Source organism: Sphingobium sp. KKT206 (assembly GCF_055640555.1).
This window is the reverse complement of sequence record NZ_JBVMWC010000003.1, coordinates 1-56713: the sequence shown is the minus strand read 5'-3', so window position 1 is coordinate 56713 and position 56713 is coordinate 1. Positions and strand designations below refer to the sequence as shown.

The 56713-nt window shown below is 61.0% G+C and carries 56 protein-coding genes and 2 pseudogenes (1 of these 58 cut by a window edge); 19 read left to right on the top strand and 39 right to left on the bottom strand.

The genetic code is table 11. The features are described from left to right. The 7 genes in view from ACZ2HM_RS23275 to ACZ2HM_RS23245 are tightly spaced (at most 59 nt apart) and all read right to left on the bottom strand, a layout consistent with a single transcriptional unit that may run on beyond the window. A protein-coding gene (locus ACZ2HM_RS23275; protein WP_017184776.1) for a TraV family lipoprotein crosses the window boundary here: on the bottom strand, positions 1–634 show its 5' portion. Its footprint begins 377 nt before the window's first position; 634 of the gene's 1011 nt are visible here — the first part of the coding sequence; it begins with the start codon at positions 632–634; its stop codon lies beyond the left edge, outside the window. Continuing rightward, positions 631–1506: a DsbC family protein gene (locus tag ACZ2HM_RS23270; RefSeq protein WP_017184777.1), complete on the bottom strand. Its 876-nt coding sequence runs from the start codon at positions 1504–1506 to the stop codon at positions 631–633. Before ACZ2HM_RS23270 ends, ACZ2HM_RS23275 begins: the two co-directional genes overlap by 4 nt. After that, positions 1493–2830 carry a TraB/VirB10 family protein gene (locus tag ACZ2HM_RS23265; protein WP_017184778.1) on the bottom strand — a complete coding sequence of 446 codons (1338 nt, stop codon included), beginning with the start codon at positions 2828–2830 and terminating at the stop codon, positions 1493–1495. The genes ACZ2HM_RS23270 and ACZ2HM_RS23265 overlap by 14 nt, the downstream gene beginning before the upstream one ends. Positions 2831–2834: 4 nt before the next feature. Further along, positions 2835–3671, bottom strand: a complete 837-nt coding sequence (locus tag ACZ2HM_RS23260) for a type-F conjugative transfer system secretin TraK (protein ID WP_017184779.1) — start codon at positions 3669–3671, stop codon at positions 2835–2837. Next, positions 3668–4249 carry a type IV conjugative transfer system protein TraE gene (locus ACZ2HM_RS23255; RefSeq protein WP_017184780.1) on the bottom strand — a complete coding sequence of 194 codons (582 nt, stop codon included), beginning with the start codon at positions 4247–4249 and terminating at the stop codon, positions 3668–3670. Before ACZ2HM_RS23255 ends, ACZ2HM_RS23260 begins: the two co-directional genes overlap by 4 nt. Before the next feature lies 1 nt (position 4250). Then, positions 4251–4541, bottom strand: coding sequence for a type IV conjugative transfer system protein TraL (traL, locus tag ACZ2HM_RS23250; protein WP_017184781.1), 291 nt, complete (start codon positions 4539–4541; stop codon positions 4251–4253). A 59-nt stretch (positions 4542–4600) separates the two neighbouring features. Next, positions 4601–4921, bottom strand: coding sequence for a TrbC/VirB2 family protein (locus ACZ2HM_RS23245; RefSeq protein ID WP_017184782.1), 321 nt, complete (start codon positions 4919–4921; stop codon positions 4601–4603). Positions 4922–5410: 489 nt separating this feature from the next. Between ACZ2HM_RS23245 and ACZ2HM_RS23240 the strand changes: the two genes are divergently transcribed. Then, the gene (locus ACZ2HM_RS23240) at positions 5411–5731 is read left to right on the top strand and encodes a hypothetical protein (protein WP_230461512.1); all 321 of its coding nucleotides are present in this window, start codon (positions 5411–5413) and stop codon (positions 5729–5731) included. Between the two features lie 151 nt (positions 5732–5882). Beyond that, positions 5883–6377 (top strand): hypothetical protein, encoded by a 495-nt coding sequence (locus tag ACZ2HM_RS23235; RefSeq protein WP_017184784.1) that lies wholly within the window; start codon positions 5883–5885, stop codon positions 6375–6377. Positions 6378–6415: 38 nt separating this feature from the next. Here ACZ2HM_RS23235 and ACZ2HM_RS23230 read toward each other — a convergent pair whose 3' ends face one another. Continuing rightward, positions 6416–7381: a lytic transglycosylase domain-containing protein gene (locus tag ACZ2HM_RS23230; RefSeq protein ID WP_037515329.1), complete on the bottom strand. Its 966-nt coding sequence runs from the start codon at positions 7379–7381 to the stop codon at positions 6416–6418. A gap of 110 nt (positions 7382–7491) precedes the next feature. On the opposite strand from ACZ2HM_RS23230, the gene ACZ2HM_RS23225 reads away from it, so the two are divergent. Next, the gene (locus ACZ2HM_RS23225) at positions 7492–8787 is read left to right on the top strand and encodes a hypothetical protein (protein WP_017184786.1); all 1296 of its coding nucleotides are present in this window, start codon (positions 7492–7494) and stop codon (positions 8785–8787) included. Here ACZ2HM_RS23225 and ACZ2HM_RS23220 read toward each other — a convergent pair. The 3 genes from ACZ2HM_RS23220 to tnpC form a co-directional block, all read right to left on the bottom strand. Continuing rightward, positions 8784–9053 (bottom strand): hypothetical protein, encoded by a 270-nt coding sequence (locus ACZ2HM_RS23220; protein ID WP_017184787.1) that lies wholly within the window; start codon positions 9051–9053, stop codon positions 8784–8786. The genes ACZ2HM_RS23225 and ACZ2HM_RS23220 overlap by 4 nt on opposite strands. A gap of 141 nt (positions 9054–9194) precedes the next feature. Continuing rightward, positions 9195–9788, bottom strand: a complete 594-nt coding sequence (locus ACZ2HM_RS23215; protein ID WP_237748752.1) for a plasmid pRiA4b ORF-3 family protein — start codon at positions 9786–9788, stop codon at positions 9195–9197. Beyond that, positions 9785–11212, bottom strand: a complete 1428-nt coding sequence (gene tnpC, locus ACZ2HM_RS23210; protein WP_162182184.1) for an IS66 family transposase — start codon at positions 11210–11212, stop codon at positions 9785–9787. The genes ACZ2HM_RS23215 and tnpC overlap by 4 nt, the downstream gene beginning before the upstream one ends. Positions 11213–11224: 12 nt before the next feature. Between tnpC and ACZ2HM_RS23205 the strand changes: the two genes are divergently transcribed. Further along, on the top strand, positions 11225–11467 hold the full coding sequence (locus tag ACZ2HM_RS23205; protein ID WP_162182183.1) for a hypothetical protein: 243 nt from the start codon (positions 11225–11227) through the stop codon (positions 11465–11467). On the opposite strand, the gene tnpB is transcribed toward ACZ2HM_RS23205, so the two are convergent. The 8 genes from tnpB to ACZ2HM_RS23165 form a co-directional block, all read right to left on the bottom strand. Next, on the bottom strand, positions 11448–11804 hold the full coding sequence (gene tnpB, locus ACZ2HM_RS23200; RefSeq protein WP_037472583.1) for an IS66 family insertion sequence element accessory protein TnpB: 357 nt from the start codon (positions 11802–11804) through the stop codon (positions 11448–11450). The two genes, ACZ2HM_RS23205 and tnpB, sit on opposite strands and share 20 nt — an antisense overlap. Further along, complete coding sequence (gene tnpA, locus ACZ2HM_RS23195; protein ID WP_161489738.1) at positions 11801–12193, bottom strand: IS66-like element accessory protein TnpA; 393 nt, start codon at positions 12191–12193, stop codon at positions 11801–11803. The genes tnpB and tnpA overlap by 4 nt, the downstream gene beginning before the upstream one ends. A gap of 117 nt (positions 12194–12310) precedes the next feature. Continuing rightward, the gene (locus tag ACZ2HM_RS23190; RefSeq protein WP_225900034.1) at positions 12311–12709 is read right to left on the bottom strand and encodes an SGNH/GDSL hydrolase family protein; all 399 of its coding nucleotides are present in this window, start codon (positions 12707–12709) and stop codon (positions 12311–12313) included. A gap of 10 nt (positions 12710–12719) precedes the next feature. After that, a complete protein-coding gene (locus ACZ2HM_RS23185; protein ID WP_230461513.1) occupies positions 12720–13004 on the bottom strand; it encodes a hypothetical protein in 285 nt (94 codons plus the stop codon). Between the two features lie 235 nt (positions 13005–13239). After that, positions 13240–14472 (bottom strand): NAD(P)/FAD-dependent oxidoreductase, encoded by a 1233-nt coding sequence (locus ACZ2HM_RS23180; protein WP_017184790.1) that lies wholly within the window; start codon positions 14470–14472, stop codon positions 13240–13242. Positions 14473–14578: 106 nt separating this feature from the next. Then, positions 14579–14893 (bottom strand): 2Fe-2S iron-sulfur cluster-binding protein, encoded by a 315-nt coding sequence (locus tag ACZ2HM_RS23175; RefSeq protein WP_037478039.1) that lies wholly within the window; start codon positions 14891–14893, stop codon positions 14579–14581. A gap of 80 nt (positions 14894–14973) precedes the next feature. Beyond that, positions 14974–15837 (bottom strand): carboxylating nicotinate-nucleotide diphosphorylase, encoded by an 864-nt coding sequence (gene nadC / locus ACZ2HM_RS23170; protein WP_017184792.1) that lies wholly within the window; start codon positions 15835–15837, stop codon positions 14974–14976. Beyond that, positions 15837–17171, bottom strand: coding sequence for a Rieske 2Fe-2S domain-containing protein (locus tag ACZ2HM_RS23165; protein ID WP_017184793.1), 1335 nt, complete (start codon positions 17169–17171; stop codon positions 15837–15839). Before ACZ2HM_RS23165 ends, nadC begins: the two co-directional genes overlap by 1 nt. A gap of 57 nt (positions 17172–17228) precedes the next feature. Between ACZ2HM_RS23165 and ACZ2HM_RS23160 the strand changes: the two genes are divergently transcribed. The 5 genes and pseudogenes from ACZ2HM_RS23160 to ACZ2HM_RS23140 all read left to right on the top strand — a co-directional run. Then, complete coding sequence (locus ACZ2HM_RS23160) at positions 17229–18491, top strand: Gfo/Idh/MocA family protein (RefSeq protein WP_230461514.1); 1263 nt, start codon at positions 17229–17231, stop codon at positions 18489–18491. A 2-nt stretch (positions 18492–18493) separates the two neighbouring features. Then, positions 18494–19486 (top strand): PhnD/SsuA/transferrin family substrate-binding protein, encoded by a 993-nt coding sequence (locus tag ACZ2HM_RS23155; RefSeq protein WP_017184795.1) that lies wholly within the window; start codon positions 18494–18496, stop codon positions 19484–19486. 175 nt (positions 19487–19661) lie between these two features. After that, entirely contained in the window at positions 19662–20144 is a 483-nt protein-coding gene (locus ACZ2HM_RS23150; protein ID WP_017184796.1) for a MarR family winged helix-turn-helix transcriptional regulator, read from the top strand. A 62-nt stretch (positions 20145–20206) separates the two neighbouring features. After that, positions 20207–21247, top strand: a complete 1041-nt coding sequence (gene moaA / locus ACZ2HM_RS23145) for a GTP 3',8-cyclase MoaA (protein ID WP_051034329.1) — start codon at positions 20207–20209, stop codon at positions 21245–21247. A 148-nt stretch (positions 21248–21395) separates the two neighbouring features. Next, positions 21396–21536 (top strand): annotated as a pseudogene (locus ACZ2HM_RS23140) (transposase); the annotation flags it as partial. Between the two features lie 214 nt (positions 21537–21750). On the opposite strand, the gene ACZ2HM_RS23135 reads toward ACZ2HM_RS23140, so the two are convergent. The 11 genes from ACZ2HM_RS23135 to ACZ2HM_RS23085 form a co-directional block, all read right to left on the bottom strand. Then, on the bottom strand, positions 21751–23202 hold the full coding sequence (locus ACZ2HM_RS23135) for an NAD-dependent succinate-semialdehyde dehydrogenase (RefSeq protein WP_017184799.1): 1452 nt from the start codon (positions 23200–23202) through the stop codon (positions 21751–21753). A 174-nt stretch (positions 23203–23376) separates the two neighbouring features. Continuing rightward, the gene (locus tag ACZ2HM_RS23130; protein ID WP_081095131.1) at positions 23377–24012 is read right to left on the bottom strand and encodes a TetR/AcrR family transcriptional regulator; all 636 of its coding nucleotides are present in this window, start codon (positions 24010–24012) and stop codon (positions 23377–23379) included. 9 nt (positions 24013–24021) lie between these two features. After that, positions 24022–25038 carry an aldo/keto reductase gene (locus ACZ2HM_RS23125; protein ID WP_026002705.1) on the bottom strand — a complete coding sequence of 339 codons (1017 nt, stop codon included), beginning with the start codon at positions 25036–25038 and terminating at the stop codon, positions 24022–24024. Positions 25039–25073: 35 nt separating this feature from the next. Continuing rightward, positions 25074–26015 (bottom strand): Gfo/Idh/MocA family oxidoreductase, encoded by a 942-nt coding sequence (locus ACZ2HM_RS23120; protein WP_017184802.1) that lies wholly within the window; start codon positions 26013–26015, stop codon positions 25074–25076. A 13-nt stretch (positions 26016–26028) separates the two neighbouring features. Next, positions 26029–26421 carry a hypothetical protein gene (locus ACZ2HM_RS23115; RefSeq protein WP_017184803.1) on the bottom strand — a complete coding sequence of 131 codons (393 nt, stop codon included), beginning with the start codon at positions 26419–26421 and terminating at the stop codon, positions 26029–26031. After that, positions 26421–27284 carry a class III extradiol dioxygenase subunit beta gene (locus ACZ2HM_RS23110; RefSeq protein WP_017184804.1) on the bottom strand — a complete coding sequence of 288 codons (864 nt, stop codon included), beginning with the start codon at positions 27282–27284 and terminating at the stop codon, positions 26421–26423. Before ACZ2HM_RS23110 ends, ACZ2HM_RS23115 begins: the two co-directional genes overlap by 1 nt. Continuing rightward, on the bottom strand, positions 27284–27697 hold the full coding sequence (gene ligA, locus ACZ2HM_RS23105) for a protocatechuate 4,5-dioxygenase subunit alpha (RefSeq protein ID WP_026002706.1): 414 nt from the start codon (positions 27695–27697) through the stop codon (positions 27284–27286). Before ligA ends, ACZ2HM_RS23110 begins: the two co-directional genes overlap by 1 nt. Continuing rightward, positions 27694–27990, bottom strand: coding sequence for a DUF2218 domain-containing protein (locus tag ACZ2HM_RS23100; RefSeq protein WP_017184806.1), 297 nt, complete (start codon positions 27988–27990; stop codon positions 27694–27696). Before ACZ2HM_RS23100 ends, ligA begins: the two co-directional genes overlap by 4 nt. Beyond that, complete coding sequence (locus ACZ2HM_RS23095; RefSeq protein ID WP_017184807.1) at positions 27987–29009, bottom strand: amidohydrolase family protein; 1023 nt, start codon at positions 29007–29009, stop codon at positions 27987–27989. The genes ACZ2HM_RS23100 and ACZ2HM_RS23095 overlap by 4 nt, the downstream gene beginning before the upstream one ends. Next, entirely contained in the window at positions 29006–29890 is an 885-nt protein-coding gene (locus ACZ2HM_RS23090; protein WP_017184808.1) for an NAD(P)-dependent oxidoreductase, read from the bottom strand. The genes ACZ2HM_RS23095 and ACZ2HM_RS23090 overlap by 4 nt, the downstream gene beginning before the upstream one ends. 64 nt (positions 29891–29954) lie before the next feature. Further along, a complete protein-coding gene (locus tag ACZ2HM_RS23085) occupies positions 29955–31124 on the bottom strand; it encodes a LysR substrate-binding domain-containing protein (protein WP_017184809.1) in 1170 nt (389 codons plus the stop codon). A gap of 102 nt (positions 31125–31226) precedes the next feature. On the opposite strand from ACZ2HM_RS23085, the gene ligK reads away from it, so the two are divergent. The 4 genes from ligK (at position 31227) to ACZ2HM_RS23065 (ending at position 34973) form a co-directional block, all read left to right on the top strand. Beyond that, positions 31227–31901, top strand: coding sequence for a 4-carboxy-4-hydroxy-2-oxoadipate aldolase/oxaloacetate decarboxylase (ligK, locus tag ACZ2HM_RS23080; RefSeq protein ID WP_026002707.1), 675 nt, complete (start codon positions 31227–31229; stop codon positions 31899–31901). Next, on the top strand, positions 31894–32949 hold the full coding sequence (locus ACZ2HM_RS23075) for a 4-oxalomesaconate tautomerase (protein ID WP_026002708.1): 1056 nt from the start codon (positions 31894–31896) through the stop codon (positions 32947–32949). Before ligK ends, ACZ2HM_RS23075 begins: the two co-directional genes overlap by 8 nt. Then, positions 32946–33815, top strand: coding sequence for an amidohydrolase family protein (locus ACZ2HM_RS23070; protein WP_026002709.1), 870 nt, complete (start codon positions 32946–32948; stop codon positions 33813–33815). The genes ACZ2HM_RS23075 and ACZ2HM_RS23070 overlap by 4 nt, the downstream gene beginning before the upstream one ends. Before the next feature lie 144 nt (positions 33816–33959). Beyond that, the gene (locus tag ACZ2HM_RS23065) at positions 33960–34973 is read left to right on the top strand and encodes an MFS transporter (protein WP_470427346.1); all 1014 of its coding nucleotides are present in this window, start codon (positions 33960–33962) and stop codon (positions 34971–34973) included. Positions 34974–35011: 38 nt separating this feature from the next. Here ACZ2HM_RS23065 and ACZ2HM_RS23060 read toward each other — a convergent pair whose 3' ends face one another. From ACZ2HM_RS23060 to ACZ2HM_RS23050, 3 genes are all read right to left on the bottom strand, one after another. Beyond that, positions 35012–38026, bottom strand: coding sequence for a Tn3 family transposase (locus tag ACZ2HM_RS23060; RefSeq protein ID WP_037555775.1), 3015 nt, complete (start codon positions 38024–38026; stop codon positions 35012–35014). Between the two features lie 116 nt (positions 38027–38142). Beyond that, a complete protein-coding gene (locus ACZ2HM_RS23055; RefSeq protein WP_042853443.1) occupies positions 38143–38964 on the bottom strand; it encodes an AAA family ATPase in 822 nt (273 codons plus the stop codon). Continuing rightward, positions 38964–40445, bottom strand: coding sequence for a Mu transposase C-terminal domain-containing protein (locus ACZ2HM_RS23050; protein ID WP_053085608.1), 1482 nt, complete (start codon positions 40443–40445; stop codon positions 38964–38966). The genes ACZ2HM_RS23055 and ACZ2HM_RS23050 overlap by 1 nt, the downstream gene beginning before the upstream one ends. Before the next feature lie 148 nt (positions 40446–40593). On the opposite strand from ACZ2HM_RS23050, the gene ACZ2HM_RS23045 reads away from it, so the two are divergent. Both ACZ2HM_RS23045 and ACZ2HM_RS23040 read left to right on the top strand, forming a co-directional pair. Further along, entirely contained in the window at positions 40594–41190 is a 597-nt protein-coding gene (locus ACZ2HM_RS23045) for a recombinase family protein (protein ID WP_048575153.1), read from the top strand. Between the two features lie 65 nt (positions 41191–41255). Beyond that, entirely contained in the window at positions 41256–42605 is a 1350-nt protein-coding gene (locus tag ACZ2HM_RS23040; protein WP_223811145.1) for a M1 family metallopeptidase, read from the top strand. Positions 42606–42876: 271 nt separating this feature from the next. Here the strand turns inward: ACZ2HM_RS23040 and intI1 are convergent, their stop codons facing one another. Beyond that, on the bottom strand, positions 42877–43890 hold the full coding sequence (gene intI1 / locus ACZ2HM_RS23035) for a class 1 integron integrase IntI1 (protein ID WP_000845048.1): 1014 nt from the start codon (positions 43888–43890) through the stop codon (positions 42877–42879). Positions 43891–43991: 101 nt separating this feature from the next. On the opposite strand from intI1, the gene sul1 reads away from it, so the two are divergent. From sul1 to ACZ2HM_RS23015, 4 genes and pseudogenes are all read left to right on the top strand, one after another. After that, complete coding sequence (sul1, locus tag ACZ2HM_RS23030; protein WP_000946487.1) at positions 43992–44843, top strand: sulfonamide-resistant dihydropteroate synthase Sul1; 852 nt, start codon at positions 43992–43994, stop codon at positions 44841–44843. Positions 44844–44970: 127 nt separating this feature from the next. Beyond that, a complete protein-coding gene (locus ACZ2HM_RS23025) occupies positions 44971–45471 on the top strand; it encodes a GNAT family N-acetyltransferase (protein WP_000376623.1) in 501 nt (166 codons plus the stop codon). A 320-nt stretch (positions 45472–45791) separates the two neighbouring features. After that, a pseudogene (locus tag ACZ2HM_RS23020) lies at positions 45792–45860 on the top strand (hypothetical protein); the annotation flags it as partial. Between the two features lie 117 nt (positions 45861–45977). Beyond that, positions 45978–46742 (top strand): IS6-like element IS6100 family transposase, encoded by a 765-nt coding sequence (locus ACZ2HM_RS23015; protein WP_001389365.1) that lies wholly within the window; start codon positions 45978–45980, stop codon positions 46740–46742. A gap of 104 nt (positions 46743–46846) precedes the next feature. On the opposite strand, the gene ACZ2HM_RS23010 is transcribed toward ACZ2HM_RS23015, so the two are convergent. From ACZ2HM_RS23010 to ACZ2HM_RS22990, 5 genes are all read right to left on the bottom strand, one after another. Then, entirely contained in the window at positions 46847–48895 is a 2049-nt protein-coding gene (locus ACZ2HM_RS23010; protein ID WP_011950404.1) for a TonB-dependent receptor, read from the bottom strand. A 277-nt stretch (positions 48896–49172) separates the two neighbouring features. Continuing rightward, positions 49173–51083, bottom strand: a complete 1911-nt coding sequence (locus ACZ2HM_RS23005; protein WP_030540404.1) for a sigma-54-dependent Fis family transcriptional regulator — start codon at positions 51081–51083, stop codon at positions 49173–49175. A 257-nt stretch (positions 51084–51340) separates the two neighbouring features. Then, positions 51341–52921, bottom strand: coding sequence for an AMP-binding protein (locus tag ACZ2HM_RS23000; RefSeq protein WP_049771327.1), 1581 nt, complete (start codon positions 52919–52921; stop codon positions 51341–51343). 47 nt (positions 52922–52968) lie between these two features. Continuing rightward, entirely contained in the window at positions 52969–54372 is a 1404-nt protein-coding gene (locus tag ACZ2HM_RS22995) for an aldehyde dehydrogenase family protein (protein WP_011950407.1), read from the bottom strand. Between the two features lie 172 nt (positions 54373–54544). Next, on the bottom strand, positions 54545–56713 hold the full coding sequence (locus ACZ2HM_RS22990; RefSeq protein ID WP_107917704.1) for a PQQ-dependent dehydrogenase, methanol/ethanol family: 2169 nt from the start codon (positions 56711–56713) through the stop codon (positions 54545–54547).

The following is a 56713-nucleotide window of genomic DNA, read 5'->3' as shown; positions in this document are numbered from 1 at the left end:
CACTGACCGGATCGGGGGCCGGATCAGGCTTGCGCGCCCGGGCAGCCGCAACGGCCGCCGGGTCCGGTCCGTTCGGATCGCTGTCGGCGAAGCCTGTCAGCGGCGGATCGATGCGGTCGACCGCATCACCAAGCGATTCCTGGATGTCTGGTGCCACCGCCGACGCCCGCGCCGGCATGGACGCCTGCATCAGAGCCTGCTGCCGCCATTCCCCGCTCGCGACGACCGCATGGACCGCACTGGCCTCGTGGAGCCGGCCACGCTCGTCGATATAGGGCTGAAAGACGATCCGCAGCACCTTCTCTTGGCTGCGTCCGGCATCGGTCGAGGCAAGGCGCGCGGATTGGCCCATCGCCACGCGATTGGTTTTCCCGCGCATCGGCTGCCGCATATTGCCGGTGGGCAGAGCATCGCCGTCCGAAGGGTCCGCCGAGATGAGCGCAAGCGCCCTGTCGTCGATCGTCGAACTCGGCGCGCAGATGCCGTCGGGCGCCGCGCAGGAAAAGCTGCCGCGCACATTGCCGCCGAAACTGGCGCAGCCATTGAGCGCCAGGAGACTGGTCAACCCGAGCACACCCGGCAGCCACAGACGACGGCGGCCGCCGCCATGCCCAACCAAGGACCGCCGGATCACGACTGGCCTCCCTTGAGCCAATTCTCGAGGAAGGCGCGCGGCCGGTAGCCCTCGATCACCGCACCGTCGCCGCGCACGATGACCGGCGTGCCGCTGAGACCATGGCGGTGGGCGAAGGCCTCGTTCGCATCGAGCCCCGAGGTGTTGCAGGAAGGTCCTGCCTTGATTTCCTCTCCGGCATAGGCTGCATGCAGCGCGGCCTCCCGGTTCCTGGCGCAGTAGACGCGGTCGGCGACATCGCGGCTTCCGAGCACCGAGATCGGCCGTTCGACGACCCGCACGTTCATGTCCTTCAGGACACTGGTGAGCGCCCGGCAATAGCCACAGCGGAAATCGGTGAAGACCGTGATCGTCTGGCCCGAAGGATTGCCCCAGACGATCGCACCGTCTCGGGGCAGCTCGGCGAGCGAGAGCTTCTGCGGCGTCGCAGGGCGGACTGGCTTCTCCACCCGGCCCGGCGTTGCCGCAGCGAGCTGTGAAGTATCGTCTTCGCCGCCCGCATTTGCCGCCGCATTGGCCTTCGCGGCTGCGCCGACGAGCATGTCGGGGTTCATCTCGAGCAGACGGGCGGCCGTGATGTCCTGCCGGGTCTGCATGTCATAGACGCGGCCGATGACGAGGAAACGCGCGCCCGTATCGACGTAGAACAGGTTGGCGCCCGCGGTAATCTCGCAAAGGCCGCTGATCTTGCCGCAATCGATAGCGGTGACCGGTGTCTTGGGCAGCCGCGTCTTTAGGAGCAACCGGACCCGGTCTTCCGGGCTGTTCGTGTCGGCCGCGAGCGCGATGCCGGCGACGCTCAGCCCGAGGAGCGTGGTGAGGACGAGGCGCGACGGGCGGCCCAGCGCGCGCAGACGATCAATTGCGAACATAGACACCCTCCAGGAAGACAATCTCAACATCGATGCCGGTCGGCATCTCAATCACGGGCTGGTATTGCTCGGCGCGTTCGATCAGATATTTGGAGACCATGTCGCCAGTCTGGGCGACGCCCTCGCCGAAACCGCCCTCGAGGATGTCGCCCGTCGAGAGCTTCTGGCGCTGGCCGTTGGTCGTGATGTTGGTGCCCTGGAAGACCGAGTTGGCATTCGCCGAGAAGCCACGGCCGAAGCCGCCAGCAAGGCCCGCCAGGAAGGCCTGGGTCACGAGCGAGCCTTCGCGGGACACCACCCGGCCACGCACGCCCGTCTTACCCCCGAAGGCGATGAAGCCCTTGACCTCGGAGACCGCGTAGCGGCCGCCGGGCTGCGGGCAGGTCATCTTCTGAAGCTTGACGTAGACCTTCTCGCTCGAGAGGTCGCCGCGCGCCGCGCCGTTGATGAGGCAGCCCTCTATCTTGGTCGTGAGCAGGCGGCCGTTCTGGTAGACCGAGCGCGCCGGACCCGTCACACGCAGCACGACGGGCAAGGGATCGCTCTGGCTGTTGACCCCCGCGCTCGCATCCACGCCCACGATCACCTTCGCACGCGCGAAGCTGTTGGGCGGCAGATAGTTGACGCTGTCGGTATAGACCGTGTTGCCCTTGGCAATGCGGGAGGCGTTGCCGCTATCCGTCGTCGTGAAGTTGACGAGCTTCACTTCCGCGGCCGAAGCGATCGGAGCCGCCGCTTGCGTTCCGCCCTGCGCGCCCGGTCGCTGATAGGCCTGCGGACCATAGGGCCCGTACATTGCGGCCGGGCCGGGCGCCGGTGCTGCGGCAGTCCGGCGATCAGCGACCTGCCGGCGAAGTTGCTCGTTTTCGGCCTGGTAGGCGGACAGGACCCGCTGGCCATCGGCCTGCATCGCCTGATTCTGGCCCTTCAGCGCCTCGACCTGCGCGGTCAGCGCCTCGAGCCGGCTATTCTGCCCGTCGATCGACTTGAGTTGGTTTTCTGTCGACTGAAAGCGGTTCTCCGAAAGCGCCATCCATTCCTGCTGGGAGAGGTTGCGGTTGACGAGATCCTTGGTGGAGACGTCGACCTCGCTGACGCCGTCGTCGGTCTCCTTCGATTTGTCGCCGTCGCCGCCGAAGATCCAGAAGGACGAAAGGACCAGGCCCACGCCCGCGACGCCGGCGAGGAGCAGACGCTGGCGGCGGCGGACTGCGTCATTGGCACCGAGATCGCCCGACAGCGGGGAAACTCCCTCTTCGGTGCCGCCCTCGCTGCCGCCGTCGAGAGGACGGCGACTGCGCTTCAGGAAATCGGAAAGAGCCATATCCTCACCTTCCCGTAGGAGTATTTTGGCCAGCCAAGGGGCTCGGACCATTTTGCGAGACGAGGTAGGCCGTGGTGACCTTGCCCGGTGCGAGCTTGGTGTCGGCGATCGAGACGGCGAGCGCGCTCGAAGGAGCGACCATGCTTGTGGTAAGCTCGACGCTCTGGTCACCCTTGTTCTCGATCCGAAGCACCCGGCCGGTCAGCTCGGAACCCCGATATTCGGCGATCATCTGGACCTTGAGAGTGCCAACATAGACGGGGCGCAGGGTGCGCTGGCGCATCTCGTAGCCATCGGCGACGGCATTCGAATACATGGCCTGGACAAGCTCGACGGCGGCATCCTGGGGTCCCAGCTGATTGGCGGGACCATTCTCGGCCGCCTTTTCGTTGGCGATCGCAGGGTTCGAAACAAAGACCTGGGCGGCCTGGTCCCCGCTGATCCGGCACACGAACTTGTAGACGTAGCCGCGCTTGCTGGTCGCGAAGAAGGAAAGCGCGGGTCGGCCAAACCCGTCTGGCACAGACAGGTAGATGTCACCGCGGACCGGCTCGTTGACGACCGAGAAGTCGTCCTGCGGATTGCCGGTCGAGATCTTCGACACGCTCGCGAACTCGTCCTCGACGAGGCTGATGCGGGTCAGATCCTTGGCCGACGCGGTGCAATCAACCTGCGCGCTGTCGCTCGCCATGATCGTCTGATCGGCGAAGGCCGGCTCGGCGATGAGGAAGACCGCCAGGGCGACGAGGCTTGCGCCGATGAAGCGGCTCGCGTGGCAAGTCACGCGCGAGAGGAAGGCAGTGCCGAGCGCGGCACTCCCGATAGCATAGACCGGCATCATGATGAGCTCCCCTGTTGGTCTTTCGCGGAGCCGGTCTTCACCATCCCGAAGCCCACCAGCTTCAGCGACAGGCCGGAATATTCCCAGTCGTAGCGGAAGGTGCGGTTCTCGCTGGAGATGACCTTGTTGCCGACGATCGTGTGCAGTTCGCCGGTCACCTCCGAGCGGAGGTTCCTGGTGTCGATCTCCATCTTCTGGATGGTGAAGAACTGCGAGATCGAGGAGCCGCGCTGCTCGCTGACGATCTTGAGCAGGTCGGCCTTGATCTTGCCCTGCGTGCGCGGGCTCGCAATGTCGAGCACCGCATTCATCCAGTATTCGAGGTTCTGCGGGCTGCGATCGAGCGTCAGCACGACCGTGTCGCGCGTGATCATCTCCAGATATTCGCGGCTGACGCCGGCAGAGCTGACCGTCAGCGGAGAACGCAGCACTGGTTGCAGCACCACCTCGCGGTCGCGCGACAGGCTGACCGTGCAGAGCAGCAGGGTGATCACGGCGAGCGCCACCGCGGCGACGGCCAGAATGTTGCGCTGGCGCAGGATCCGCTGGCTGTTCGTATGGCTGTAGGAAAGTTCCATATCACCCCGCCATCAGTCGAAGATATGAGGGTGGCGTGGCTCTCAGGCCGGTGAAGCCGGCCGGAAGATGCCAATAGGCCAGGTGAAGCAGCCAGGACGTCGCCCGGCCTGCCTTAGCTTTTCTGAGACCCCACCAGCCCGCCCCCGAAAGAAGCATGCCGATAAGGATGTGCTGAGACAGGATCCCCCAGACGAATGGGATAACCATCGCCAGGAACTCATCCAGCGTCCACAGCCCGATCAGCTCGGGATCGTCGAGATGAGTTGGAATGACGTACTTGTCTGCGGCCATTGCACCACCCCCTCCTGGACCTGGGCGGAGCTGCTACTCCGCACAGGCCTGGGATCGGTTCAGATCGTCGCGGTTACGGTGGACGTGACGATCGGCACGCCGGTTCCGGCACCGACGCCGACGCCGACCGGGATCGCGATCTGCCCCATCGAGAAGCGACCCGAAGCGAGGGCGACCACGCCGCCGGCGAGGCTGAGCACCGTGATGATCTTGCCGCCGGATCCCTCGAGGAAGTCGGTGAACTTAGTGAGCGCGGTGTTGAACGTCGTGTCGGCGCCGGCGAAGGCGGGACCGGCGAAGAAGAGAAAAGCGAACAGGAGTACGGCGAGGGCGAGGATCGCCAGCTCCGCGTGTCCGCTCTTTTGGAGGACAGACTGCATGTGGATTTCCTTCGATTGGAGACGCGACGGAACCGCGCCCAAACAAAGCTGGCCAATCACATCGCCGCACCGCAACGACGTATGGGATCAGCCCCCTCCCGAATCGGGAAAATTTTCGATCATGTTCGATGTCGGTGATGAAAATGGGGCACCGTGTCCCGGTGATCAGGGCATCCTGCCCCGTCATATGGGGCAAATTGGCCGGGTTGACGGGGCGTTATGCCCTGCAATTGCGGACAGGCTTCATTCGCGGTAGATTCGCGGCGCAAGACTCGTCAGATATTAACCATTGCCTGTTCATAATCCCGGCAAGGCAACCGACCATCGATCGGGCTCTAATGGATGAGGGCAGTTCAGGACGTGGGCACTATGGGCGCTGACTCACGAGACTTTACACTGGATATCTCCGAACGCTTCTTTCATCTCACGACTGAGAGCCTTCGCCTTCATTCTAATAGTACTAAGTGCTATCAGACGCTCGAAAATCTCGTGAACAGCCGCGTTCCAGGAATAGAAAAGATAGATGATGAGGATGCGGAGAACCTAAAGCGCCATCTGGTGGCTGTCCCTACAGGCGGAAGCATTCAGATCCATTTAGAGATTACGGAGACGAGTGCCAAAAATCTTGAGAGAATAAAAGAATTGCTCGAAACAAGACTCGAAACCAACATTTCTGTTGGGGACGCTCTTTCTGCCCTTTTATTCAACTATATAGTCGAGCAGCGGGCAGCTCGCGTGATTTCCAAGCTCCAGTTGGACGAGTTCGATCAACCTCGCGAGACCGGCCCATTCAAGGGGTCCCGGCACTAACAAGCGCGGTCACCAATGCGTTAGCCTTTCGGTTCGGACAAATCTGGTCGAAACCACGCTTGCATTGGCTTTTCTGCTATGATTGTCTTCCCCATCCGAACGGCATTGGGGGATCGATATGACATCTCTTGCCAAGTTAGGGGCGTAAGTTGTGGAGCTCGCCCAAGGCGACGAGCTGCAGAGGGACTATGTGCCTCTGATCCTGCGGGCGATGGCTTGCAAGAAAGCAACTCAACGCAAACTCGCCCACCTGACCGGTATCAGCAAATCGAGGCTGGGCGTTTTGCTGCACAGCAAGCCCGAAAAACGCGTCACCATGACGCTTCCTGAATTTGAAACAATATTGCACGCGCTCGGCATGAATCTAGTGCACGCATATGTGTGCCTGAAAACCTTCAAAGGTCTCGATGAATATTATCAGAAATGTTATTCGACGGCTGTCTTCATGCTCTGCGACATATGCGTGCGCGCGCCTGAGCGAATGATTGATGTGCTCGAGGAATTGGGTGGCTTCGATGGAACCGAGATCAGGCTGGCCTGGAGCCCGTCGCTCCAAAACGCATTGATCAAGAAGGTGACCGAGGAGGTCCAAGCTATTCATGAGCGCAGAAATCGCCTCACCCATGGCGACGATTTCGACCTCTAGCCGAACTGTTCGTGGACATGGATCAGCAAACCATGCGGCTAGAATGTCGAGACGGACGCCTTCCTTCCGATTGTTGGGCGCAGCTGCGTGTTAGGGCCGGCTGTCGTCGAAATGATTGTCGCCTGGCGCCCGATCCCGCTCAATCGCGACCAGTTGAGCAGAACATTGTCCACATAGGCTTGCGTTTCAGGGATCTGCGGGACCAGGCCATTCCGAATCCGCCCCGGTCCTGCATTGTAGGCGGCGAGCGCGAGATGATAGTGGCCGAAACGGTCGAGCTGCTGGCGCAGATATTTCGCGCCCCCGCGCAGGTTCTCATTGATGCTGTAACGGTTGACGCCCAGTGCAACTGCCGTGTCGGGCATCAACTGTGTGAGCCCGAATGCGTTCTTGCGCGAGAAAGCGTCGGGCCGATACCGGCTTTCCCGGATGATCATGGCATCGAACAGGCCAACCGGAATGCCATATTGGCATGCGATGTTGCTCATCATGTCGTAGTAACTAGCCCGGCGCATCTCGGCATCGGACGTCAGAAATCCGGTCGGCCGGTAACCCGGCGAAGAGCAGCCAGGCACATAATGATAAGCCGCCGACGCGAACATGGCGCCGCCTCGCATCCAGAGCGGGACAGGCACGCTGGATGCAGGCGGGAGCTGTGCTTCGACCGCCATCGCGCCCAACTGCGCGACGCCCACATGGGCGAACGGATCTTCGGCATCGGCAGGCGCCGACCGGGGATTTGTGTCCATGAAATTGTTCGCCATCTGGAATTCCACCCATTGCCGACTGAGGTCATGCACCCGAAAGTCCCCAACCGGCGGCAACAGTGTCGCATCTGGCAGATCCCGAACTGGCGCAGCCGGCGCCGCGACGTCTTGCTTCACCGGGGCGCCCATCGCGATGAGCTGGACGCTTCGGACCGCGTGTTCAGGCCTCGAGACGGCGGGCGCTTCGACGGAACAGATCAGGCCGACGGTGGCGACACCCAAGAAAAAAGCACGCATGACGACCTCCCCATTCTTGAACCGAGGAAAATGGACGCCAGCCGAGTCCATCTTGTCAATCCGCCCCGAGACACTCTGACGGCCGGCCGCACAGCTCTTGCGAGAGCGAAATGTGGCTGATCGCGCGATACAGCAATGGCTGCGGAAAGGGCCGAATTCCTCTTCCAGAGGCCGTTCGGAATGCCCTGGTTCGCTGGTACATCGGCCAAGGTGCCCGGGCCGATGAAGAAGCGGGGATCATGCTCGTCCAGCAAGCGCGCATCGGCGAAAAGTGGATCGCCTGTGACTGCTTGCCGCCAGGTGAACCGCCGCCCATCCTGACTCCCGCCTTCCTCTCGGAAGCTGAAACCTACTACCTGCGGCGTCTTACGAGCACTGATCGGCCCGAGCATCAACCCGATTGCCCGTTTTTCCGCGAACAGGCAACAAACCGCATCACCGAAGTGTGGACACAGGAAAGCCCTGCGGAACCGCCCGCCGGCTATTTCGAGGTTCTGCGCCCCGCGCCCGAGAAGCTTGCCCAACGTCCCGAGGAGGACAGCACCGATGATCGTACCCGTCAGGCATCGATCCCGCGCCTGGCGCGGTTGCTTTGGCGGCTTCTTGCTCTTTCCGGCTTGAATCGTTGCCTGCCTCCATCGTTCGATACGGCCGAGCGTTCCATCAAAACCGAATTCCGCGTGCTCTCCGTTGCGGCCGGAAAAGTCGAAATCGCGCCAGGCATTGAACTGGGTCGCGCGTTCTGGACGCATGCTCAGGCGCTACACAGCCGACGCATGTACGCGCGTCTGCGTGAACTTGCCCGAGGCTGGCCCCGCGGCCATGCTCCGCAGGCGTTCCTGGCCCTATTTGCTCAGGATGTCCGCGGCTCCACCATATATGTGCCGGGAAGCGATCCGGTTGTCCTCGCCAATCGCGTCCAATCGCCGTCGATCCGTGGAAACCAGATCAAGGGGCCTTACCTGACGATCGTCGTTGCTGGGGAATATCCTGAAGCCCATGGGTATGCGCCGCTCCGTGCCTACGCCCAGCCTATTTTCTCAGGGAAACGCTTCGTTCCGGTAGATTCCGAATTTGAACGCGCAGTGCTCCGCGAATTGATCAAACTCCAATGGACGTTCGATCGCATCGGAATCGACCTCACCATTGAGAAACCGGTTTTCGACACACTTACGCCGATCGGCGCCTGCCGGCCTGACTTCATCCTGGAACTGCGCTCTCGCGAAACCGGCGAGATCAGGTCGATCATCGTGGAAGCCATGGGATCAACTGATGAGACGTATCTAGCCGCAAAAGCTGTCACTCATCCGCGCATGGCGCAAATTGGTCCACTCGTGTGTGTATCACCGGCGGATGTGGAAACGGGCCGCATCGGCGCTATCGTCCGTCGCGCGGCGGGCGCCTAGCTCCAGCGCATCGATGTGGCGAAGAGAATGACGATGCCGAGCGTCACAGGCATGGAAGTCAGGTACAGCTTTTGCCAGCGCCACCATATTTTCGGGACAAACAGGATGGCGGACCGAAGGGAATTGACGCTGGACCAGCCGCGCTCGCGAACCACTTCCACCATTGTCGTCGCGCAGGAGAGCGCCATGGCGATCACGCAGCACGAACCGGCAGCGACATAAAGCGCCATCCAGTTCGCCAGTTCGATCGCCGTCAGATATCGCATCTCAGCAACCTGTATAGCCGATAATCGTGCACAAAGGCTAATCGGAGTATCAGGTACCGCAAAATTGGAACTTGCCTCATCTGAGATGCACAGATGCCAAAGGTCGTAAGCGCCGACGGAAGGTGGCGTTGACGCGGCCCGTCAGGCTTTCCGGCGTGTCCGTGGCGCCCATTTTTTCGCGAGCGTTTCCAGCCTTGCTTCGATCAGAGGGATATCGGGCTTGGCGTTGGGATCATGGTTGTCGCCGAGGGTCTCCAGCGCCTCTTCATGATATTCATGCTGGGGATCGCCGAGCGCTTCGAGCTTTTCGGCATAGCCCCATGGTCCGCCACTGTCCTCCGGCGGGCGCATGCCTACTGCATCGAGGATGAGCGGATATGTCAGGTGCGGGCTGGCCGCGCTGACGCGCTCGATCTTGACGCTATGCTCCCAGGCGTCGCCAAAGTCGTAGAGATATCGGAAAGTCTTGCGCCTCGTATCCGCCAGGACCTGGGCGAGAGTGGCCTTACGGGCGTCGAGCGGCCCGTCGAAGCCATATTCAGGATCAGGGATGCCGAAGCCGGTCTGCCCGAAGCTCATTTCCCACAGATGAGAGTCCGTCCACGAGAAGGCGGTCTGGATGACGGTGTGCAGACGGTCGAGGCGGATATTGAGCGGCACCTCCAGCGTTCGGCTCACGGCCGGTGTCACATCGTCCAGCGTAATCTTCATCCGCACGATAGTGCTGTTGCTCACGCAGCCTTCTCCAGATCGTTGGTCAGCTTTGATGCCTGCCATTTCCACGGCAGGAAGTCATCGATCCGATTGATCGGGTGATTGCCGATGCGCTCAATGACGTCTGTGAACCACGCCTCGGGCTCGACGCCGTTGAGCCGGCATGTACCGGCCAGAGAGTAGAAGAGCGCGGCGGCCTCTCCACCCTTCATAGAGCCGACGAACATCCAGTTTCGGCGCCCGAGCGCGACACCGCGCAGGGCGTTTTCCACCAGATTGTTGCTGATCTCGAGCTGACCATCATCGCAGTAGCGGATCATGGCCTGCCAGCGATTGAGCGGATAGCGACAAGCCCGCGCCAGATTGCTGTCGGAAGACAGGCCTCGGTTCTGGGTTTCGAGCCACACGCGCAATGCCTCCAGCTTGGGCACCGCCTTGCTCTGGCGGATGCGTCTTCGCTCATCGGGTGGCGCACCCTTGATATCGCGCTCGATGGCGAAGAGTTCGGCGATCCGCACGACCGCCTCCGCCGCGATCGGTGACGGGCTCTTTTCCAGTATGTCGGTAAATTTCCTGCGACTGTGACTCCAGCATCCTACTTCGACGATGTCCCTGGGCGCCTTGGTTTTGGGATCGCGGTAAAGCGCATTATAGCCAGCAAAACCGTCCGCCTGGAGATACCCCTGATAGCCGGCGAGATGTTCTGCCGGATGCGCTCCGCCACGATCGGCGCTGAAGCGGAAGGCTACGGCAGGCGGGCTCATGTCACCGCTTGAACGATCATCGCGCAGATACACCCAGAAGTGCCCGGTCCGGCTGCCATCGCCATTGCCCAACAACGTGACCGGCGTGTCGTCCCCGTGGATCTTGGCGGCTTCCCGGATATAGGCGAACAACCGCTCGCCCAGCGGCGCCAGCAGCCATGCCAGTTTTCGCGCCCAGCGGCTCATCACATCCCGATCAATGTGAAGCCCAACGCGGCGGAAGATTACCGACTGCCGATGCCAGGGCTGGTGATCGACAAAGCGATTGACGACGAGGTGGGCCAGCAAGGCGCTGCTCGCCATCACCTTGGGCAGCGGCAGATCGACGGCGGGCGCCTGGCGGATCTGCTCGCAGGACCGGCACACCAGCCTGGGCCGGACATGGCGGATGACGCGGAAGCGCGCCGGGACATAATCGAGGACCTCAGTGACGGCCTCGTCGATCTGGACTGACGGTCCGTTACAACCGCCACTGCATGGGCTGGGCTGATGATCGACGGTCTGACGCGGGAAGTGCGCCGGAAGCGGAACGCGGCTGCCAGGTTTGCGGGCCGATTTTGCTACCAGCGCCGCCGGCACCTCATCGTTGGCGGGTTCCGGCGCCTCGACCTCCTCGAACATCAGCCGCAGCTGGGCGATATCCATTTTCTCGGAGCTGCGGCCGAACTGGACGCGCAGCAACCGCGCGACACGATGCTCGAGCTTTTCGATCCGCAAGGTCTGGGCTTTGACCGTAGCTTCCGCGGCCCTCAGTTCGGCCCGTTCCCGCTCCATGACATCGGCCATCTCCAGCAGCATTTTCTGCAGGAGAACCGGGTCTGTGGGGAGGCGATCAAGGGCGAACCGCATGGTCTCAACCATAGCCGAAGCCCACGGCAAAACCTACATAAAATGGCGGTTTTCCTGATCTTTTTGGCTATGCGAGCCTCGGCGTGATCACCTCGTCATGGACTATCGCCTGCTTCCAGTTCAGCCCTTCGATGAGCATAGCAAGCTGGGCCGCCGACAGGCGAAGCGCGCCCTCATGAGCACGGGGCCACACGAACTTTCCACGCTCGAGACGCTTTGCATACATGCATAGCCCTGAGCCGTCCCAGACCAGAGCCTTCAACCTGTCGCCCCGCTTGCCGCGGAACAGGAAGACCGCTCCCGAGAATGGATCGAGCTGAAGGATATTGCGCACTTGCGCCGACAGCCCGTCAAAACCCTTGCGCATGTCGCACGGCGACAGCGACAGATAGATTTTCGTCGAAGGCGGGAACGCCAGGCTCAATGATCCAGCTCCCGCAGGACATCGAGCACCTGTTTCAGGACCGCCCGATCAACTTCGCCATCCACCGACACCGTCAGGCCGCACCGCCCTCGAACCTCGATCCGCCCAGCTTCCCGAGCTTTGGCCGACGGCGACGACGATGCCAGTTCGACAGGCGCGAAGCCTGCCATGGCTCCGCGGAGCAGTTGCTTGCGCCAGGTATAAAGCTGGCCTGTTCCAACGCTGTGCCGCCGAGCCACGGCCGAGACGATCGCCCCCGGCGCCGTCGTCTCCTTCAGGATCGCCAGCTTCTCCTCGTCGCTCCAGTTCCGACGCCGCTCCACCCGTACAAGCACTCCGCCATCACCGCGACCGCTCATACGAGGCTCGTTTGACTGCTCGATGTCCATGCTCATGCCTCCTTAAAGGCCGCGAGCTTTCCTATTCCGGTGCCGGCAACAAGGTCACGTTCCGTCGGCGCTTACCAAAGGTCGGCGTTGCAACGCGATGCAGAAGATGCGTGCGCGTCAGTCCGGGTCCGACCGCAGTAGTACCCGCGCTACGAGGTCGTAGCGCGTCGGGTGTATCCGATCCCGCGTCGGAAAGCGCAGCAGATCGATCGTCTCATCAGCATAGGTCGCAGCGACCGAGTTCACAATGTAGGCATGTTGACGACTGTAAGGAAGAAGCCAAATGACCCGATGGCAGATGGTCCGGATACGGATACTCGTCAGCCTGGCGGCGAGATCAGACCTTGCATCGTCGTTGGATCCGACCGAAAAGACGCATGCGCCGTACTTCTTCGTTGGGAAACGCCATCCAAGTATCTGATGTGCATGCACACGCTCGGCCGCTAGCACATCGCACTGGGGGGCATATTTCGCGTTGATGGCGCGTGCGGTCCCCAGCCCGATGCTGTCGCCCAATATGAGGCACTCAAATACGGACCTGCTCCCCGGCATCGGGAACGTTGCTGTCTTGGTCTTCGATTTGTTGCCGGATTTCCGATACGTCCACCTTGCCGATCAGGTAATCCCCCTCATCCTTGAAAAACGCCTCAATCCGCTTCGTTTCGTCCAGAGGTGGCAAAAGCGAACCGAAGCGGGCCTGCCATTGCTGCTCTACAAAACCCAGGAGTGCCTTCCAGGAAGCCGCCTCGCTTGCGTGGACCTGGAGCATCTTATGACCCTCATGCAGGATGATAAGGACGGAGGCGTGCATGATGCTATCCATCGTAAGCGGCAAATCAGTACGGGCAGGCACGACCTGCCTTTTCGTCGCAAAACATGCAATTCCGGCCACCCGAAATCAAAAATACATATCAACTATGTCTATGTACTGCCAAACTGATTCTAGAAAATACAAGAAAAACCTTCACATGTGTAAAGAGAAAGTTTCAGTTAATTTTGTATATACTCAGAAATTTATCAGAATTGTTATTATAACAACAGTTCTATCAACTCACCAAAAGTGACTTGATAGGAATCTCAGGGTTTGCAAGTACAGATTTATCAGGAGTGGCCTGCGTGATAACGAGTGCCTTACCCTGAACATAGTCCTTCACAGAGTTGACGCAGTCAAGGGCCAGCACCTTACCCTTGCTAAGATATACGAGCGTGAAGCTGCGCGCTGCGCTCTGGCCCCGCACGACGACTTCATCGTATCCCAAGCTAAGCCCGATAGTCTGGAGCTTGAGATCATATTGGTTCGACCAGAACCAGGGAACGGCGTGGTACGGCGCGGCGTCACCAGCAATATGCCTGGCGGCCGTTATGGCCTGGTCATTGGCGTTCTGAACTGACTCCAACCGGATCCGCTGACCGCCAGCAAAGGGGTTGGCATGGATCGCGCAATCGCCGATCGCGTAAATGTTCGGCAACGAAGTCTGACAGAATTCATCGACTTCTACCCCGTTCCCGCTTGCCGCACCCGCCGCGATCAATGGCTCTACGGCCGGAACGATCCCGATGCCGACGACAACCATGTCTGCGGGTAAGACCGAGCCGTCAGACATCCGGACACCCGTTACCCATCCATCATGTCCAATCAGGCAATCCATTTTGGCGTTCAAATGGATCTCAACGCCATGCGCCCGATGTTCAGCCTCATAAAAACGAGAAAGCGGTTCACCAGCGACCCTTGCCAGCACACGATCCATCGCTTCCAGCACCGTCACTTGCTTGCCGAGCTTGGCGAGTACCGCAGCCGCCTCGAGGCCGATATACCCGCCACCGATCACCACGACATTCTGCACTTTCGGCGTCTCGGCCAGCATGCGGTCAGCGTCAGCACGAGTGCGGACGTTGTGGACACCCATGAGATCGCTTCCCGAACAGCTCAAGCGACGAGGCGCACCGCCAGTTGCCCAGATCAGCTTGCCATAGCCAATGCGGCTTCCGTCGGAGAGCACAACATTTTGCTCCGCCGGATCGACGGCCACAACCCGTCGCAGGAGCTGCAACTCGATATCGCGCTCGGCCCAGATTGCCTGAGGTCGAATGAGAATTCTTTCGAAGCTCTTTTCGCCTGAGAAATATTCCTTGGAGAGCGGCGGGCGTTCATATGGCGGATCTGGCTCATCTCCCAGCAGTGCCACACTTCCCGCATATTTATGCTGGCGCAGCGCGAGCGCGGCTTGAGCTCCCCCATGCCCGGCCCCAACAATAAGAACATCGTACCGCTCGCTCATGGGATAGATAGCTTCCTTACAGGATTACATAAGCCGTGCTTTGCTTGTCACGCCGTCGGTTAACGGCAAGAGCCTGATTGAGCTCTCTTTGCGAACTCAAGTGCCCTCAATCTTCCGGCGCAATCGTGATGCAAAGTCCGTCCAGAGCATCAGAGATAGTCAACTGACAGGATAACCGAGATCTTGAGCAACGGTGCTCGGACGAGTCCAGAAGATCGTCCTCATCCGTACTCATGGGTGGCAAGCGATCGAGAAACGCTTCATCGACCTGGATATGGCAGGTTGCGCAGGAGCAACACCCTCCGCACAATGCAAGCAACTCGTCGATGCCTGCGTCGCGGATCGCTTCCAGTAACGTGGTTGCGCCATTCGGTGTGACGGTCACGCGCTCGCCAGTGCGCGTTGTAACGGTAATCTCCATTAGTCCTCTAATTTCCAAATATGCTTTTTGGCAGTCTGCTATCGACTGAAAAACCTCCACGCCGCCTTGGCGCGCAAGGCTCATGGGGAAAGCGCGTAGTCCAATCCGATATCGGCCGCGGGAGCACTTTGGGTGATGCGCCCGACTGATACAAAATCGACGCCAGTCGACGCGATTTCCCTAATCGTATCGAGCCGCACGCCGCCTGACGCTTCGATGGGGACGCGGCCGCCGACAAGGGCGACGGCCTCTTTGAGCTTGGCAGGAGACATGTTGTCGCAAAGCAGACGATCCGCCCCCGCCATCAGCGCAGGCTCGATTTGTTCGATCCCGTCAACCTCGACCTGGACTTCCAGCCCGGTATTGGCGGCTTTCGCAGCCTTGACCGCTTCGACAATGCTGCCAGCGGCGGCGATGTGGTTGTCCTTGATCAGGATACCGTCATCCAGACGCATGCGATGATTCCGCGCCCCGCCCACCTTGGCGGCATATTTCTCGATCGCCCGAAGACCGGGAATTGTCTTGCGCGTATCGAGAAGGACGCAATCCGTACCGGCGATCGCTTCGGCATAAGATCGCGTCACCGTCGCGATGCCGGTCAGGTGCTGGAGCGTATTGAGAGCGGACCTCTCGGCCGCGAGCATGAGCTGCGCGCTTCCCGCAATTCGCATGAGGGGCTGCCCAGCGGCAACATTGTCCCCATCCTGCACCAGGAATTCGATAGCGACCTCGGGGTCGAGCTTACCGAAAAACGCGGCTGCCAGCTGGAGCCCGGCAACCACTATCGGTTGCCGGGCAGCCAGAACGGCGGAAAAGCGCGCGCTGGCGGGGACTGACACACGGCTCGTGACGTCTCCGCTCCCCAGATCCTCACTCAGAACATAATCGACGAAGTTGTCGAGTTGTTGCTGATCCAGGCCCGCGATCAAATCCGACTCACGCATCAGGAAACCGCGTCCGCCAGATCTTCAACTTCTTCCTTGTCGGCGAAGACGCCGGTCAAGCGCCTCTCCTCCTCGGAGACGTTGATCAGCCGCCAGTCATCGCCCTTGGGGACCATGCCCTCGAACGACATGAGCTTCGCCAGTGGCACGCGCGGTTCTACAGCACCCAGTGCCGGCTCGCCTTTCTGAACAGCCTGGGCGGCGCGATACATCTGGGTGCGGAAGGTGAAGATCGCCTTGTCGCTCGAGCCGAGCAGATCCTCGCTGCGGTCGGCGATCGGCCCCATCGATTCCCACATCGCCATGTCCTGACAGGGAATGCCGTAGATGCCGGTAAAGTCGCCGGCTTTCATCAGGGCCCGGTCCTGCAGATAGTTGTTTTCGGCGTTGCGCCGCTTTTTGAAGGTAACGGGCTCGACGTCCTTGCCAATCTCCGCCCCGCAGAACTTGCGCCAGGCATCCTGACTGATGCCCTTCGTCGGATGCCAGGCGATCCAATAGAACATGGTGTTCACATCGTCGATCGGAACCAGCATCTGTGACAGATGATATTGGTCGTTGGACGGGATGTGCACCGTGAACGGAGCCTGGAACAGAGTCATGCGTACATAGTCCTGCTTGTCCGCATCGATGATCGGCTTGCGGATAGCAGCATAACGAAAGCCGAACGGCGTTTTCTGCACTTCAATCTTGGGCGCCTTGTCGGCCGACGGGCGAAGCCACGCGGTGTCCGTAGCCGTCGAGCCGCTTACTTCGGTGGCCGTCGGCATGTTCGATGAATGCAGGCTCGAACTGTGCGCCGAATCGATCGACCCTTCGAGAACCTGCGCCCAGTTGCAGCCGCCATGCATTTTCACGATGCTGATCTTCTCAGCCGGCGCGGCCGACCAGTTCGGCGGGCTGAAAGGGATGACATTTTCCGGGTCACCCATCCACACCCAGACGAAACCAGCAGATTCTACCACCGGATATGCCTTGGTCTTCATCGTGCCGCGTAGCTTTGCATCGACCGGCTCGGAAGACATGTCGACGGCATTGCCGTCCACATCGAATTTCCAGCCATGATAAAGGCAACGCAGGCCGCATTCCTCGTTGCGACCGAAGGCAAGGGAAGCGCGCCGGTGCGGGCACAGCTCGTCGAGCGCACCGATGCGCCCCTCCGTATTGCGGAACACGACCATGTTCTCACCCAGCAAGCGAACACGCAACGGCGTGCCGTCTGGCTCGGCGACGTCCTCGATCATGCAGGCGGGCAACCAGTGCTGCCGCATCAGCTTCCCCATTGGGGCCTCGCCCTCCACACGGCAAAGCAGATCATTTTGTTCCGGAGTCATTAGCTACCCTCCTCATTTTGGCTTGGCACGAAGACGAATCACCCTCAGGATGCGCCCTTGAAATTACTTCTATATCGTAGTAATGGCTTTTTCAAGCCTGATTTTCGGGTTGAAGGGAGCGGCAGGCAAAGAATGGCAAATGCGTTGCGACTAGGAATCATTGGGCTCGGCCGGGGTTTCATGCTCACTCTGCCCGCGCTGAAGGCCGATTCTCGCGTAGCGCTTGCCGGGGCTTTCGACCTGCGCCGCGAAGCTCGGGAACGCTTCGCGGACGAATTCGGCGCGCCGGCGTTCGATACGCTCGACGCGCTCTTGTATTCGCCGGTTATCGATGCGGTTTATATAGCCACCCCGCATGAGTTGCATGCCGAGCAGGCCATCGCCGCTCTGCGGGCTGGAAAGCATGTGCTGGTCGAAAAGCCGATGGCGACAACGCTTGCAGATTGCGCGCGTATAGAGCGCGCCGCCGCCGATGCCGGCAAGGTGCTCGTGGTCGGACCCAGCCACGGCTTCGATGCACCCGTACAGGCTGCCGCGCAATTGGTTGCCTCAGGCAGGTTCGGTGCCGTGCGGATGGTCACGGCGCTCAACTTCACCGATTTCATGTTCCGGCCCAGGCGTCCGGAAGAACTGGATAGCGCCCGTGGCGGCGGCGTCGTCTACAGCCAAGCGGCGCACCAGATCGATGTCGTGCGCCGCCTTGTCGGGCAGCCCGTTTCATCTGTTCGCGCCGTCGCCGCCAACTGGGATAGCAGCCGCCCGAGCGAAGGCGCCTATACGGCGCTGGTGACATTTGAAGCCGGTGCTGCAGCGTCGCTGACCTATAGCGGATATGCGCATTATGACAGCGACGAACTGGTGGGGTGGATAGCGGAGCTTGGCTATGACAAGGACCCGGATCGCTACGGCGAGGCGCGTAAGAGGCTTGCGACGCTATCATCGCAGGATGAAATCGAAGCCAAACTGAAGCGCACATACGGCGTCCCGGCTGTCGCTGCCGACACGCCAGCGCCGCATCATGAGCATTTCGGTTTCATCATCGTCAGCTGCGACCGCGCGGACCTGAAACTGTCGCCCAAGGGGCTCTCAATTTATGGGGACACCGAACGCGATTTCCAGCCGATCGAGCCCCCTGCCCTGCCGCGCAAGGAAGTCATCGACGAGTTTGTCGGCGGTTGCCTAGGCATTCGCCGCCCGATCCATGACGGGCGCTGGGGACTTGATACCATGGCCTGTTGCGTCGCGCTCCTCGAATCGAGCCGACGCAATACGGACGTAGCGCCCAACCAACTTCTCGACACTCTATCGGAGAAACCGTGACAATGACCAGACTGAGCCTTTCCCTCGCCTGTTGGGGCTATGACCGCACCGAAGCCCTCCAGACGGGCGCGGTCCGGCCCGACGGCATCGACCTCAACTTTCAGGTTCTGGATGTCGAGGAAACCTTCTTCCGCATGCTGCGCAATCGAGAATTCGATGTCGCTGAACTGTCGATGTCGTCCTATTGCGTGACCCTGGGCCGCGAGAATCCTGGCTTCATCGCCATTCCCGTCTTTCCTTCGCGCTTCTTCCGCCACTCCTGCATTTTCGTCTCCGCCAAAAGCGGCATCGAAAAGCCCGAGGATCTCGTCGGCAAGCGGATCGGCGTGCCTGAATATCAGATGACGGCTCCGGTCTGGATCCGCGGCATCCTGCAGGACGAGTATGGCATTGATCCTGCGTCGGTCACCTACGTCACGGGTGGTGAAGAGGAGCCGGGGCGCGAGGAGAAGCTGAAGCTCAATCTACCCGACAAGTTCAAGGTCGAGCCGATCGGACCCACCCAGACCTTGAAGCGCATGCTGGCGGATGGAGAGATCGATGCGCTGCATACTGCGCGGGCGCCGTCGACCTTCTATTCGGAGCCGGGCAAGGTTCGGCGCCTCTTCCCCAATTTTGTGGACGTTGAAAAAGCCTATTTCGCGAAGACAGGAATCTTCCCGATCATGCATGTCGTGGCCATCCGGCGAGACGTGTATGAGAAGAATCGATGGATTGCTCAGGCGCTTTACAAGGCATTCGTAGAAGCCCAGCGGTTGAGCTATGAACAATTGTTGGTGTCGGCATCGCTGAAAACGATGTTGCCATGGCAGATCGCCGCAGTGGAGGACACTATTGCTACGATGGGCAGGGAATGGTGGCCCTATGGCATCGAAAAGAACCGCCACGTCATCGAGACATTCACGCGTTACCATCACGAGCAGGGCCTGTCGCCCCGCCAGCTCACCATAGAAGAGATGTTCGCGCCCGAGACTTTCGCCGAGTTCCGCATCTAAGAAACCATCCTGCACGAGGCCAGTCTACTGCTCACATGATGGTCCTCGGGACACGTTTAATATCCCGAGGACCATCATAGGAATATGGGTTTCGGGTGCCGGGTACGGTTTTGCGATGCGTTCGTGCGGCGTCTGTGCGAGTGGAGGATCGGTTGAACCCGTCAGGAGTGAACAGATGTCGAAGCACGCCCCCAAACTCGATCCGGAACTGAGTTTGGGCTATCAGGTTCGGCGCTGCCACCGACGGTTCGATCGGCTCTTGAGTGCCTATTTGGCCAAGCACGAACTCAAAACCGGTTTCTGGTACTATCTTCGTGTCCTATGGCTCAGGGACGGGGTGACCCAAAAATATCTGAGCGACATGACTAACGTCACCGAAAATACGACGGTCGCCATGATAAACGCCATGCTTCGGCAAGGGCTGGTGCAACGCGCCAAGGACAAGGATGATCGTCGAAAATTGCGGATTACTCTTACAGATCATGGCCGTGCGCTCGAAAAGGAGCTGATGCAATACGCGATCGACATCAACAAGGTCGCTGTTGCTGGCATCGAGCCGCGCGAAGTTGAAATCTGTCGATCGGTCCTCGAGCGCATATCAGCCAATCTCGCTGCCGAATTTGATAGGCTGCCTGCGAAGCCTGCTGACGAAGGATGACTCCTCCACATCATCCCTGGATCAGGGGCAACAGGCCATGAACAGGGAGGGACGTGTGCGCCATGGCTGAACGGGAAGGCCTCACGGCCACTCCAACTCCCGATAGAGGGAAGCCTTGGCGCAGCCTGACCGACCGTTTCGGCCGAACGATCACTTATGTCCGCCTGTCCGTCACCGATCGGTGCGACCTGCGCTGCCGTTATTGCATGGCCGAGCGCATGGAGTTCCTGCCGCGCCAGGACCTCCTCACCCTGGAGGAACTGGCGGAACTGGCCGATGCCCTGATCGCGCGAGGTGTGCGACGCATCCGCCTGACCGGTGGCGAGCCTCTGGTCCGTCGCGGCATCGTCGGGTTGGTGGAGGCGATCGGCCAACACATCGGCAACGGCCTTGATGAGCTGACGATGACAACCAACGCTACCCAGCTCGCCACAGTCGCGCGCGACCTCCATCGATATGGCATTCGCAGACTCAACATCAGCCTCGACAGCCTCGACCACGAGCGCTTCCGGGCGATCACCCGGCGCGGCGACCTGGACCAGGTGTTGGCCGGGATCGCCGCCGCGCAAGACGCGGGCCTCGCCGTGAAGATCAACATGGTTGCGCTCAAGGCGCTCAACGAAGATGAAATCGGAACAATGGTTGGCTGGTGCGGCGAACGGGGATTCGATCTCTCGCTGATCGAGACGATGCCGTTGGGTGCGGTGGAAGAAGACCGGACCAATCATTATCTGCCCCTCGACCTCGTGAAACGTCGGCTGGCGCGCGAATATGTCCTGATTCCGTCGCTCCACCGAACCGGCGGACCGGCGCGCTATTATGACGTTGCCGAAACCAGTCGGCGGATAGGCTTCATTACGCCCCTCACCGACAATTTCTGCGCCGGCTGCAACCGCATCCGCATATCGGCTACTGGCACCATTTTTGGTTGTCTCGGCCGCGACCAGCGCATCGAACTGCGCGATGCGATGCGTGTTGGTGGCCGGGATGCGATCGACGCGGCGCTGGATGCCGTAATGACCGCCAAGCCACTCCGCCACGAGTTCGACATTGCGCGATCACAGCCGGCTGTCGAACGCCATATGAACGTCACTGGCGGTTGAGCGCCTCCATGATCTTTTGTTCGCCGACGCAGTATGGCCGTTACTTTTTGCGCGGCTGGTCGATTGATTTTCATAAAATTGGTCTGCCTTGAGAAAATTGGTCCATTTCTGAAGAGAGCCCGAGCGGGCGAAAGGAATGGAGAAATATATGGGACGTCAGCGATTTACGCCGGAACAGATCATCGCGAAGCTGCGTGAGGTTGATGTGATTGTCGGGCGAGGCGGGACCACCGACGAGGCCTGTCGTCAGATCGGGATTGCCGAACAGACGCTATATAGGTGGCGTAAGGCGACAGCCGCTGCTTCATATTCGTTGATAATGTCGGTCTTCTTCGCCATGATAAGCTCGTACGCACTACGTTGTTCGACTGTCGCACGAGCTTAATCGCGCGGTCGATTCAGCTACCGTAGTAACGGCCTGTCATCAACAGCCAGCGCGTTCGTTTTTTGCCGTTTCTCTTTGACAATCCAGTTCTAAAGAAACGCTTGGAATCGGATGCGTCCTAACCGATCTGATGACAGACGAATTTCAAATTGAGATACTCATCGATCCCATATCGTGATCCTTCCCGCCCGAGACCGGATTCCTTCACCCCACCGAAAGGCGCGACCTCCGTCGAAATCAGGCCGGTGTTGAGCCCAACCATCCCATATTCAAGAGCCTCACTCACCTTCCAACTGCGCTCAAGGGATTGCGTGTATACATAAGCCGCCAAGCCGCTGTCCGTGGCATTCGCCAAATTGATCGCCTCATCCTCTGTCTGGAAACGGACGAGGCCGGCAAGGGGGCCAAAGGTTTCCTCCCGACATAGGAGAGCATCCGGCGAAACATCTACGAGAACGGTCGGCTCGAAGAAATGGCCTGCCCCGGGCACTCGTCGCCCTCCGGTCAATATCCTGGCACCATGTTTGACGCCGTCTTCGATATGGCTTTCGACCTTTGCAACGGCACGTTCATCGATCAATGGCCCCTGATCCGCGCCGGTCGAAAGACCCGGCCCGACGGCAAGCGCGCGAACACGTGCCGCCAGCTGCCGGGAAAAGGCTTCATAAACGCCGGATTGGACCAGAATGCGATTTGTGCAGACGCAGGTCTGACCTGAATTCCGGAACTTTGATGCTATTGCGCCTTCAACCGCATCGTCGAGTTTCGCATCATCAAAGACAATGAACGGCGCGTTTCCACCCAATTCGAGGGAAACCTTCTTCACGGTGCTCATACAACGGGCGGCGAGCATCTTGCCAACGCCTGTCGAACCAGTGAAGGTGAACTTGCGAACGCGCTTGTCAGCCGTCAGCACATCGCCGATCGGCGCGGGCTGACCGGTCACGATATTGAAAACTCCCGCCGGCACTCCGGCCTGGTCGGCCAGCCACGCCAAAGCGAGCGCTGAAAGCGGCGTCAATTCCGACGGCTTCAGCACCATGGTACAGCCGGCAGCCAGAGCTGGCGCTGCCTTTCGGGTGATCATGGCGAGCGGAAAATTCCAGGGTGTTACAGCGCCTACCACACCCACGGGTTCGCGTCGCACCAGGAGACGGTGGTCGGCCGCATGAGGTGCTAAGACATCTCCGTTCACACGCTTCGCCTCCTCCGCGAACCATTCGATGAACGATGCCGCATACACCACCTCGGCCTTGGCCTCGTGCAACGGTTTGCCTTGCTCGGCCGTCAGAAGGCGCGCCAGATCATCCGTATGGACGAGCACCAGATCATACCAGCGCCGCAAAATCGCGGCCCGCTGCTTGCCTGTAGCTTTTCGCCAATCGGTCAAGGCACGATAGGCCGCGTCGACGGCACCTTCGGCCTCGCGATACCCGAGATCCGGGACCGAGCCGACCAAGGAGCTGTCTGCCGGATTCAAGACGTCGATTCGCGCTTCGCCGTCGATCCATGCGCCATCGACAAAAGCTTGCGCCCGGAGCAGTTTTGGCTCCGCAAGGCTAAGATTCACGTTTGCTATTTCCCTGAAATCCAGTTTGGCATTCCCTAACAAATCCGGCCGATGGATGCCTTCGCGGTATGGACACTCTCATTTGATGAGAAGCCATCCATTCTGATAGCTGATGCATGTAAACGCCCGACGATACTCGCGGAATCTTGATTGCGCGAAACCAGATGAGAAGCGTTAGTCCGGCGTGATAGCGACCAGTTTCGAGACACGCACCGCGCTTCGAGGGCGTCGCGCACCGCTCATCAAGGCATCGTCTGCGATCGCATGGATGCTATAATAGATCAGCGTTGATAGCGCGTGGGGATCATCCACACACCATGCGCCCTCCAGCGTTCCTTGTGAAAGCAGATCGCTGATATAGCCCACAAGCCCGTCGTTCACGGCCACGGATCTGAGCGGCGTATCCCCACTGAAGAAGATCACATCCCGCAACTCGGGCGTGTCCAGATAACTTTCCACCGCCGTCTCGACCAGAAGATCGATCCGCGTGAAAAAATCGTCGGATTCGCAAAGACTGATCCTGCTTTTGACACGGTTCAATATCATGTTGCAGAAGTTGTCCCGAAGTGCCGCACGCAATTCGGTCTTACTTGAAAAATAATGGTAAAGTGTGCCCTTAGCGAGGCCAGTTTCAACGCAAACGTCATCCATCGTCGTCGCGTCATAGCCTCGCTCAACAAACAATCGCCTCGCCGCTTCCAGAATTTCGACGCGCCGAAGCTGAGCCTTCCTCGGACCGGGCGGGGCACCGGCCGGCCGGCGAACTGCGGCCGCGACCCTGCGTCGCCGGTCCCGAACGACCCGTTTCACCTGAACAGTCTAGCTGGCAAGCGGCTCACCCTCCCAAATCTCGGTACCAATTTGCGATTGGGCTTCCTTTGAATAACGAGGTCCCGAAACGGCGCCAAAAGCGAAAAGGGCGTCCACTTGGTCAAACACGACCTCGGAGATGGTCAACGACAGGGTATCCAGAATTTCATCGAGATGATCAATGTTCGTGGTCCCGGGGATCGGAACGACGAAGTCGCGCTTTGAAAGCAGCCAGGCGAGGCAGAGCTGCGCCGGAGTGCAATCTGCAGCCCGGGCCAACCCAGCCATCTGATCATAAAGCCCGAGGTTCCGCGTCAAATGAGGTTCCTGGAACCGCGGCATCGCGGCTCTCAGGTCGCCTTGCTGGAAACCTGCCGTACCCACACTTCCCGCCAACAAGCCGCGAGCCAGAGGCGAGAAGGCGATAAAGCCAATCCCGAGCTCCTCGCAGCAATCGAGTACGGCAAGTTCCACATTGCGCGTCCAGGGCGAATATTCGGTCTGGACAGCTGTCACCGGATGGATCGCATGTACCGCGCGGATCGTTTCTGCCGATACTTCCGACAAACCGATCGTGCGAATTTTTCCTGCCTCCACTGCCCGCGACAGGGCGCCGACCGACTCTTCCATCGGTACCTTCGGATCGAGGCGGTGAAGATAGTAGAGGTCGATGACATCGGTCCTCAATCGTATCAATGCTTCATCCAATGTCTGCGTGATCGCCGCCGCCGAACCGTCGAGACCGCGTTTTCCATTGATCTCGCCAAGCGCGCATTTGCTGGCAAGGACGAAATCCTTGCGGCGATGTCCCAAGGCACGCCCGATCAGCGTCTCATTTGCTCCGAACCCGTAGAGAGCAGCCGTATCGAAGAACGTGACGCCTCTATCCAACGCATGTAACAGTAGCCGTTCAGCTGCTTCAGCCTCGGGACGCGGCTGATACCCATGCGAAAGGTTCATGCAGCCAAGACCAATTGCTGACACGGAAAACGGGCCTAAAGCGCGCTTTGGAAGGGTCGCGGTCATACTATGCTCTTCCTGCCTGTGGTAGCGCGAAGGGATCAGCGGACAAGCTGCGCTTCCAGTTCGCCAAGCACGCGATAGCAATCGAATACGCCGGCGACTGAGGAATTGGGCTCGCGACCCTCGCGGATGGCCGCGACGAACTCACGATCCTGTAACTCGATGCCGTTCATCGACACATCCACCTGGGAAACGTCGATCGGCTCCTCCTTGCCGTTCACCAGGTCGTCGTAGCGCGCGATGTAGGTGCCGTTATCGCAGATATACCGGAAATAAGTGCCGAGCGGTCCGTCATTATTGAACGACAGCGAAAGGGTGCAGATAGCGCCGGTTTCGCTCTTCAATTGGATCGACATATCCATCGCGATCCCAAGTTCCGCATGGATTGGCCCCTGCAGCGCATGTGCCTCGACGATCTTTCCGGCCTGATAGGCGAAAAGGTCCACCGTATGCGCGGCATGATGCCACAGCAGATGGTCCGTCCAGCTACGCGGCTCACCCTTCGCGTTGATGTTCTTGCGGCGAAAAAAATAGGTCTGGACGTCCATCTGCTGGACGTTCAGTTCTCCGGCCCGGATCTTGTTGTGCACATATTGGTGCGACGGATTGAACCGACGGGTGTGGCCCACCATGCAGACCAGACCCGTTTCCTTCTGCTTGGCCAGGACCGCTTGCGCGTCTGCCCAGCTGTCCGCCAGCGGAATCTCTACCTCGACATGCTTGCCTGCCTCCATGCAGGCAATAGCTTGCTTAGCGTGCATCTGCGTAGGCGTGCATAGAATGACCGCATCGACGTCGTCGCGGGCAAGCGTTTCATCGAGTTCTGTAGTGACGTGGCCGACACCGTATTTCTCGGCTATCGCCCGGGTCGGCTCCAGCTCGCGGCCGACCAGCGAAGTGACGGTCACGCCATCGATGTTCTTGAGGCCATCCAGGTGCTTCTCGCCAAAGGCGCCCGCACCAGCCAGTGCAATCCGCATATGTGACATTTCCTTATGTTGGGTTGCTTCGCGAAGCAGCCAGTTGCAGTTCAGCGAGCCCCTGCTCGAGGTCATCAAAGGCCTTGCGTATGCGTCGAGTAGACGCCTGAAAATCAGTCGCTCTCTCGTCTAGCGCCACCGCCGGCCAGCGAGCTTGATGCTCAGCCAGCGCGGCGCGCAAGACCGACAGGTTTTTGCGAAACCGCGACCAGGCAGCCGAAGCACTCGCGTGCGCTTGCCAGTCATTCGTAGAATTGCTGACAAAGCCCAGCTTGCGCGACAATTCGAGCCTCAAACGAACCACTTCCTTCCGCCAGTCAGGCGGTTGGTCCTGGACAACCGAGGCGATCGATTGTTGCGTCTCACGCAGTTCGATCACTCTGGCCTTGAGGTCTTCGAAGTCCACTAGACCTCCGATGACGAACTCTCAGCCGGCCTCAATATGAGATGTCCGACCGCGGTATTGGACGCCGGGACGTGATAGTGCCGATGCAATGGCTTGACCATGCGGCCCAGCGCCCCGCGCATGATGAGCCACATCACCATTTCGATGCCTTCGGAGCCCGTCTCGCGCAGATATTCGATATGGGGAATGGTACGAAGCGTCTCCCCGTCATTTGTGCTCATCAAATCGAGGAAGCGGTTGTCCCATTCCGCATTGATCAGGCCCGCTCGAGGCCCCTGCAACTGGTGGCTCATACCACCCGTACCCCAGACCTGCACGTTGAGATCTTCGGGGAAGCTCGCCACTGCCCGCGCGATCGCCTCGCCCAATTGCCAGCACCGGTTGCCCGATGGCGGCGGATATGTGACCACATTCACGGCAATCGGAATGACCTTTACCGGCCAGGCCTCGGGCTGACCGAACATGAGACTGAGCGGAACGGTCAAGCCGTGGTCGACGTCCATCTCGTTGATGATGGTCATGTCGAACTCGTCCAGGATCAGGCTTTGCGCAATGTGCCAAGCAAGGTCTGCATGCCCGATCACCTCCGGCACCGGCCGCGGTCCCCAGCCTTCATCACAAATACCGTAGCGATCGGCGCAGCCGATCGCGAAAGTGGGGATTATCCGCATGTCGAAAGCCGACGCATGGTCATTGTAGACAATGATGACTACGTCGGGCTTTTCTTCGGCGATCCATTGCTTCGACCAGTCATAGCCGGCAAATACCGGCGCCCAATAAGGCTCGCCCGTCTTGCCGTTGTCGATCGTGGCGCCGATCGCGGGAATATGGCTTGTCGCGACGCCGGCGGAAATGCGGGCCATCACCTTTTCTCCCGAATCGAGCGGACGCCTTCAGGCGAGCGGCCGCCGGCAATCATCATCGCCTGATAGTCCTGGGGGCTCATGCCGGTCATCGTGCCGACGGCCTGTAGGAAGCTGAGCCCATCCGTCGAGAAGACCTTGGCCAGAAAATAGATATTGCCGCCGAGATCGAGGCAGCGATTATAGTCCCGATCCAGAACGGCCTGCTTCTGATCCTCGGTCATCGGCCATTCATCGATATAGGCACGCTCATCGGCTTTCCAGCGCTCACGGTTTTCGGCTTTCATCAGGCTCATCGCGAACTGGTTCATCCAATAGCCCTGCCGGGCACGTTTTGCCGTATAGACCCGCGTGCCGGGGATATCGTCGAACTCGGCCAAATAGGCGTGAATATCCCTTGTTCGACCAGTCACCGCCCATCCTCCCAGGTATAAGACAAAGGGGCTTCCCGAAAGGCGAACCTGTCGAGATGGCTCTCGATTACCCCCCGCAGGGTTTCAGCCTCTTCCGCGCCTGATGTGCGCAGGACGATACGGATACCCTCCGGATCGCTGGTAAAGCTCGCTGAAGCCACGTCAGAAAAGGGGACTAGGCCTTCTCCATCGGCATAGGACGTCTCGAACCGGTGGCTCCAATGCTTGATGAGCTGCTGGACATATTTGTCACCGGAAGCAGTCGAAACGAAGGCTTTCGAAACGAAGCTCACAGCCCTCTCTCCTTCAATCGGGAATCGAGCCGCGGAAAAACCCGGCGGGCGTTCCCTTCGAAGATCGCATGACGCTCCGCGTCGCTGATCACGAGCGCGTCCACATAACGCTTGGTATCGTCGAAATAATGGCCGGTGGTAGGATCGATGCCGCGCACCGCACCGACCATTTCCGAACCGAACAGGATATTCTTGTTGTCGATCACATCGGCCAACAGGTCGACGCCTGGCTGGTGATAGACGCAGGTGTCGAAGAAGATGTTGTTCATCAGATGCGCATCGAGGGCCGGCTTCTTCAGCATGTCGGCCAGGCCCCGGTAACGCCCCCAATGATAGGGGACGGCACCGCCGCCATGCGGGATGATGAAGCGCAAGGTGGGGAAATCCTTGAACAGATCTCCCTCGAGCAACTGCATGAAGGCGATCGTGTCGGCCGCGATGTAGTATCCGCCCGTGGCATGCATCGCGGGATTGCAGCTGCCCGACACGTGGATCATCGCCGGAACGTCCAGCTCCACCATCTTCTCGTAAAAGGGATACCAGTAACGGTCTGTCAGCGGCGGATGCTGGAAATGGCCGCCGCCCGGGTCGGGGTTCAGATTGCACCCGATAAATCCCATATCGACGCAGCGTTCCAGTTCCGCGATGCTGTTCACCATGTCGGCTGCGGGCGATTGCGGCAGCATGCACACGCCAACGAAAGTTTCCGGATAAAGGCCGACCACGCGCGAGATCAGGTCGTTGCAGCGGATCGCCCATTCCTTCGCGACACCGGCATCACCGACATGCGGGGCCATCGCAGACGCCCGGGGAGAGAAGATCGTGAGGTCGGCGCCACGCTCTTTGATCAGGCGAAGCTGGTTGGATTCGATGGTGTCACGGATTTCATCGTCGGAAATCTCCGGATAGGCCGGCGCAGGCACGCCCGCTTTGAAAGCCGCCTTCTGCTCCTCTCGCCAGGCATCGTGCCCCTTGGGCAGCACGGTATAATGACCATGGCAGTCGATAATCAGACTCATGCGGCGTCAACCCTCCCCACTAGTTTGGATTCCAGATCGGTGATTTTCTCGATTTTCGCGGAAAGCCCTTCCGGCGGAGGTGTGACCCCCAATCGACCCAGACGGCGATGCAGCGCGACAGCCTCGCGAGTCATCCCGCTTGCTGCCCCCAACCCTTCGAGCGTGAGCGCAACTTCTTCCATCTCGGCGGCGCGGCGCAGGCCATGAACCATCATCCGGTCGAGATTATAGTCCGCCTTGGCATCCCATTCGGGGCCGAGCGAGCCGAGCACTTCAGCCGTGACCCCTGCCCTTTCCGCCGCGAGCACGCATTCTGCGGTGAGGGCTTCGATACCTTTCACCATCACCGAACGGATCATCTTGATCGCCGAGGCCTGACCGACCTTGTCGCCCACTACCCGGATATTCGTGAAACCCAACCGCTCCAGTGCCGCCGCCGCGTCGCTCCCTCTGACGCCGCTCAGCAACAGCGGTACGGAGAGCTTGGCGGGATTGACCGGCGCCATGACCGCCACGTCCACATACCACCCGCCGGCAGCTTCAATCGTTTGTGCGGCGATGCGCTTGGTTTCAGGCGCCACGCTGTTCATGTCACAGAACATCGCAGCAGGAGCGACCAGCGAGGCGGCGGCGCGCGCGGCCACGACGGCTTGATCTGCCGTCACCAGCGAAAGCACCAGCGGCGAGCGGCTCACCGCATCGGCAAGCGTGTCGCTTCCCGCAACGCCAGCTGCCAGATACTCACGACGCTTGCGGTCGGCGCTGGCCGGATCATCGGTCAAAACGTCGAAGACACGCGCCGAAGTCGACCAGGACCCTGCTTCCGCAAAGCTGCGGCCCGCTTCTCCGAAACCAATCAAAGCGACAGCAATCTGATCCATTTGCCGAGATTAGCGGCAACCGTCCACGCACCGCCAATCGGATTGGCACCTAATGCATTAGAAATTACGAAGTGTGTTCGTCGCGCAGCACTGCGGCCTGTTCCTCGATAACCTCGATCAGAGCAGCCTGTGCCGGCGTAGGCCGCCAATCCGATCGGACGGTCAAACCGATGGTGCGCGACATCGGACGCACCGGGCCTGCAATTCTCACGAGCCACCCCGCCTCCAGTTCCACACTGACCTGATCGGGCGACAGCAGAGTGAGGAAATCGCTTTCGACAAGAATTTGCCGGACGATCATGACTGAGCCGCATTCCATCGGCACGCGTGGTGGCGTAACGCCGACCTCCTCGAACATCGACTGCCAATGCGCCCTTAACGGCGTACCAGCCGCGGCCACGATCCATGGATACCGCGCGAGCGCCGCAATCGTCGGGGGCCGGCGGGCCTGCGCCAGCGGGTGGTGCGCGCCGGCAAGAATGATGAGCGGATCGTCGAAAAGTTCTCTCTGTGCCATATCTGCCGATATATTTGTCCTCGCCGCACCGACCATCATATCGATATCGCCGTCACGCAGCGGCCCCGTCAGCTCGGCATAGGAGCCCTCCATGATGACGATATCGATATCCGGCTTCGCGCGATGAAACGCTGCGACGGCGCTCGGTAACAGGCGCGCACGCGAAAGCGGCATCGCTCCGATCGTGATGCGCCCTCTTTCGTGGCCTCGCAATGCGGCCAGCTCAATATCCGCCGATCGAAGCTCGGCAAGCGCGAGCCGGAAATTGCGCGCCATCGCCAAGCCGCGCGCCGTCAGGACAACACCCTTGCCGCGCCGCCTCACAAGATCCTGTCCCAAAGCGAGCGAAAGGTCGCTCACCGCCCGATGCAGCGATGCTTCGCTCAGACCCATGGCCGTCGCAGCATTTGCATAACTTCCCGCTCGCGATAAGCCGAGAAAAGCGGAAACCTGCGCCGCCGTCGCGCGCGTTTGCCCCAGAAGCCGAATGATCGCGGTAGCGCGCGGCGCCAGGATTCGTGCCTCATCCGTGGGGATCATGCGGCGCGGCTGCCGTTCGAAAAGCGGCACCCCGAACCGCAACTCCAGCTTGGCGATTCCCTGCGTCACTGCAGGCTGGGTAAGGTGAACCTCACGCGCGGCTGCCGTCACGCTTCCACTTTCCATGATCGCCAGAAAGGCGCGCAGATGCCGCAGATTCACGTCCAGCCGTTCCATGCTGCACGATTAGCAAATTCTTATTCATCGGGCAAAGAACGGATTTGCTGCAAGGACGGAACGGCGCGCATTCTCCCAGTTATCGTTGCCAAGGAGAGCGTTGTGTCGGGTTTAGTCGTCCAATCTATCGAGCGAGCGGAAGCGCCGGTAATCGACGCCCTCGCCTCTTGCGGCGTTGCGACGGTCCATGAAGCGCAAGGCCGCACAGGGCTGCTCGCCTCCCGCATGCGCCCGATCTATGCAGGCGCCCGTATCGCGGGCTCGGCGGTCACCATCTCCGCGCCTCCCGGGGACAACTGGATGGTGCATGTCGCCATCGAGCAGCTGCAGCCCGGCGACATTCTCGTGCTCGCCCCCACCTCGCCTTGCGAAGACGGCTATTTCGGAGACCTTCTCGCCACCTCGGCGATGGCACGGGGTTGCCGGGGGCTGGTAATCGATGCGGGGGTACGTGACGTGCGCGATCTGACGGCCATGGGCTTTCCTGTCTGGTCGAAGGCCATCTTCGCACAGGGTACGGTGAAGGCGACGCTGGGATCGGTCAATGTCCCCGTCGTTTGCGCAGACGCCGTGATCCGTCCCGGTGACGTGATCATTGCAGATGACGATGGGGTCTGTGTGGTCGAGCGCGAACGCGCCGCCGACGTGTTGGCAAAGGCCCAGGCACGCGAAGCCAATGAGGAAACGAAGCGTCAACGGCTCGCTGCCGGGGAACTCGGCCTCGACATTTACGATATGCGTGGCCGCCTCGCCGAAATGGGCCTGAAATATGTCTGACCCCACCCGCGTCATGTGGATGCGTGGCGGCACATCCAAAGGGGGCTATTTCCTCAAAGATGACCTCCCTGCCGATATCGCGGCACGCGACGCCTTCCTGCTCCGCGCGATGGGATCGCCCGATCCCCGCCAGATCGACGGGATGGGCGGGTCGGATCCCTTGACAAGCAAGGTGGCCGTGATCTCGAAATCCGAGCGTCCCGGCATCGATGTCGACTATCTGTTTCTTCAGGTATTCGTCGACAAGCCTATCGTTACCGATGCACAAAATTGCGGCAATATCCTGGCCGGCGTCGGTCCGTTCGCGATCGAACGCGGATTGGTGCCGGCACAGGACAGCGAGACGCGTGTCACCATCTACATGATGAACACCGGCCAGATTGCCGTGGCGACAATCGAAACACCGTCAGGGCGCGTGCGCTATGACGGGGCGGCAAGGATCGACGGCGTACCGGGCACGGCGGCTCCGATCCCGCTAGAGTTCCGCGAAACGGCAGGCTCATCCTGCGGCGCGCTGCTGCCTACCGGAAATGCCTGTGACATCGTGAACGGCGTGCCGGTCACGTTGATCGACAACGGCATGCCCTGCGTCGTGATGAAGGCCGAAGACGTCGGTGCGGCCGGCTACGAGAGTCGTGACGAGCTGGACGGCGCCAGCGATCTCAAGGCACGGATCGAGGCGATCCGCCTTGCCGTCGGCGAACGAATGAACCTCGGCGACGTGCGCGAGAAATCCGTACCCAAGATGATGCTGGTTGCACCACCGCGCGACGGAGGCGCCGTCACGGTACGCAGCTTCATCCCCCACCGCGCACATGCCTCGATCGGTGTTCTCGGCGCGGTCAGCGTCGCCACCGCCTGCTTGATCGAGGGATCGCCCGCCGCGCAGGTCGCGTCAATCCCAGGCGGTGCCCGCAAGACCCTGTCGGTGGAGCATCCTACCGGCGAGATGAGCTGCGTCATGGAGACGGATGCAGACGGCCAGGTCACCAGCGCCGCCATCTTGCGTACCGCGCGCAAGCTTATGGATGGAGAGATTTTCGCATGAGTCGTATCGTAAGCTGGCACGCCGATCCCTCACGCCCGCGGTTTGTACCACCCGCCGGCGCGGTCGATGCGCACTGCCATGTCTTCGGACCGATGGCGCAGTTCCCCTTCAGCGCGAAGGCCAAATATCTTCCCGAAGATGCCGGGCCGGACATGTTGTTCGCGTTGCGCGACAGGCTCGGTTTCTCCCGCAACGTCATCGTGCAGGCCAGTTGCCACGGCACGGACAACAGTGCGACGCTGGATGCAATCGCAAAATCCGATGGACGCGCGCGCGGGGTAGCGGTTGTCGATCCAGCCATCAGCGATGCCGAACTTGAAAACCTGCACCAAGGCGGCATTCGCGGCGTGCGGTTCAACTTCCTGAAACGGTTGGTCGACGATGCGCCCAAGGACAAATTCCTTGAGGTCGCCCGTCGCATCCAGGGCCTCGGCTGGCATGTCGTCGTCTATTTCGAGGCGGATATCCTGGAAGAACTCCGTTCGTTCCTCGACGCCATCCCTACGCTGATCGTCGTCGACCATATGGGGCGGCCCGATGTCACGCAAGGACCGGATGGACCGGATATGCGTGTCTTCCGGGCACTCCTCGACAGCCGCGACGATATCTGGACCAAGGTGACCTGTCCCGACCGCCTCGATGGCAGCGGCCCGCCATGGGATGCTTTCGCACAGGCCGTGCGCCCCCTTGTCGAAGACTATCCGGATCGCGTCCTGTGGGGCACCGACTGGCCGCACCCGAACATGCAAGATGCAATTTCGGACGATGGCGCGCTGGTCGATATGATCCCCCGCATCGCACCGACGCCTGAGTTGCAACATCGCCTGCTCGTGGACAACCCGGCCAGACTCTACTGGCATGATTAAAGCATGGATGCTGTCACCGTCGAAACGGGGGCATGCGCTTCATTGGCATGGAGATCGATAGCCGCCAACCAGTCTGAACCAGGCTGCGGCGGTTCCGCAGTTGAGTTCACGCAGACGGAGGGCGGGCATAGAGGGGGATACCTTATGACCGTCACGACATCGAAAGCCGAAAGCGCAGGCTGGGGCTCAATCTTTCTTGTCTATTGTTACGGTCTGCTTGCCATAGCGTCCGCCGGCAAGATGGCGCCGATCGCAGCGGATATGGGCAAGGCGCTCGGCTCTTCTCCGCAGGAGATCGGCTGGATTATCGGTCTCCTGTTCATTGCTCCCACACTCGGCTCAACCCTGGGCGGGTCAGCAGTCGATAGGTACGGTGCTCGGCCCATGCTCGCTGGCGCATGTGTGCTCATCGTGATCGCAAACGCCATTTGCTACATAAGCGACAGCTTGGGCCTGATCGAAGCGGCACGTCTGATCGAAGGTATCGGCTTTGTAGCGATCACCGCTGCCGCTCCTTCGCTCCTCATCATGACTACATCGGGAAAACGGCAAACCGGGGCCATGGCGCTCTGGTCGACCTATTTCGCCGCAGGCATAAGCGCCGGTCTGCTCCTTGCCGCTCCATTCTCCGCAACCGAACACTGGCGTCTGCCATTCGTCATTCATGGTGCGGCGGCAGCCGGCCTTGCCCTTTCCGTCGGCTTGCTCCCGGTGCCTGGACAGACGTCCCGCGGAACCGCTGGCAACGACGACGCCTTGCGGGCGGTGATCGGAGAATCGGGCGTACTCCGGTTGGCGGCCGCATTCGCGATACTCACCATCGCTGGTTTTGGCGTCAATATCGTCATGCCTCAATACATGGCCAAGACTCTTGGTGTTTCCGTATCCATGGGATCTGCTGCCGTAGCGATCTCGAATATCGCCAGTATCTGCGGAGGGATATTGACCGGCTTTCTTCTCTCCCGCGGTCACTCGTTCAAGCTCGTTGCCGCAACCATATCCGTCTTAGCCTGTATGGCGAGCATCTCTCTTTTCCTGCCTCAATCGAGCGTAACCTTAACGATTGTGAGCTTGATGGTCTGGGGTTTCGCCACGCCTGGTACGATGGTGGCGGTGGTCATGATCATGATTCCACGCGTTCTCGGGTCGTGCGGCTGAGCGGAACAGGAAAGTGTCGTAAGGGGCATTATTTCCTTTCAAAAGTCCCATTCGGAATTAGGTTGGCGTAGCGGTCTGAGGCCGCCGTTTGCGACGGCGTCAGGCACGGAGAAGTCGTAGCGGCCGAGGAAATTGATGTGACGCCAAGATATCGGCGAGAGCCGAGCGATATCGGCGGGCAGCGGCGGCGTCCCGGCCTCGCTGAGTTGGCGCACGGTTTCCTGCATGTAGACAGCGTTCCAGTGGACGATGGAGTTGAGGGCCAGACCGAGGACCCCAAGCTGCTCCTCTTGGCCCTGACGCAGAGGGCTTCTGATTTCGCCCCGATCGCCGTGATGGACGCGCCGACCGAGCTTGTGGCGCAATTCCTGCCGGTTGAGCTGAAACAATATTCGTCGCCGGAACGGCCGGTCATCGATGTATCGCAGGATATGCAGCGTCTTGATGATGCGGCCGAGTTCAGACAGGGCCTTGGCCAGCGTTGTTGGGCGGTCTTTGACCTGCAGCATTCGCATGACGCCTGCGGCCTTGAGGTGGCCGAGCTTGAGCGATCCGGCCAAGCGGATAAGGTCGGACCAGTTTTCCCGGATCAGATTGATTTTAACCCTGCCCCAGGCGGTCTGATCGAACGGCCCATAGCTCGCCTGGCGGTCGATACGCCAGAGTTTGGCGTCGCCGATGTCCGCCAGACGGGGGCTGAACCGGTAGCCCAAGAGCCAGAACAGACCGAAAATGGCGTCGGAATAGGCGGCGGTGTCGGTCATGATCTCCAGAGGATCGAGCTCGGTTTCCTGCTCCAGCAGGAGAGCCAGGACGACCAGGCTGTCGCGCAACGTGCCGGGGATGACCGCTCCGGTCAGACCGCTGAACTGATTGGAAATCATGTTGTACCAAGTGACGCCGCGCTCCTGGCCGTAATATTTGGGGTTGGGCCCGGCGTGTATGGCGCTCGACGGAGCGACAAAACGCATGCCGTCGGCGCTGGCCACCTCGCCTGCGCCCCAATGTTGGACGATATCCAGACGACTGTGAGCGGAAACGATCGCGGCGTTGGCCGCGGCGATGGTCTCGGGCCGAATGAAATTCTGACCGACCCAAGAAAGACGGTCGCGACGCAGAGCCGCAAATTCCGGGCGCACGATCGGCTCAAGACCGATGTTGCAGGCGCCGCCGACCAGGGTCGCGCACAGGCTTATCTCGAAGTGCTCGACGGTGGCCTGACGCTCGCTCAGATGCGTAAAGGACTTGGCAAATCCGGTTCGCGCCATGACTTCAAGAAAGATGTCGGGCATTCCGGCCTTCGGCATGCGCGTTTGGACGGCGGCGCGAAGTGCTCGAAGGCTCTCGGGTTCATCAAGCTTGTCGAGGGGCGTGACCACAATCCCCATCTTGTCGGCGACCGTCTCAAAACGCAGGTCCGGATTGTCGCCGGCGCGCGCAACGACATGTCGATATGCCTCGTCGAGAAGGCGGGAGAGACCGTCAATCTCAATGTCGGCTTCCAGAGATCGGCCCAGGGCGCGTGCTACCATCAACCTGGAATTGTGCCAGGACTCGCCCTCGAGCATCCCGCGCCGGGGATCCCCGTATCGGATGCCGGGCTTGGCGAACACATCGCGACGCTTGATCGCCAGACGCCACGCATCGATGATCGCGAAGACATAGGCCTTCGGGTCGCGCATCCTGCCATCGTCATCCAGGACATGTTGCCTCCACGCCTTCGAGACCGCAGCGATCGGTGCGCCGCGCATCTTGACGAGAGAGGACCAGTCGTCCACGCCCTTGAGGTAGCTGATCGCGGCCTTGACGTTTTTGCCACCTGGGGCAGCGTCGGTCTCGATGCGGGTAGCGATTTCAAAGAACAATCGCCGGGCGCTCCGCCATTTTGTTCGCAGTTGATCATAGGGCTTGGTCTCCGCGGGCTTGGCGATCGCCTCCACCTTGGACATGGCGGCCTCGATGTCGGGACGGGGCAACCGCTCGAAGAGCACATCTCGCCATTCATTGAGGGGCAGGGCGTCGTCGGTCAAAACCAACAGACCCATTGCGTGGAGCAGCATCGCGGCGCCATCGAGATCGCGCAGACTGCGCAGGCGGGCCTGTTTGTCGGCGGCTTCAGCCCCTTTCACCAAGTCGGCGAGCAGAGCCTCGGCCAGCTCGGCGGCGTCGTCCTGGGCCGCCGCTTCGAGCGTATGGAAGAGCGCGGCTACGGTCGCGGTTCGACGAGGCTCCTGAAGGGCGGCGATGGCCGAGGGCTTGCCGACGCGCGCTACCCGCGCGAGCCGCTCAAGGGTTGTGGCGGGAACGCCCCGCGGTGGCGCCGGCCGCAGATTGAACGCCCGGACCGCATCGAGCCGATCAAGGTGTCGGAAGAGTTCGGTCGGCATGCGCTTGGAGGGAACGGTCCGGAGCGCGTCCAGGGCGGCGAACGTGGATGTGTCGCCATCGTCAAACAGCGCGGCGATGCGCACGCGCTGGTCATCGCTCAAGCTGGCGACCAGATGGCGCCAAAGCCTGGTCCGCGCACGATCGCGGATCCTGCCAACCAGGCGCTCGACGACCGTGACGCCCGGCAGCAGCACCTTGTTGGCGATCAGCCAGGCCGCAGCTCGATCAATCAGGGGGCCGGGCCGATCGTCGCCGCTCCAGCAAAGGGCGTAGAGCCATCGGGTCAGCCGGAAACGTGCCACCGCGTTGTCGCCAAAGTCCGTGAAGCCGCAGTGCGTCCGGATGAGCGCGAGGTGCCGGATGCGTCGGCTTCCCGCAAAATAGGCGTCCACGTCCGTGCCGGGTTCAAGAGCGAGTTGTTCGATCACGGCCGCCAGGACCGACGCTGGGATCTCGGCGGGCGAGACTGGAAATGCGCCCAGAAACCGGGCGCTCGTCAGCATCACGGCAAAGCCGAGCCGATTGTGGTCGCCGCGCAGAGTTCCAATGAGGTCGCGATCAGTTTGGTCCAGATGGAAATATCGCGCGAGTTGATCGGCCGACGGTTCGCCATCAAAGCGGGCAAAGCCCTGACGCTGGGCGTCAGTGAGGTGACGGGTGGGCATACCGTGCGAAACTTTCAACTTTTGCGAAGGGGACGGCCCATGCCGATAAACAAGGCGAATTTCTTCGCAAAACATATGTGTAGATATCAGCGCTGATTGGCACCGTTCTGTCAGCGCTAAGTGACACCGATCACGAGGGTGCTGCGTGCAGCTTCCACCACGTCGTCAGTGATCGCGTTCAGGCCGTTGATCCTCAGGATGCGCTCGATCTGAACGAACAGCCGGTGGAGCAGACGGAAGTTGCCGCCCGTGATCCGCACGATGGTGGCGACCGCCTGCGCGTCGGTGAAGTCCGCTTCGTCCATCGCGAGTCCGAGGTCGCGCCAGCGCCGCGTGAGGACAAAGGTCAGCTCCTGATCCTGCAAGGGCCGGTACTGGTGGGCGAAGCCGACACGGCTGAAAAGCTGTGCGTATCGCTCCATGCGCTTTTCGATGCCCGGCATCCCGATCAGGATAAGGCCGATGCCCTGCCGGTCGAACAGGTCACGCAGATATTCCAGCCCCGTGTTGGACAGGCGGTCGGCTTCATCGACGATCAGCAGTTCGACGAAATGCTTCCGGGGCGAAACGACGATCTGATCCTTGGGCCGGACATGCTGATCGATACAGATATCGACCCGATCGATGAGGCGGGGCAGGTCCTGACGAAGCTCGCGCAGCGTGCTGCCGACTGTCGGCGTATAGAACACGGCACGCGCACGGGCGAGGTCGGCATATATCTTGAGATCGGACGCCTGCCGCGCACCCCAGGTCATGAGCAGATCGACTGCGCCGTCCCAGCGCGCGTAGCGTCGCGCGGAAAGGGTTTTGCCGACGCCGGCCGTGCCGTGACACAAGCCAATGTAGCGGTGCTTGCGGACGGCGTTGGCAAACTCGGTGAAGCGGCGATGTTCCTGCGTCGAGATGAAGCTGGTGGCGCGAGCGCTGCCGTCTGCCATCACTCGCCCTCGTAATAGGTGCGGAGACGCGGCTTGCTCCGTGTCACCTCGGGGGACGTGGCAGGCGTGGGTTTTGGCGTTGAGGCGCGCACCGAGCCGGAACCCAGCGGGCGCAAGATCGCGGGCAGATAGTCCGCAACGCGGGCCTTCCGCTCTCCGATCTCGCTCCGCAGGCGACGACGATAGGCGATGCGGGCGGCTTGCACGTCCTTGAGAGTGATACTCAGGCCGGCATGGTCGGGGCTGACGGCCCGGCACAGAAAGACGTTGCGATGGAATATCCGAACCTCGCCTACGTCGCGAGGATCGTAGCGGATCGTCACCGGCTCGCCGACATAGGCGGCGAGCGTAGGGTTGAAGTATCGCAGCCCCTCGAAACGGATGCCGTCGCGGTGGACGATGCGCGGCTTGGCGACCATGACCAGCAGCGCGTCCAGTTCCTCCAGCGTTTCCGGCATCCGGGACAGCCAGCCATCGCCGCGCCACGCATCGACGGGCGGTACGCCGATCGCCCTGTGCGGGCGGACGTTATAGGTCGCCACGATGTATGTGCCGATCGCAGCGTCCAGTTCGGGAAGCGTCAGGCGCGGGGGCGATACCGGTTTGCCGTTACGAAGATTGCCCGGCAGTTCCGCCAACAGTTCGGTGTTGATGGTGCGGAACAGCCGCTCGATCTTGCCGCGCCCCTGTGGACGCGCGACGGCAGAGTAGATCAGGCGGATACGCAGATCGGCCGCAGCCTGTTCGAGATGAAGGCTGGTGAAGTCCGATCCGTGATCGACGTACAGGACGTCGGGAATGCCGCATACCGGCCAGGTCGGATCGGCCTTGCGCCAAATCGCCTGTCGCAGCGCGAGCGACGTGTTGAGCGCGGAGGGCGCGCCGAGGAAAACCATGTAGCCTGCTATCACGCGCGAGTGATCGTCCAGCACCGTCGTCAGCCACGGCCGCACCGGGCGACCGCCGGCATCGAGGATCAGGATATCGAGCTGGGTGTGATCGGCTTGCCAGATCGCATTGGGGTGTTCGGCGCGGTGCCGATGCACCAACTCGAACTTGTCGCGGAAGGCGGCAGCACCTTCATGTGCCAAGGTCAGCATCGCCGGATCGATCCGCCGCACGATATCGCGCACGCTGCCATAGGACGGCATTCGCCATTGCCGTTCGCCGACGATGGCGGCGAGACGGCGATGGATGGTCACGATCGATGGCGGCGGTTTGAGCAGCGCCATGCCCTCGATCAGTTCGACTAGTTCTTTCGGGAAGGTACGCTTGCCGGCTTCGGGTCGGGTAGGACGCGCCAGCCCCGCCGGACCATCGGCGCGGTAGCGGGCGAGCCAGCGGCGAGCGGTGCGGAGCGAGATGCCGGCGTCGGTCGCGGCTTGGTCCAGCGGCACCGCATCATGGAGGTGCCGACGGAGCACAGCCATCCGTGGCGCGACTTCGGCACTTCCCGATTCCGACTTACGATCATCGGTCATGGTGATCTGCCCCGTCCGAAAGAGGATCGTTCAGCGGACGGTCGCCAGCTGACCTGTCGAGGCACGGGAAACCGCCAAAAGCCGAGTCTCATATAGATGGTACTATATCTTTTGCGTTGAGGGACCCCTTTACGTTACAGATTTCACCATGACACACACGCTGATCGGCTACGCCCGATGCTCCACCGACAAACAGGACCTTGCCGCCCAACAGGACGCGCTGGTCAAACTCGGCGTCGCGGCCAATCGCATCTACACCGACAAGGGCTTTACCGGGACGAACCGGACCCGCCCCGGTCTGGATCAGGCGCTCGCGGCGGTCCGAAGCGGCGACACGCTGGTGGTGCCCAAGCTCGACCGTCTTGCGCGGTCGGTGCCCGACGCGCGCGCGATCGGCGACGACCTCGCCATGCGGGGCGTAAAGCTACAGCTCGGGGCCAGTGTCCACGATCCGTCCGACCCGATGGGCAAGCTGTTCTTCAACATCCTCGCCACCTTCGCCGAGTTCGAGGCCGACCTGATCCGGATGCGGACCCGCGAAGGCATGGTGGTCGCACGTTCGAAAGGGAAGCTGCGCGGCAAGAAGCCCAAGCTGTCGGATCGCCAGCAGAAGGAGTTGCGCCGCATGTACGACACCGACGACTATTCGATCAGCGATCTCGCCGAGGTGTTCTCGATATCGCGGCCAACCGTGTATCGGACGCTTGGACGCCAATCTTCCGCGCCTGCGGCAAAGCCGGCGTGATCCTACCACGACCGCGCCTAGGTGTTGGCCCCATCGATAGAAGCTATGAGTATAAAGGGGCATCAGTGATCCGCAGAATGTTGGCGTCACCGTTAGCCGGGACGGCTCTGGGGTTGCTGTGCAGCCCTGCGTTCGCCGCCAACAGGCCTGGGGATGGATTCGAGGTAGCGAGCTACAGGCTCGCGCTTACCCCGGACATCGAGAACAGGACCGTCGCGGGACGTGAGAAGATCACGCTACGCGCGACGGTGGATGGCGTCCGGCGGCTGAATTTCTCCGCCAACACTCTCGGCATCGACAGTGCAACCCTCGATGGCGTGGCGCTCGCTCATACTGTGGAAGGCGATGTGCTCGGCTTCGATCTGCCCCGGCCGCTCCGGCGTGGACGCACGGTCAAGCTGGAGTTGTCCTATCATGGCCGCCCTGCACGTGGGTTCGCCGGCTCGGCGACGACGCTCTACACCAGCTATTTTGCCTGCGACTGGATGGTGTGTTCCCAGAACAAGTTCGGCGAGAAAGCGGCCTTCTCGCTCGATCTGCGTGTTCCGGCCGGGATGACCAGCCTGTCAGTCGGCAACATGATCGTGCGGCGACCGGGAGCGGACGGCAGCGAGATCCATACCTGGAAAGCGCCTCGGCCCTACTCGGCCTATCTTTACGGCTTTGCGGTGGGTCGACTCACGCGGGTCAGCGAACGGGTCGGATCAAAAAGGCTCACCTATCTGAGCAACACTGCCGACGCGGGCGAGCTGAAACGACGCTTGGCAGGGACAAAGGATATGGTCGCCTTTCTCTCCGCCAAGGCGGGCATGCCGCTTCCGGTTGCCGACTACAGCCAGCTTCTGGTCGAAGGCGATGAGGCGCAGGAGGCGGCGACATACTCCGTCCTCGGCAGCGATGCGCTGCCGAGGCAGCCAGATGATCCGTCGCAGGATTGGGCCATCGTACACGAACTTACCCATCAATGGTGGGGCAACCTGATCACATGCGAAACCCTCAAGGACTTCTGGCTGAACGAGGGCATCACGACATTCATGACGGCCGCATGGAAGCAGCATCGCTACGGTCGCGCCGCGTATGAAGCCGAACTCAATGAAGCCAGAAGCCGGTTTGAAAAGGCGCGAGCGATGGGTTTTGACAAGCCGCTGGCTTGGAACGGCACCTACCCGACATTGGGCGTCCGACGCGCGATCCAATACAGCAAGGGCGCGCTGTTCATGGCGCAGCTCCGGGTCACGCTCGGCGATGCCGCGTTCTGGTCTGGCCTGCGCCGCTACACCCGTGACCATGCGGGCGGCACGGTCACCAGCATAGACCTAAAGCGGGCGATGGAGGAAGCGAGCGGCCGGGACTTGCGTCCGCTGTTCGCCGAATGGGTGTTCGGCGAGGGCCTTTCGGAAGGGCAGTCGCAATAGCTTGGCCGTGATGACATTTACCGCTGACAGAACCATGCCAATTAGCTCTGACATCCACAGGCAGGGTGGTGTCGTTTTCAGAAGACGGCTGCACTGAACGTCAGAAGCCGACTGCACTATAGCAGCGGAGGGGTTGGATCCATCAGGCAACGACGGGCTGCTGCCGGCCATCAGCGGACGCAGGGAGGACTTTCCGCAACCGGCCGTTCGATGCGGCACCGATGGCCTTCGCGCAGGGGTAGTGAATCCGCCAGGATTGACTTGCGCTGCCCTACCTCTCACTAGTGAGGGGCGGCAGCGCATCAAGCGGTGAGCGCACTCCGGCACCGCCAACTTTCAGCACATGCGTGTAAATCATCGTCGTAGAGACGTCGGAATGGCCGAGCAGATCCTGCACGGTTCGAATGTCGTAACCGCTGCGGAGCAAGGCCGTCGCGAACGAGTGGCGGAGGGTGTGCGGTGTGGCGGGCTTCGTGATGCCTGCTTGTTCTACGGCACGTTTGAAGGCGCGCTGAAAGGTCTGGTCATACATGTGATGGCGACGCACGACACCGCTCCGTGGATCGGTCGAATGCGTGTGCTGCGCAAAAACCCAGAACCACGGCCAGGAATGCCCGGCGCGCGGATACTTCCGCTCAAGGGCGTCGGGAAGCGCAACGCCGCTGCGGCCCTCGGCCTGGTCCTTCAGCCACCATGCCCGTGCACGCGACAGCTGCTCGCGCAGGCTGGGTGCCAAGCTCTCGGGTAACATCAAGGCCCGATCCTTGGAGCCCTTGCCCTCCCGCACGATGATCGTGCCGTGATCGAAATCCAGATCCTTGACCCGCAGTTGCAAACCCTCACTGATCCGCATGCCCGTTCCATACAGAAGCTGGGCGAACAAACGATGCTCGCCTTCCAGAAAACCGAGGATGCGAACCACTTCATCCGGGGTCAGCACCACCGGCAAGCGCCGCGACGGCCGAGGTCTTCCGATCTCCTGAAGCCAGGGCAGATCCGTGCACAGCACCTTGCCGTAGAAGAACAGCAAGGCCGCCAATGCCTGACGATGCGTGGAGACCGAAACCTTGCGCTCGTTCGCCAGCCAGGACAGAAATGCCTCGACTTCGCTGCTGCCCAAGGTTGCCGGGTGACGCACACCGTGGAAACGGATGAAGGCACGAACCCAGTGGACATAAGCCTGTTCGGTTCGTAAGCTGTAATGCAAGTAGCGTATGCGCTCACGCAACTGGTCCAGAACCTTGACCGAACGCAGCGGTGGTAACGGCGCAGTGGCGGTTTTCATGGCTTGTTATGACTGTTTTTTTGTACAGTCTATGCCTCGGGCATCCAAGCAGCAAGCGCGTTACGCCGTGGGTCGATGTTTGATGTTATGGAGCAGCAACGATGTTACGCAGCAGGGTGACGGTGTTCGGCATTCTGAATCTCACCGAGGACTCCTTCTTCGATGAGAGCCGGCGGCTAGACCCCGCCGGCGCTGTCACCGCGGCGATCGAAATGCTGCGAGTCGGATCAGACGTCGTGGATGTCGGACCGGCCGCCAGCCATCCGGACGCGAGGCCTGTATCGCCGGCCGATGAGATCAGACGTATTGCGCCGCTCTTAGACGCCCTGTCCGATCAGATGCACCGTGTTTCAATCGACAGCTTCCAACCGGAAACCCAGCGCTATGCGCTCAAGCGCGGCGTGGGCTACCTGAACGATATCCAAGGATTTCCTGACCCTGCGCTCTATCCCGATATTGCTGAGGCGGACTGCAGGCTGGTGGTTATGCACTCAGCGCAGCGGGATGGCATCGCCACCCGCACCGGTCACCTTCGACCCGAAGACGCGCTCGACGAGATTGTGCGGTTCTTCGAGGCGCGGGTTTCCGCCTTGCGACGGAGCGGGGTCGCTGCCGACCGGCTCATCCTCGATCCGGGGATGGGATTTTTCTTGAGCCCCGCACCGGAAACATCGCTGCACGTGCTGTCGAACCTTCAAAAGCTGAAGTCGGCGTTGGGGCTTCCGCTATTGGTCTCGGTGTCGCGGAAATCCTTCTTGGGCGCCACCGTTGGCCTTCCTGTAAAGGATCTGGGTCCAGCGAGCCTTGCGGCGGAACTTCACGCGATCGGCAATGGCGCTGACTACGTCCGCACCCACGCGCCTGGAGATCTGCGAAGCGCAATCACCTTCTCGGAAACCCTCGCGAAATTTCGCAGTCGCGACGCCAGAGACCGAGGGTTAGATCATGCCTAGCATTCACCTTCCGGCCGCCCGCTAGCGGACCCTGGTCAGGTTCCGCGAAGGTGGGCGCAGACATGCTGGGCTCGTCAGGATCAAACTGCACTATGAGGCGGCGGTTCATACCGCGCCAGGGGAGCGAATGGACAGCGAGGAGCCTCCGAACGTTCGGGTCGCCTGCTCGGGTGATATCGACGAGGTTGTGCGGCTGATGCACGACGCTGCGGCGTGGATGTCCGCCAAGGGAACGCCCGCCTGGGACGTCGCGCGGATCGACCGGACATTCGCGGAGACCTTCGTCCTGAGATCCGAGCTCCTAGTCGCGAGTTGCAGCGACGGCATCGTCGGCTGTTGCACCTTGTCGGCCGAGGATCCCGAGTTCTGGCCCGACGCCCTCAAGGGGGAGGCCGCATATCTGCACAAGCTCGCGGTGCGACGGACACATGCGGGCCGGGGTGTCAGCTCCGCGCTGATCGAGGCTTGCCGCCATGCCGCGCGAACGCAGGGGTGCGCCAAGCTGCGGCTCGACTGCCACCCGAACCTGCGTGGCCTATACGAGCGGCTCGGATTCACCCACGTCGACACTTTCAATCCCGGCTGGGATCCAACCTTCATCGCAGAACGCCTAGAACTCGAAATCTAACGTCCGTTCGGGCATCGAGGTCCATGTCGGGGTGGGACGGGCCCGTGGCTTCAAGATCACTTGCAGTCCGACCGCGATGTCTTGGTTGCGCGAGAGGTTGTCGATATCCTCCACTTCCATCATCAACCCTGGATAATGCCGCCGCCGTCATCGCCGCCGACGCCCGTGCCGGGCTTTTCGGGCCTGTCAGGCTTGCTCGGCCTTCAGCCTGCCTGGGCGAGATCTCCGGCGGACGGATTAACGGCGGAGCTTCGCCGCCTTTCGTGCGTGTGAAGGCCGAAGATAGTTCTCTCAAAAACATCCGTTTATGAGAGATACCAAATGTCATTTTCAGAAGACGACTGCACCAGTTGATTGGGCGTAATGGCTGTTGTGCAGCCAGCTCCTGACAGTTCAATATCAGAAGTGATCTGCACCAATCTCGACTATGCTCAATACTCGTGTGGGCTCTGTTGCAAAAATCGTGAAGCTTGAGCATGCTTGGCGGAGATTGGACGGACGGAACGATGACGGATTTCAAGTGGCGCCATTTCCAGGGTGATGTGATCCTGTGGGCGGTGCGCTGGTATTGTCGCTATCCGATCAGCTATCGCGACCTTGAGGAAATGCTGGCGGAACGCGGCATTTCGGTCGACCATACGACGATCTATCGCTGGGTCCAGTGCTACGCCCCGGAGATGGAGAAGCGGCTGCGCTGGTTCTGGCGGCGTGGCTTTGATCCGAGCTGGCGCCTGGATGAAACCTACGTCAAGGTGCGGGGCAAGTGGACCTACCTGTACCGGGCAGTCGACAAGCGGGGCGACACGATCGATTTCTACCTGTCGCCGACCCGCAGCGCCAAGGCAGCGAAGCGGTTCCTGGGCAAGGCCCTGCGAGGCCTGAAGCACTGGGAAAAGCCTGCCACGCTCAATACCGACAAAGCGCCGAGCTATGGTGCAGCGATCACCGAATTGAAGCGCGAAGGAAAGCTGGACCGGGAGACGGCCCACCGGCAGGTGAAGTATCTCAATAACGTGATCGAGGCCGATCACGGAAAGCTCAAGATACTGATCAAGCCGGTGCGCGGTTTCAAATCGATCCCCACGGCCTATGCCACGATCAAGGGATTCGAAGTCATGCGAGCCCTGCGCAAAGGACAGGCTCGCCCCTGGTGCCTGCAGCCCGGCATCAGGGGCGAGGTGCGCCTTGTGGAGAGAGCTTTTGGCATTGGGCCCTCGGCGCTGACGGAGGCCATGGGCATGCTCAACCACCATTTCGCAGCAGCCGCCTGATCGGCGCAGAGCGACAGCCTACCTCTGACTGCCGCCAATCTTTGCAACAGAGCCATTAAAAGATGCTTTGCGCTGCGCGCGCCTCCGGTCGGGCTCCGCCCTCCCTACGCCGCGCGCAGCGCAAAGGCGCGTGTCCGATCAACCTTGCGCCATCGTGAAAGGGGGTCCCTTTTGCGCGCCGATAGGGGGTCCCGTTTGCACGCCGATTGACACGTCACCACCTTCTCGTCGAACAGATTTTCGCCCCGCGCCGTCAGCGCGACGCCATGGCCCAGCGGCAAGCGCGCGAGCGCATCCACGGTCAGCGCCCTGGGCAGTGTGTCGATCTGAAGATCATCCTCATATTGGCTCGACACATAATGGACCGACGCGGAGAGCGTCGGCCCCTGCGCCGGCGTCCAGGCCAGCGTCGCGCTGGCGCTGTTGCGCGGCGTCTGCGCGGGCGCGAAGCCGTCGAACGCCTTGCCTGGCGCATCGACCTCGCTGTGGCTGTAGGCATAGGAGGCCGACAGGCCGAAATCGCCCAGACGCGCGCTGGCCGTAAGTTCGATCCCCTTGGCGACGATGCGGTTAACATTCTGGCGCTGGCGGGTGTTGGTGCCGATGGTGACATTGGCGATCGCATCGTCCAGCCGGTTGTAGAAGGCGGTCGCGCCCAGGGTCACGCCGGGCAGCGGGGTCAGGTCGAAGCCCGCCTCCACGCCCTTCAGGCGCTCGGGCTTCAGCGCCGCGTTCGCCTGCGTCGTGATCGGGAAGACCACGAATGGCCGGTACAGCTCGTTCAGCGTCGGCAGGCGAAAGCCGGTATAGCCCGCCCCGCGCAGCGCGAGCGCGCCGCTCAGGCGCAGGATCGCGCCCGCCCGCCCCGAAAACTGCCAGTCGGACCGGTTGGCGTAATCGGTCGCTGTCACTGCACCGGTGCTGGCGTTGGCCTGATGATAGAAGCCGTCGCTGATCGTCCAGTGATCCGCCCGCACGCCGCCGGTCAACACCAGGCCTTCTAGCGTCCAGTCGTCCTCGGCGAACAGGCCGGTCGTCACCTGCTGCCCACCGGCATGGCGGCGGAAGGTGACGGGATTGCTGGCGATATTGGCGTCATAGGCGTCCTCATACATGTCGCCCAGCGCGAAGCGCGTATCCGCGCCCAGCCGCAGTACATGATCCGACCCGACCGGCGGGCGGATCTCGATCTTGCCGCCAAGCCCCATGGACGGCGTGTTGCGCTGGTCGAGCGACTTGCGGAAGGTGGAGGCGGAGATCACGATATTGGAAAAGTTGCGCGCCTGGATATAGGCGAGCGCATCAACCTGCCAATCGCCGCGCGAGATGAAGCGAACACTGGCGTCCTGCCCTTCGTTCGCGGAGTCCGCGCCCTTGAACCGCAGCGTCCTGTCGTCCTGAAAGATCGTGGCGCGGAACTGCAATTCGGACGTCACGGAGAGCGGCGCGACCGCGCGTAAATTGGTGGACCAGCTATCATAGGCGGCGGGCACGGTCGCCGCGACGCGCTGCGACTTTGGCGTGGTCTGGAAGCCGTTCCCCCGGTCCCAGCGCCCCGACAGCGAAACATAGCCGCCGCCTAGGTCCGGCGTGACGCTGGCCGACATCTCGGCGGCGTCATGGCTGCCATAGAAGGCGCTGGCAGCGAAATCCGGCAACTGGTCGCGCGTGGCGCTGGCCAGCTCGATCGTGCCGGCGACAGCGCCCGCGCCGAACGCACCCGACCCGCCGCCGCGCGTCACCCGCACAACGGACAGACGGTCCGGAACCAGCGCGGAGAAAGGAATATAGCCAAAGAAGGGATCGGCCACGGGCACGCCGTCCAGCAACACCAGCGTCCGGCTGGATGCATTGCCACCCAGCGCCCGCAGGGTCGCGCCCTGGTTGGACGGGTTCGACGCCCGGCTGTCCGACCGACGAAACTGCTGGGAGCCGGCGACGTTGGCCAGCACATTCTCCAGCCGGCCCGACGCATTGTCGAGCAGCCGTTGCCGGTCGATCGCCACCGATCCATAGGCGGGCGTACCGGGTGGCAGGCCCAGCCCCTGTCCCGTTACGATGATCGAAGGTGCATCGGCGCCTGCATCATCGGGGGGCTGCGCCAGCACTCCGGATGGCACCAGCAGAAGTATCAGCAGCAGATAGTCTTTCATGATGCGTCCACGCCCTCTGGAGTTTGGAGCTTTCGTTGATTGGGCCATCGCGCGTCGCACGCATGTGCCGACGCCGCGGAAACCCGGGCTTAACAGAGCTGAGTTAGATCACAGCATGCGCCGGCATGAGATGAGCAGGATATCACTCAACATTGCCCGAGCAAGTCGCAGATGCAGATCAAATCTACGTAATGATTCTCATTTATCTGTTTCGCGCAAATAACCGAAAAACCTTGCGGTAAGGCTAATGCGCAACCAACTAACACGTCATGGAGAGTTAAAATATGGTCTTAACGCCCTGCACTTCGATATTATACTTACGCATCTTACGATAAAGCGTCGGCCGGCCGACCCCCAATTGACGAGCCGTAGCGGCAATATTTCCCGCACATTGATGGAGCGCCATTAATACCGCATCCCGCTCCGTTCGTTCGAGCGAAGCCACCTCGCGCCCCACATTCGAACGAGTTTGCCTCATCTCCTCTGGAAGATGCCTTGGCGCGATCAGCGCGCTCCCGGCAGCGAGCGCGATGGCCCGACGAAGAATGAGGCTCAGTTGGCGGATGTTCCCGGGCCATGCGAAGGACCGCAGACATTCCAGTGCGTCATCCGAGAGGGAAAGTGTCAAACGATCGCCGATTTCGCGATCGACGATTTGTCCTATGAGTTCCGACAAATCCGCTCGCTCGCGTAAGGGGGGCAAGGTGACGCAGAGTCCATCAATGCGGTAGTAAAGGTCTTCCCGAAATTCGCCCGTGGCGACGAGCGCCTTGAGGTCACGATGGGTCGCACAGACCAGAGAGATATCGATCGGCCTGTCCTTCGATCCGCCCACCGGCATGACGGCCCGCTCCTGCAGAACCCGCAGAAGACGAGCCTGTAGCGAGAGCGGCATGTCCCCGATCTCATCCAGGAAGAGTGTTCCACCATGGGCCTGCTCAAATTTACCCGGAGCGCCTCCCCGGCGAGCGCCGGTAAACGCCCCTTCCACATATCCGAACAATTCGGCCTCGATCAGTCCGTCGGGAATGGACGCACAATTTACCGGCACGAACGGCCCGTTTCGCCGCGGCCCTGAGGCGTGCAGCTCCCGCGCAAGAACCTCCTTTCCAGTTCCCGTCTCGCCGGTTAGGAGAACAGGAATATCACGAGCGAACGCCAGCTTCGCGTCGCCAATGGTGTCCAGCAGGGCGGGATCGGAACAGAACATGTCAGAAGAGGCATGAGACGAACGCTTGCCCGAGGGCGGCGGCAAGAGCGCCTTACCAACCCGCATAACGTCATCTGCATGGCGGGCGAGACTGAGGTGGACGCGGATGCCGGCCGGCGTGTCTGTCACGATCGGTTCGGCATTGCGGCCGCTAAGCTCGTCAACCGCACGCGCAAAAGGCAGGTCGAACATGTGATCGAACTCTGTCGCCGAACGCGTATGCCCAAGCAGCTTGCGCGCGATCTGGTTCCCACCGAGCAATTGCCCATGTTCCGAGAAAGCGAGAACGGCAGCCAAGGGCGTGCGAAGCAGGTCAGGGTGATAATGTAACGAGACGTGCAGAGCGCCCGGAAGGTCAAGCAGCATATGATTTTCTATGGCTCGGGCGGCAACCCGCAACGCCTCGCAAACTGATGACAGATCCCTGCCGCTGCGGCAGGTGGCATTCAAGACGCCGATCAGGTCCCCGTTAACGTCGAACAGAGGAACGGCCGCGCAAGAATAGCCATGAATCTCGTCAAGGAAATGCTCGTTGGCGTGGACAATAAAGGGTTTCTGTTCCACGAGCGCGCATCCCGGCGCTCCGGTGCCGATCGCACTTTCGCTGAGGGAAACCCCGTTCCGGAAAAGACTCTCCAGTTCGCGGCACGGCCCTTCGGCGTCGCCGATCGAGCAAATGACAAATCCGCTGACGTCAAGGCAGGCCAGCACCCAATCCTGCGTGTGAAACGCTTTGTAAAGCCGTGTCATCTCCGGCATCGCATAGCGAATGAGCCGTTCACCCCTTTCTGTGGCGATCCGGCGTTCGCCAGGCGCCGCCATGTCGAACAACCTCTTGTCGGACGCGCTCAAACCCAGGCGTCTTGATCGCTCCCAGGAACGCGTGATCGGCTCGGGCACCCACTGCGACACGATACTCTCGCCCGAGAAGAAAAGATCTCGTGCCCTCCTTGTCTGGCGGACCTGTTCCAGATTCATGGATTGCCTCTCGTACCGTTGTCTTTCCGAACGGTGGGGTGCCCGGCGCCTGGACCGGACGGCGCTGATCCCTCTCTCCATTCGAACATCTTTATCGCCCGTCATGCTAGCTTGTTCGACGGACGCGAACAACCATCTCTCCTTCTCTGGAAGATCCGATCGTGCCGAAACAGATCGATGCCTGGCGATCACAAAAATGGTCGGCCAGGCGACACATGCGCCTGGCCGACCATAGTGGCTCAAGGGGAGAGGAATACTCAAGCCACCAAGCCCAGTTCAGCTTCCATCGTCTTGCGCATCTCGAACTTCTGCGCCTTGCCCGTGACCGTCATAGCGAAGCCCTCGACGATGCGGACATAGCGGGGAACCTTGTAGTGGGCGATCTTACCCCGGCAGTGGGCAATCACATCGTCGGCGCTCAGCCGATGGCCGGCTCGCGCTATGACCCATGCGCAGACTTCCTCACCAAATTTAGCGTCGCTGACGCCAAAGACCTGCACATCGACGATCAACGGGTGGCCAAGCAGGAATTCCTCGAGCTCGCGCGGATAGATATTCTCGCCGCCCCGGATGATCATGTCCTTGATGCGGCCGGTAATGCGAACATAGCCCCGCTCATCCATCACCGCGAGATCGCCCGAGTGCATCCATCCTTCCGCGTCGATGGCATCGTCGGTCTTTTCCGGATCGTTCCAATATCCCTGCATCACCGCATATCCGCGCGAGCAATATTCGCCCTGTTGGTTCACCTGCAATGTCTCGCCGTTCAACCCTACGATCTTTGCTTCGGCATGAGGGTGGACGCGGCCCACCGTCGCCACTCGCTCTGCGACGGGATCGTCTATCGACGTCTGCGTCGTCAGGGGACTGGTTTCGGTCATGCCATAGCCGATAGTCACCTCGCGCATGTTCAACCGATCCATGATCTGCTCCATCATGGCCGCCGGGCAAGGGGCGCCCGCCATGATCCCGGTGCGCAAGGACGAGACGTCGAACTGATCGAGGTCCGGATGGTTGAGGATCGTGATCAGCATGGTCGGCACTCCGTAAAGCGCCGTACAACGTTCATCTCGCACCGCCTCAAGTGTCATCCGCGCATCATAAGCCTCTCCGGGGTAGATCATCGCAGCCCCGCTCGTCACGGATGCAAGATTACCCAGGACCATGCCGAAGCAATGATAGAGCGGAACCGGAATGCAGATGCGGTCCTTGACGGTGAGATTGATGGTTTGTCCCGAAAAATAACCATTGTTGAGAATGTTGCGATGCGTAAGCGTTGCCCCCTTTGGAAAACCCGTCGTGCCGCTGGTGAATTGTATGTTGATGGCATCGTCCGGTCGCAGACTTTCCGATGCCGCGCCCAGCAGCAGGGGATCCGCCGACACGCGCAGTTGCTCCCAAGGAATGAAACCGTCATGTGCCTGCTCACCAAGCGAAATCACCAGGCGAAGGTCAGGTAAACTACGCGTCCCGATCTCGCGTAGCATGGCGATGTAGTTACTGCTTTTGAAGGCAGATGCCGTCACCAGCACGCTGCAGCCGACCTTTGCGAGCGCATACTCGATTTCGCTGACACGATAGGCAGGATTGATGTTTACCAGGATCGCGCCGATCTTGGCGGTCGCGAATTGAATCACGGTCCATTCGGCGCAATTGGGCGCCCAGATGCCGACCCGATCGCCGCGACGCACCCCATGATCGAGCAGTCCGCACGCGACCCGTTCCGCTTCGCGGTTCAGTTCCTGCCAGCTCCAGCATATATTCTGATGCCGGGAAACCAATGCCAGTTCACTCCCCCAGCGCCGGGCAGCCACCGATAGGGCTTCTCCCAGCGTCATCTCCAGCAGCGGAACATCAGCCGCGCCTTTCGCAATTGAGAGCACGGTCACCTCTTGATGTTGATCACTTGGAGCTGCGTATATTCGGCGAGGCCCTCGACGGACTGCTCGACACCCAGGCCGGAATTTTTGAAGCCGGCCATGGGGATGTGCGGGCCGATCGCGATATGCTGGTTGACCCACATCTGACCGCTTTCGATACGCTCGGCGATCGCCGCGGCGCGCTCGACATCTTTCGACCAGATGGATCCACCCAGGCCGTATTCGGAGGAATTGACGCAGCGTACCACGTCGTCCACATCCGAGAAGGCGATGACCGGCAATATGGGTCCGAATTGCTCTTCATCCACGATCGTATGGCCGTCGCTGATATCCCGGACGATGGTCGGTTGGATGAAATAGCCGGCTCGCTCCATGGCTTCGCCACCGGCGATGATCTTGCCGTCGCGCCGGGCCGCCTCCAGGAATCCCTTCACCTTTTCAAATTGCGCGCGGTTCTGGATCGGACCGATATTCGTTCCCTGCTTCAGTCCGTCATCGACGACGGCTTCCTGCGCCAGCCTTGCCAATTCGTCGCACATCGCCTCGTAGATCGATTCATGCACATAGGCCCGCTTCACCGCCAGGCAGACCTGTCCGCAGTTGAGGAACGCGCCGTTGAAGATCGCCAGCGCCGTCTCACGCACATCGACATCCTCCAGCACGATGGCCGGATCGTTGCCGCCCAGCTCGAGCGTGACGCGCTTGAGCGTATCAGCGCTGCTCGCCGCGATCCGCTTGCCGGTGGCGGTCGAACCCGTGAAGCCAATTTTGGCGACATCCGGATGGGCGGTGAGATGCGGCCCCAGGTCATTATCGTCGGTGATGATGTTGACCACGCCCGCCGGGAAGATGTCTCGGCACAGCGCGCCTAATGCAAGGGCGGTGACGGGCGTGGTAGGGGCCGGCTTCAAGATGATGCTGTTTCCCGCCAGCACGGCGGGACCGATCTTCCAGCAGGCGACGAGCAGCGGGAAGTTCCATGCGATGATCCCGACGACCACGCCTAGCGGCCGATGCTTGACGACGATATGGGCCTGCTCATCGTCCTGTATGACCCGGTCGGGAAGCTCGAGAGTGGCGTAGTGCCGGAGATATCCTTCCGTCCACGCAACTTCCCCCTGGGCCTCGGCAAAGGGCTTGCCCTGTTCTTGCACCAGCAGGCGCGCGAGATTGTCGCCATCGGCCGCGATGGCATCGGCAAGCTCGATGAGCTTGGCCTGGCGCTGCGCGAAGGGCGTCTCGGCCCAGCCGGGATAGGCTGCCTTGGCGGCTTTGATGGCTTCGTCGGCCTGAGCCGCTGAAGCGCGCGGCACGGTCACGAACGCTTCGCCGAGTGCGGGGTTGATGACCTCGAGCGTGCCATCGCCCTCCACGAGTTGGCCCCCAATCAGCAACTTATAATCAGACATGCTTGTCTCCAGCCACATACGTGGGAAAATCGAATATGCAGGGCATCCAGAGCGCCCCATGGTCGCCGGTCTTCAGTCCTGACCGGCGCAAGCGTTTGTCGCCGCCTTTTCACAAAGGATCGGATGACCGGCGGCGGGCGCCGAAACCGCCGGTCATCCTCTCTAAGCGAGCCTATTTTTTCGGTTTTGCGCTCGCGGCAGGTTGTCCGCGCACAGAATCTGCAGTGCCTTGAATGAACGCCTTGAGCTTCTTGACGTCCTCTGCGGTAAGCTTGCCCTTGAAATCGGGCATACCCTGCTCGGCCATCGCACCTTCGAAAACGAACGCTTCAAGATTGGCGATCGCCTCGCGGGGCGCATAACCCAGGTTGGGCAAATTGCCTCCCTTGTCGACGCCAGGAACGCCATGGCAGAACAGACAGTTGCTGACGTAGAGTGCGCCTCCAGGAGCGACGTCCTTCTTGTCATAGGGCACGCCCGAGAGCAGTTCCCCCTGCTCATATTTTCCGAACTGCGGCAACGGCGCCTTGCCGCCGATGACGAAGGTGTAGACCGTACCAGGCGAACTGCGGTCGGTAGCGCGCTGGGACTCACCGAAAACACCGCCCCAACCCACCGCAATCGAGACATACTGCTTGCCATCGATCTGGTAGGTGATCGGAGCCGCGATGACGCCACTGCCTACCGGCGACTCCCACATTTTATGGCCGTTGCGCGCATCATAGGCTACGAAATGCCCATCTGCGGTTCCTTGGAACACCAGATTCCCCGCTGTGGTCAGCGTGCCACCATTCCACGGCGAAACTTGTTCCTGACTCCAGACTTGCTTCTGGCGCACCGGGTCCCATGCGATCAGGCGACCGAAGGGTTTGGCCTTCGTCGCCGCGCCTCCCAGCAAACTGCCTGTGTTCCAACCGATGCCGCTCATGGGCTGGCCTGGAATGTTGGAGCGATATTTCCATTTCGGATCGTCCGCCAGCGAAAGCGGCACATGCTGCGCGGGAATGAACGCCAGCCCCAAAGCCGGATTGAACGACATGGAATGCCAGTTGTGCCCGCCAAAAGGACCGGGAATGATCTCATAGGGCGTGGCCGAGCGGACGCCGGGCAATTCGATAGGCCTGCCCGCCTTGTCATAGCCCGAGGCCCAGTTCACCGGCACGAAATTCTTCGCGGAGATGAATTTGCCGTTTGTCCGATCGATGACGAAGAAGAAGCCGTTCTTGGGCGCATGCAGGATCACTTTGCGCGGCGCGCCGTCGACCGTCATGTCGGCCAGGATCATATCCTGCGTCGACGTGTAATCCCAGTTGTCCCCCGGCGTCTCCTGATAGTGCCAGACATATTCGCCGGTATCAGGATTGAGCGCGACGATCGATCCGAGATAGAGATTGTCGCCGCCCTTGGGACTGCGGCGATTGCGCGACCAAGGCGCCCCGTTTCCGACGCCGATATACATGAGATTGAGCTGCGGATCGAACGCCATGCTGTTCCAGACGGTGCCGCCACCGCCCGCCTCCCAATAGCGTCCGCTGGGGTCCCAGGTCTTGGCGGCGGCTTCCATCGCCTTGTTCTCAAACGGCTTCGATGGATCTCCCGGGACCGTGAACCAGCGCCAGAGCTTCTTGCCCGACGACGCATCATAGGCGGTGATATAGCCACGCAACCCCAGCTCCGCGCCACCGTTACCAATGATGACCTTGCCCTTGTACACACGCGGCGCGCCGGTGATGGTGGCTGGCGAGTCCGGCGATAGTCTGGTGTCCTCTTCCCACAATTTGGCGCCGGACGCCGCATCAAGCGCGATGAGACGACCATCGAAGGCTCCGACGAAGACTTTTCCCTCATAGACGGCCACGCCCCGGTTCACGACGTCACAGCACCCCTTGCCGCCCGCGCTGCGCGGCACTTGCGGATCGAACGTCCACAACTGCTTCCCCGTCCGTACATTGATTGCATGCACGACGCTCCAGGATGCTGTCACGTACATGATCCCGTCCACAACAAGCGGCGTTGCCTCTACGCCGCGGGTCGAGCCCAGATCATAGGTCCAGGCCAAACCCAGTCGGGCGACATTGTCAGTGGATATCTGGGACAGCTTGCTGAAGCGCGTTTCCGAATAGTCGAGGCCGTAGCTGGGCCATTCCTCGGAAGTCGCAGCGTTCTTGACAATAAAGTCACCGTTAATTTTCCCGGCGATTTTCGAGGTATCGACGGGTGCCCGGTTGCTCGCTTCGTTCGACCGCGAGCAACCACTCAGTGTCGTACCCAGCAAGAGGAAGCCCGCCCCCACAAGGGCCATTCGCCCCGGCTTTCCCCGCCCGAAAAAGATGATCGACAT

Bases quoted from the DNA above. Each gene is read 5' to 3' on its own strand.
- ACZ2HM_RS23270 (WP_017184777.1), bottom strand. From the start codon at position 1,506: ATGTTCGCAATTGATCGTCTGCGCGCGCTGGGCCGCCCGTCGCGCCTC.
- ACZ2HM_RS23265 (WP_017184778.1), bottom strand. From the start codon at position 2,830: ATGGCTCTTTCCGATTTCCTGAAGCGCAGTCGCCGTCCTCTCGACGGC.
- ACZ2HM_RS23260 (WP_017184779.1), bottom strand. From the start codon at position 3,671: ATGATGCCGGTCTATGCTATCGGGAGTGCCGCGCTCGGCACTGCCTTC.
- ACZ2HM_RS23255 (WP_017184780.1), bottom strand. From the start codon at position 4,249: ATGGAACTTTCCTACAGCCATACGAACAGCCAGCGGATCCTGCGCCAG.
- traL (WP_017184781.1), bottom strand. From the start codon at position 4,541: ATGGCCGCAGACAAGTACGTCATTCCAACTCATCTCGACGATCCCGAG.
- ACZ2HM_RS23245 (WP_017184782.1), bottom strand. From the start codon at position 4,921: ATGCAGTCTGTCCTCCAAAAGAGCGGACACGCGGAGCTGGCGATCCTC.
- ACZ2HM_RS23230 (WP_037515329.1), bottom strand. From the start codon at position 7,381: ATGCGTGCTTTTTTCTTGGGTGTCGCCACCGTCGGCCTGATCTGTTCC.
- ACZ2HM_RS23225 (WP_017184786.1), top strand. From the start codon at position 7,492: ATGTGGCTGATCGCGCGATACAGCAATGGCTGCGGAAAGGGCCGAATT.
- ACZ2HM_RS23220 (WP_017184787.1), bottom strand. From the start codon at position 9,053: ATGCGATATCTGACGGCGATCGAACTGGCGAACTGGATGGCGCTTTAT.
- ACZ2HM_RS23205 (WP_162182183.1), top strand. From the start codon at position 11,225: ATGCTCGAGCTTTTCGATCCGCAAGGTCTGGGCTTTGACCGTAGCTTC.
- tnpA (WP_161489738.1), bottom strand. From the start codon at position 12,193: ATGGACATCGAGCAGTCAAACGAGCCTCGTATGAGCGGTCGCGGTGAT.
- ACZ2HM_RS23185 (WP_230461513.1), bottom strand. From the start codon at position 13,004: ATGCACGCCTCCGTCCTTATCATCCTGCATGAGGGTCATAAGATGCTC.
- ACZ2HM_RS23180 (WP_017184790.1), bottom strand. From the start codon at position 14,472: ATGAGCGAGCGGTACGATGTTCTTATTGTTGGGGCCGGGCATGGGGGA.
- ACZ2HM_RS23175 (WP_037478039.1), bottom strand. From the start codon at position 14,893: ATGGAGATTACCGTTACAACGCGCACTGGCGAGCGCGTGACCGTCACA.
- nadC (WP_017184792.1), bottom strand. From the start codon at position 15,837: ATGCGTGAGTCGGATTTGATCGCGGGCCTGGATCAGCAACAACTCGAC.
- ACZ2HM_RS23165 (WP_017184793.1), bottom strand. From the start codon at position 17,171: ATGACTCCGGAACAAAATGATCTGCTTTGCCGTGTGGAGGGCGAGGCC.
- ACZ2HM_RS23155 (WP_017184795.1), top strand. From the start codon at position 18,494: ATGACCAGACTGAGCCTTTCCCTCGCCTGTTGGGGCTATGACCGCACC.
- ACZ2HM_RS23150 (WP_017184796.1), top strand. From the start codon at position 19,662: ATGTCGAAGCACGCCCCCAAACTCGATCCGGAACTGAGTTTGGGCTAT.
- moaA (WP_051034329.1), top strand. From the start codon at position 20,207: ATGGCTGAACGGGAAGGCCTCACGGCCACTCCAACTCCCGATAGAGGG.
- ACZ2HM_RS23125 (WP_026002705.1), bottom strand. From the start codon at position 25,038: ATGACCGCGACCCTTCCAAAGCGCGCTTTAGGCCCGTTTTCCGTGTCA.
- ACZ2HM_RS23120 (WP_017184802.1), bottom strand. From the start codon at position 26,015: ATGCGGATTGCACTGGCTGGTGCGGGCGCCTTTGGCGAGAAGCACCTG.
- ACZ2HM_RS23110 (WP_017184804.1), bottom strand. From the start codon at position 27,284: ATGGCCCGCATTTCCGCCGGCGTCGCGACAAGCCATATTCCCGCGATC.
- ACZ2HM_RS23095 (WP_017184807.1), bottom strand. From the start codon at position 29,009: ATGAGTCTGATTATCGACTGCCATGGTCATTATACCGTGCTGCCCAAG.
- ACZ2HM_RS23090 (WP_017184808.1), bottom strand. From the start codon at position 29,890: ATGGATCAGATTGCTGTCGCTTTGATTGGTTTCGGAGAAGCGGGCCGC.
- ACZ2HM_RS23085 (WP_017184809.1), bottom strand. From the start codon at position 31,124: ATGGAACGGCTGGACGTGAATCTGCGGCATCTGCGCGCCTTTCTGGCG.
- ACZ2HM_RS23075 (WP_026002708.1), top strand. From the start codon at position 31,894: ATGTCTGACCCCACCCGCGTCATGTGGATGCGTGGCGGCACATCCAAA.
- ACZ2HM_RS23070 (WP_026002709.1), top strand. From the start codon at position 32,946: ATGAGTCGTATCGTAAGCTGGCACGCCGATCCCTCACGCCCGCGGTTT.
- ACZ2HM_RS23065 (WP_470427346.1), top strand. From the start codon at position 33,960: ATGACCGTCACGACATCGAAAGCCGAAAGCGCAGGCTGGGGCTCAATC.
- ACZ2HM_RS23060 (WP_037555775.1), bottom strand. From the start codon at position 38,026: ATGCCCACCCGTCACCTCACTGACGCCCAGCGTCAGGGCTTTGCCCGC.
- ACZ2HM_RS23055 (WP_042853443.1), bottom strand. From the start codon at position 38,964: ATGGCAGACGGCAGCGCTCGCGCCACCAGCTTCATCTCGACGCAGGAA.
- ACZ2HM_RS23050 (WP_053085608.1), bottom strand. From the start codon at position 40,445: ATGACCGATGATCGTAAGTCGGAATCGGGAAGTGCCGAAGTCGCGCCA.
- ACZ2HM_RS23045 (WP_048575153.1), top strand. From the start codon at position 40,594: ATGACACACACGCTGATCGGCTACGCCCGATGCTCCACCGACAAACAG.
- intI1 (WP_000845048.1), bottom strand. From the start codon at position 43,890: ATGAAAACCGCCACTGCGCCGTTACCACCGCTGCGTTCGGTCAAGGTT.
- sul1 (WP_000946487.1), top strand. From the start codon at position 43,992: ATGTTACGCAGCAGGGTGACGGTGTTCGGCATTCTGAATCTCACCGAG.
- ACZ2HM_RS23025 (WP_000376623.1), top strand. From the start codon at position 44,971: ATGGACAGCGAGGAGCCTCCGAACGTTCGGGTCGCCTGCTCGGGTGAT.
- ACZ2HM_RS23015 (WP_001389365.1), top strand. From the start codon at position 45,978: ATGACGGATTTCAAGTGGCGCCATTTCCAGGGTGATGTGATCCTGTGG.
- ACZ2HM_RS23010 (WP_011950404.1), bottom strand. From the start codon at position 48,895: ATGAAAGACTATCTGCTGCTGATACTTCTGCTGGTGCCATCCGGAGTG.
- ACZ2HM_RS23005 (WP_030540404.1), bottom strand. From the start codon at position 51,083: ATGAATCTGGAACAGGTCCGCCAGACAAGGAGGGCACGAGATCTTTTC.
- ACZ2HM_RS23000 (WP_049771327.1), bottom strand. From the start codon at position 52,921: ATGACGCTGGGAGAAGCCCTATCGGTGGCTGCCCGGCGCTGGGGGAGT.
- ACZ2HM_RS22995 (WP_011950407.1), bottom strand. From the start codon at position 54,372: ATGTCTGATTATAAGTTGCTGATTGGGGGCCAACTCGTGGAGGGCGAT.
- ACZ2HM_RS22990 (WP_107917704.1), bottom strand. From the start codon at position 56,713: ATGTCGATCATCTTTTTCGGGCGGGGAAAGCCGGGGCGAATGGCCCTT.